This is a genomic window from Pedobacter westerhofensis (assembly GCF_900182595.1).
GTDB classification, from domain to species: domain Bacteria; phylum Bacteroidota; class Bacteroidia; order Sphingobacteriales; family Sphingobacteriaceae; genus Pedobacter; species Pedobacter westerhofensis.
The window spans coordinates 115343-173013 of sequence record NZ_FXTN01000005.1 but is presented as its reverse complement, the minus strand read 5'-3'; the positions used below and the strand labels follow the sequence as shown (position 1 = coordinate 173013).

General features: G+C 42.7%; 51 protein-coding genes and 1 tRNA gene (2 of these 52 running past the window's edge). 31 read left to right on the top strand and 21 right to left on the bottom strand.

Annotated features, from left to right (window positions below; all coding sequences use genetic code 11):
* A protein-coding gene (gene tal / locus FN831_RS11045; protein WP_142528288.1) for a transaldolase crosses the window boundary here: on the bottom strand, window positions 1-140 show its beginning. The gene continues 958 nt to the left of window position 1, outside the view; the window shows 140 of its 1098 coding nt (coding positions 1-140); the start codon lies at window positions 138-140; its stop codon lies off the left edge, out of view.
* A gap of 104 nt (window positions 141-244) precedes the next feature.
* Here tal and mtgA point away from each other — a divergent pair, with 104 nt between their 5' ends.
* Window positions 245-970, top strand: coding sequence for a monofunctional biosynthetic peptidoglycan transglycosylase (gene mtgA, locus FN831_RS11040; protein ID WP_142528287.1), 726 nt, complete (start codon window positions 245-247; stop codon window positions 968-970).
* 17 nt (window positions 971-987) lie between these two features.
* On the opposite strand, the gene FN831_RS11035 is transcribed toward mtgA, so the two are convergent.
* On the bottom strand, window positions 988-1467 hold the full coding sequence (locus tag FN831_RS11035) for an ABC transporter ATPase (RefSeq protein WP_142528286.1): 480 nt from the start codon (window positions 1465-1467) through the stop codon (window positions 988-990).
* A 51-nt stretch (window positions 1468-1518) separates the two neighbouring features.
* Here FN831_RS11035 and FN831_RS11030 point away from each other — a divergent pair, with 51 nt between their 5' ends.
* Window positions 1519-1995: a hypothetical protein gene (locus tag FN831_RS11030; RefSeq protein ID WP_142528285.1), complete on the top strand. Its 477-nt coding sequence runs from the start codon at window positions 1519-1521 to the stop codon at window positions 1993-1995.
* On the opposite strand, the gene FN831_RS11025 is transcribed toward FN831_RS11030, so the two are convergent.
* The 3 genes from FN831_RS11025 to FN831_RS11015 are packed head-to-tail and all read right to left on the bottom strand — an operon-like array spanning window position 1919 to window position 4858.
* On the bottom strand, window positions 1919-2758 hold the full coding sequence (locus FN831_RS11025) for an MBL fold metallo-hydrolase (RefSeq protein WP_142528284.1): 840 nt from the start codon (window positions 2756-2758) through the stop codon (window positions 1919-1921). The genes FN831_RS11030 and FN831_RS11025 overlap by 77 nt on opposite strands.
* Window positions 2748-3548 carry a (Fe-S)-binding protein gene (locus tag FN831_RS11020; RefSeq protein WP_142528283.1) on the bottom strand — a complete coding sequence of 267 codons (801 nt, stop codon included), beginning with the start codon at window positions 3546-3548 and terminating at the stop codon, window positions 2748-2750. Before FN831_RS11020 ends, FN831_RS11025 begins: the two co-directional genes overlap by 11 nt.
* 14 nt (window positions 3549-3562) lie before the next feature.
* Window positions 3563-4858, bottom strand: coding sequence for a 4Fe-4S dicluster domain-containing protein (locus FN831_RS11015; protein WP_142528282.1), 1296 nt, complete (start codon window positions 4856-4858; stop codon window positions 3563-3565).
* A gap of 213 nt (window positions 4859-5071) precedes the next feature.
* Between FN831_RS11015 and FN831_RS11010 the strand changes: the two genes are divergently transcribed.
* Window positions 5072-5144: transfer RNA gene (locus tag FN831_RS11010), tRNA-Phe, on the top strand.
* A 98-nt stretch (window positions 5145-5242) separates the two neighbouring features.
* Here the strand turns inward: FN831_RS11010 and FN831_RS11005 are convergent.
* Entirely contained in the window at window positions 5243-5833 is a 591-nt protein-coding gene (locus FN831_RS11005) for a hypothetical protein (RefSeq protein WP_142528281.1), read from the bottom strand.
* Window positions 5834-6030: 197 nt separating this feature from the next.
* On the opposite strand from FN831_RS11005, the gene FN831_RS11000 reads away from it, so the two are divergent.
* Both FN831_RS11000 and map read left to right on the top strand, forming a co-directional pair.
* A complete protein-coding gene (locus FN831_RS11000; RefSeq protein WP_142528280.1) occupies window positions 6031-7560 on the top strand; it encodes a M28 family metallopeptidase in 1530 nt (509 codons plus the stop codon).
* A 96-nt stretch (window positions 7561-7656) separates the two neighbouring features.
* Entirely contained in the window at window positions 7657-8460 is an 804-nt protein-coding gene (gene map / locus FN831_RS10995; RefSeq protein ID WP_142528279.1) for a type I methionyl aminopeptidase, read from the top strand.
* A 102-nt stretch (window positions 8461-8562) separates the two neighbouring features.
* Here map and FN831_RS10990 read toward each other — a convergent pair whose 3' ends face one another.
* Entirely contained in the window at window positions 8563-9870 is a 1308-nt protein-coding gene (locus tag FN831_RS10990) for an amidohydrolase/deacetylase family metallohydrolase (RefSeq protein ID WP_142528278.1), read from the bottom strand.
* Window positions 9871-10619: 749 nt separating this feature from the next.
* On the opposite strand from FN831_RS10990, the gene FN831_RS10985 reads away from it, so the two are divergent.
* The 3 genes from FN831_RS10985 to FN831_RS10975 all read left to right on the top strand — a co-directional run bounded on the left by FN831_RS10985 (window position 10620) and on the right by FN831_RS10975 (window position 16813).
* Complete coding sequence (locus tag FN831_RS10985; RefSeq protein ID WP_142528277.1) at window positions 10620-13925, top strand: SusC/RagA family TonB-linked outer membrane protein; 3306 nt, start codon at window positions 10620-10622, stop codon at window positions 13923-13925.
* A gap of 18 nt (window positions 13926-13943) precedes the next feature.
* Window positions 13944-15524, top strand: a complete 1581-nt coding sequence (locus FN831_RS10980; RefSeq protein ID WP_142528276.1) for a SusD/RagB family nutrient-binding outer membrane lipoprotein — start codon at window positions 13944-13946, stop codon at window positions 15522-15524.
* Window positions 15525-15598: 74 nt separating this feature from the next.
* The gene (locus FN831_RS10975; protein ID WP_142528275.1) at window positions 15599-16813 is read left to right on the top strand and encodes a PLP-dependent transferase; all 1215 of its coding nucleotides are present in this window, start codon (window positions 15599-15601) and stop codon (window positions 16811-16813) included.
* A 60-nt stretch (window positions 16814-16873) separates the two neighbouring features.
* On the opposite strand, the gene FN831_RS10970 is transcribed toward FN831_RS10975, so the two are convergent.
* Window positions 16874-17368 carry a RidA family protein gene (locus tag FN831_RS10970; RefSeq protein ID WP_142528274.1) on the bottom strand — a complete coding sequence of 165 codons (495 nt, stop codon included), beginning with the start codon at window positions 17366-17368 and terminating at the stop codon, window positions 16874-16876.
* A 136-nt stretch (window positions 17369-17504) separates the two neighbouring features.
* Here FN831_RS10970 and FN831_RS10965 point away from each other — a divergent pair, with 136 nt between their 5' ends.
* Window positions 17505-18596, top strand: a complete 1092-nt coding sequence (locus FN831_RS10965) for a DUF922 domain-containing protein (protein ID WP_142528273.1) — start codon at window positions 17505-17507, stop codon at window positions 18594-18596.
* 45 nt (window positions 18597-18641) lie between these two features.
* Here the strand turns inward: FN831_RS10965 and FN831_RS10960 are convergent, their stop codons facing one another.
* Entirely contained in the window at window positions 18642-19817 is a 1176-nt protein-coding gene (locus FN831_RS10960; RefSeq protein ID WP_142528272.1) for a threonine synthase, read from the bottom strand.
* Between the two features lie 161 nt (window positions 19818-19978).
* On the opposite strand from FN831_RS10960, the gene FN831_RS10955 reads away from it, so the two are divergent.
* The gene (locus FN831_RS10955; RefSeq protein WP_142528271.1) at window positions 19979-20884 is read left to right on the top strand and encodes a LysR substrate-binding domain-containing protein; all 906 of its coding nucleotides are present in this window, start codon (window positions 19979-19981) and stop codon (window positions 20882-20884) included.
* A gap of 8 nt (window positions 20885-20892) precedes the next feature.
* Here the strand turns inward: FN831_RS10955 and FN831_RS10950 are convergent, their stop codons facing one another.
* Window positions 20893-21744 carry a prohibitin family protein gene (locus tag FN831_RS10950; protein ID WP_246101471.1) on the bottom strand — a complete coding sequence of 284 codons (852 nt, stop codon included), beginning with the start codon at window positions 21742-21744 and terminating at the stop codon, window positions 20893-20895.
* A 296-nt stretch (window positions 21745-22040) separates the two neighbouring features.
* Here FN831_RS10950 and FN831_RS10945 point away from each other — a divergent pair, with 296 nt between their 5' ends.
* From FN831_RS10945 to FN831_RS10920, 6 genes are all read left to right on the top strand, one after another.
* Window positions 22041-22817, top strand: coding sequence for a GDSL-type esterase/lipase family protein (locus FN831_RS10945; RefSeq protein WP_142528269.1), 777 nt, complete (start codon window positions 22041-22043; stop codon window positions 22815-22817).
* A 78-nt stretch (window positions 22818-22895) separates the two neighbouring features.
* Entirely contained in the window at window positions 22896-24530 is a 1635-nt protein-coding gene (locus FN831_RS10940; RefSeq protein ID WP_142528268.1) for an alpha-L-fucosidase, read from the top strand.
* A 61-nt stretch (window positions 24531-24591) separates the two neighbouring features.
* On the top strand, window positions 24592-25905 hold the full coding sequence (locus tag FN831_RS10935; RefSeq protein WP_142528267.1) for a gluconate:H+ symporter: 1314 nt from the start codon (window positions 24592-24594) through the stop codon (window positions 25903-25905).
* A 34-nt stretch (window positions 25906-25939) separates the two neighbouring features.
* A complete protein-coding gene (locus tag FN831_RS10930) occupies window positions 25940-26419 on the top strand; it encodes a RidA family protein (protein ID WP_142528266.1) in 480 nt (159 codons plus the stop codon).
* Window positions 26412-27536: a D-TA family PLP-dependent enzyme gene (locus FN831_RS10925; protein ID WP_142528265.1), complete on the top strand. Its 1125-nt coding sequence runs from the start codon at window positions 26412-26414 to the stop codon at window positions 27534-27536. Before FN831_RS10930 ends, FN831_RS10925 begins: the two co-directional genes overlap by 8 nt.
* Before the next feature lie 9 nt (window positions 27537-27545).
* Complete coding sequence (locus FN831_RS10920; RefSeq protein WP_142528264.1) at window positions 27546-28619, top strand: dipeptidase; 1074 nt, start codon at window positions 27546-27548, stop codon at window positions 28617-28619.
* Between the two features lie 24 nt (window positions 28620-28643).
* Here FN831_RS10920 and FN831_RS10915 read toward each other — a convergent pair whose 3' ends face one another.
* Window positions 28644-29765, bottom strand: coding sequence for an acyltransferase family protein (locus FN831_RS10915; RefSeq protein WP_142528263.1), 1122 nt, complete (start codon window positions 29763-29765; stop codon window positions 28644-28646).
* 280 nt (window positions 29766-30045) lie between these two features.
* Here FN831_RS10915 and FN831_RS10910 point away from each other — a divergent pair, with 280 nt between their 5' ends.
* On the top strand, window positions 30046-30798 hold the full coding sequence (locus FN831_RS10910) for a hypothetical protein (protein ID WP_142528262.1): 753 nt from the start codon (window positions 30046-30048) through the stop codon (window positions 30796-30798).
* A 52-nt stretch (window positions 30799-30850) separates the two neighbouring features.
* Window positions 30851-31603 (top strand): hypothetical protein, encoded by a 753-nt coding sequence (locus FN831_RS10905; protein ID WP_142528261.1) that lies wholly within the window; start codon window positions 30851-30853, stop codon window positions 31601-31603.
* Window positions 31604-31612: 9 nt separating this feature from the next.
* Here the strand turns inward: FN831_RS10905 and FN831_RS10900 are convergent, their stop codons facing one another.
* Window positions 31613-31882 (bottom strand): helix-turn-helix domain-containing protein, encoded by a 270-nt coding sequence (locus tag FN831_RS10900; RefSeq protein WP_142528260.1) that lies wholly within the window; start codon window positions 31880-31882, stop codon window positions 31613-31615.
* A 391-nt stretch (window positions 31883-32273) separates the two neighbouring features.
* Between FN831_RS10900 and FN831_RS10895 the strand changes: the two genes are divergently transcribed.
* Complete coding sequence (locus FN831_RS10895) at window positions 32274-33812, top strand: glycosyltransferase family protein (RefSeq protein WP_142528259.1); 1539 nt, start codon at window positions 32274-32276, stop codon at window positions 33810-33812.
* Here the strand turns inward: FN831_RS10895 and FN831_RS10890 are convergent.
* Together FN831_RS10890 and FN831_RS10885 are read right to left on the bottom strand one after the other, a co-directional pair.
* Window positions 33778-34293, bottom strand: coding sequence for a DinB family protein (locus tag FN831_RS10890; protein WP_142528258.1), 516 nt, complete (start codon window positions 34291-34293; stop codon window positions 33778-33780). The two genes, FN831_RS10895 and FN831_RS10890, sit on opposite strands and share 35 nt — an antisense overlap.
* 22 nt (window positions 34294-34315) lie before the next feature.
* The gene (locus FN831_RS10885; RefSeq protein WP_142528257.1) at window positions 34316-34891 is read right to left on the bottom strand and encodes a thymidine kinase; all 576 of its coding nucleotides are present in this window, start codon (window positions 34889-34891) and stop codon (window positions 34316-34318) included.
* A gap of 136 nt (window positions 34892-35027) precedes the next feature.
* Between FN831_RS10885 and FN831_RS10880 the strand changes: the two genes are divergently transcribed.
* On the top strand, window positions 35028-36269 hold the full coding sequence (locus FN831_RS10880) for a hypothetical protein (RefSeq protein ID WP_142528256.1): 1242 nt from the start codon (window positions 35028-35030) through the stop codon (window positions 36267-36269).
* Here the strand turns inward: FN831_RS10880 and rodA are convergent.
* The 7 genes from rodA to purN form a co-directional block, all read right to left on the bottom strand.
* Window positions 36262-37527, bottom strand: a complete 1266-nt coding sequence (gene rodA / locus FN831_RS10875; RefSeq protein ID WP_142528255.1) for a rod shape-determining protein RodA — start codon at window positions 37525-37527, stop codon at window positions 36262-36264. The two genes, FN831_RS10880 and rodA, sit on opposite strands and share 8 nt — an antisense overlap.
* Entirely contained in the window at window positions 37524-39554 is a 2031-nt protein-coding gene (gene mrdA, locus FN831_RS10870) for a penicillin-binding protein 2 (RefSeq protein WP_142528254.1), read from the bottom strand. The genes rodA and mrdA overlap by 4 nt, the downstream gene beginning before the upstream one ends.
* Window positions 39555-40070, bottom strand: coding sequence for a rod shape-determining protein MreD (locus FN831_RS10865; protein ID WP_142528253.1), 516 nt, complete (start codon window positions 40068-40070; stop codon window positions 39555-39557). It abuts the gene before it with no gap.
* Complete coding sequence (gene mreC, locus FN831_RS10860) at window positions 40060-40899, bottom strand: rod shape-determining protein MreC (RefSeq protein ID WP_142528252.1); 840 nt, start codon at window positions 40897-40899, stop codon at window positions 40060-40062. The genes FN831_RS10865 and mreC overlap by 11 nt, the downstream gene beginning before the upstream one ends.
* 157 nt (window positions 40900-41056) lie before the next feature.
* Window positions 41057-42079: a rod shape-determining protein gene (locus tag FN831_RS10855; RefSeq protein ID WP_068403231.1), complete on the bottom strand. Its 1023-nt coding sequence runs from the start codon at window positions 42077-42079 to the stop codon at window positions 41057-41059.
* Between the two features lie 86 nt (window positions 42080-42165).
* Window positions 42166-43692: a bifunctional phosphoribosylaminoimidazolecarboxamide formyltransferase/IMP cyclohydrolase gene (purH, locus tag FN831_RS10850; protein ID WP_142528251.1), complete on the bottom strand. Its 1527-nt coding sequence runs from the start codon at window positions 43690-43692 to the stop codon at window positions 42166-42168.
* Between the two features lie 72 nt (window positions 43693-43764).
* Window positions 43765-44343 (bottom strand): phosphoribosylglycinamide formyltransferase, encoded by a 579-nt coding sequence (purN, locus tag FN831_RS10845; RefSeq protein ID WP_142528250.1) that lies wholly within the window; start codon window positions 44341-44343, stop codon window positions 43765-43767.
* Between the two features lie 568 nt (window positions 44344-44911).
* On the opposite strand from purN, the gene rpsT reads away from it, so the two are divergent.
* From rpsT to FN831_RS10790, 11 genes are all read left to right on the top strand, one after another.
* Complete coding sequence (gene rpsT, locus FN831_RS10840) at window positions 44912-45166, top strand: 30S ribosomal protein S20 (RefSeq protein ID WP_142528249.1); 255 nt, start codon at window positions 44912-44914, stop codon at window positions 45164-45166.
* A 58-nt stretch (window positions 45167-45224) separates the two neighbouring features.
* Window positions 45225-45923 (top strand): RadC family protein, encoded by a 699-nt coding sequence (gene radC / locus FN831_RS10835; protein WP_142528248.1) that lies wholly within the window; start codon window positions 45225-45227, stop codon window positions 45921-45923.
* 84 nt (window positions 45924-46007) lie between these two features.
* Window positions 46008-48407 (top strand): phenylalanine--tRNA ligase subunit beta, encoded by a 2400-nt coding sequence (gene pheT / locus FN831_RS10830; RefSeq protein WP_142528247.1) that lies wholly within the window; start codon window positions 46008-46010, stop codon window positions 48405-48407.
* 52 nt (window positions 48408-48459) lie between these two features.
* Window positions 48460-48750, top strand: a complete 291-nt coding sequence (locus FN831_RS10825) for a hypothetical protein (protein ID WP_090559056.1) — start codon at window positions 48460-48462, stop codon at window positions 48748-48750.
* A 32-nt stretch (window positions 48751-48782) separates the two neighbouring features.
* On the top strand, window positions 48783-49073 hold the full coding sequence (locus tag FN831_RS10820) for a cell division protein ZapA (RefSeq protein WP_041878266.1): 291 nt from the start codon (window positions 48783-48785) through the stop codon (window positions 49071-49073).
* Window positions 49074-49339: 266 nt separating this feature from the next.
* The gene (rny, locus tag FN831_RS10815) at window positions 49340-50902 is read left to right on the top strand and encodes a ribonuclease Y (protein ID WP_185960452.1); all 1563 of its coding nucleotides are present in this window, start codon (window positions 49340-49342) and stop codon (window positions 50900-50902) included.
* Window positions 50903-51035: 133 nt separating this feature from the next.
* Window positions 51036-51560: an Mpo1 family 2-hydroxy fatty acid dioxygenase gene (locus tag FN831_RS10810; RefSeq protein WP_142528246.1), complete on the top strand. Its 525-nt coding sequence runs from the start codon at window positions 51036-51038 to the stop codon at window positions 51558-51560.
* 125 nt (window positions 51561-51685) lie between these two features.
* Window positions 51686-54478, top strand: a complete 2793-nt coding sequence (locus tag FN831_RS10805; RefSeq protein ID WP_142528245.1) for a TonB-dependent receptor — start codon at window positions 51686-51688, stop codon at window positions 54476-54478.
* Between the two features lie 45 nt (window positions 54479-54523).
* Entirely contained in the window at window positions 54524-55981 is a 1458-nt protein-coding gene (locus FN831_RS10800; protein WP_142528244.1) for a hypothetical protein, read from the top strand.
* Window positions 55982-56150: 169 nt separating this feature from the next.
* Window positions 56151-56690: a hypothetical protein gene (locus FN831_RS10795; protein WP_142528243.1), complete on the top strand. Its 540-nt coding sequence runs from the start codon at window positions 56151-56153 to the stop codon at window positions 56688-56690.
* A 252-nt stretch (window positions 56691-56942) separates the two neighbouring features.
* Window positions 56943-57671 carry the start of a TonB-dependent receptor gene (locus FN831_RS10790; protein WP_142528242.1) on the top strand. Its footprint extends 2535 nt past the window's final position, so 729 of the gene's 3264 nt are visible here — the first part of the coding sequence; the start codon lies at window positions 56943-56945; the stop codon falls past the right edge of the window.

Genomic DNA, 57671 nt, shown 5'->3' with positions numbered 1-57671 from the left:
GGATTAGAGGTAAGACCTCTCACGCCATCCTCGTCTATTAGTTGTTTCAGTTTGCCGGATTTGATGATATCACGATCAATAAAGTCGAGCCAGATACTCTGACCAAAATCGTGTATTTTCTTTACTTTATTCGTTTCCATATGAACTCATTTTTATTTGTAACACACGGCCGGCCCGAATGTTTATATTGCTTTAAATATATGCACTGGCATGACAAATGTCCGCTTTTTATTACCTTTGGCCGATGGCAAAAAAGCGTACCGCTAAAAGTAAAACAGGCAAGTTCAATCTGCAGAAACCAAAGTTAATGATAGGAAAAGTACTGCTGTACTTTATCCTGGTGAGCGTCCTCTGGGTGGTAGCCTACAGGTTTGTCAATCCACCCTTTACTTTGTTAATGGTCATTAAGAATATTGAACGTAAATCGGATGGTAAATCCTTTAAAACGGACAAGCAATGGGTGGACCTTAAAGAAATGTCTGATAATATGAAACGGGCAGCTATTGCCGGAGAGGATCAGAAATTTGTACATCACCTGGGTTTTGATATGGCGGGTATCAGAGCTGCCTACAGTGCCAATCAGGCAGATTCAACTAAGATGAAGGGAGGAAGTACAATTTCGCAGCAGACAGCGAAGAATGTTTTTCTGTGGCCCGGCAGATCATGGATCCGCAAAGGGTTTGAGGCCTATTTTACGATCCTGATAGAGATCTTCTGGAGCAAGCAGCGTATTCTTGAAGTATACCTTAACGTGATAGAGATGGGCGATGGGATCTATGGTGCTGAAGCAGCGGCCCAAAACTATTACGGCGTGTCCTGCAGAGACCTTAAGCGTTCACAGGCCGCAATGATCGCCGCCTGTTTCCCTAACCCGATCCGATGGACACCAGCGCATCCAACCAGGTTTATCAGGCGCAGGCATTACCTGATTATGCGGAGTATCCGCAGAATGGGGCCGCTTAAGTTTTAGCCCGCTCAACAGGATGACTATAGCAAATCGGCAAAAACCTTATTATGCCAGCTTTCTCTAAATGGAACTTCCCATTTAGTCTCGAAATCTGCGAGGTTTTGAACCATATTGTTGAAAACTATTGTTTCCGGAGTTACCTTTTTAATGGTGATCAAAGTCTCAAAATCTTCTTTATTTACTACTACAACTTTCTGCCCAACTTTGTAAGCCATATTGAAACGGTTAAACAGGTCGATACCATATTCCTGTTCAAAACCTTTAACGATCCTGACAGAAGCATCAATAGAACAGCCTGTGGCACCTGCAGTAGCCTCATCAACAATAAAGACGATGAAATAATTATACAGGATTTCTGCTTTTGCCTGTAACTGATGGCCATGAGCTTTCCATTGCGAAGTGAAATCATTCAGCTGCTGGCGAATGGCCGTCATCTCGGTTTCGGTGAACTCACGGTCACCCTGATAGATCCATACTTTAGATTGTGGAGAAAAACTCATACTACAAATTTAACATTTTATTTAATTTCATATCCTGAAATACCCTGCCTGATGAAAAAGTTTACATTCTCCTTGAAAATATGCGCAGCCCTGGTGCTGTACTTTGTTTTTCTTTCTTTTTCAACCTCCGGACCTGCCGAAGAAGAAGCTGGCTATATGCAGCAGAAATTAACTGAGCATTATAACGCCGAATCCGGCCCAAAGAATATAAAGAAATATGAACTGCATATCACTGATAAAGGATTTTGCCGGTATAAGCGGTTTTTCAGCAATGGCAAGGTTGAATATTTTTCCTGCAACCTGATGAAGTTCAAAGAGCTGGATTATCTGGGCAACACACATTCCGGTACTTTGTTTTTAAGAACCAAAGGGGACGATGTAATCGTGCAGACCTATAACGACAGCAGGGGAGGAGATATCGACAGCATGTCTACCTTCATTGCGATACCGCTTAAAAACCTTGAAGCTGAAGACTTGATTGACCTGTCTGATAAGTTCCGGCAGATGAGCCTGAAGCTGCACCAATAGTAAATACAGGCGTTTCCATATGCCGGGTAGCCACTACGATCATGGTGCCGTTTGCATGCTGGTTAAAGAGGTGTTCCACCAGTTCGGGATCGTTGTTATCTTTTGACAGATGTGCAAGCAGTAAATGTGTGAGTCTGGAAGGACGGAAATTAGTAAACAACTGCAGTGCCTGAGTATTGCTCAGGTGTCCCTGTCCGCCGCTGATCCGTCTTTTCAGGTAATAAGGATATTTGCCGTTCTGTAAAAGTTCTTCGTCGTAATTGGCTTCCAGGAAGGCGGCATCACATTGCTGGAAATGCAGGCTCAGCTGATCACAAACTACACCAAGATCAGTAAAAACACCAACTTTGATATCACCGCATGAAACCATAAAACTGTGTGGTTCTGCCGCATCGTGCACTTTTGGGAAACACGCCACTTTCAACGAGCCGATCTGAACGGTTTCATGACTTGAAAAGTGACGTACAAGCTCATCCGGCAGATTAAGCCGGCAACTATTTAAAGTGCCGGGCGTAATGTAAACCGGAATGCCAAATTTTTTGGACAGTACTGTTAATCCACGGATATGATCACCATGTTCATGGGAGATAAAAATGGCTTTTACCTTTTTCATTGACAAGCCCAGGCGGAGCATTCTTTTTTCGGTTTCCTTGCATGAAATGCCTGCATCTACCATGATGGCTTCTTTCGAATTTCCAACATAGTAGCAGTTACCGTTACTGCCTGAATTTAAAGAAGTAATATATAAAGGGTTACAATCCATTCGCTCTTGCTGTGATTTCTGCAATATCTAAAACCTGTACGCTGTCATTCTTATCTTTCATCTTCACGCCGTCACTAAGCATGGTCATGCAGAAGGGGCAGCCTGCTGCAATGATATTAGGATTTGTCTCCAGGGCCTCTTCAATTCTTTCAATGTTAATGTCCTTAAAGCCTTTTTCAGGTTCTTTAAACATCTGTGCTCCGCCGGCACCACAGCAAAGGCCGTTAGACTTGCAGCGTTTCATTTCTACAAGTTGTGCATCAAGTACTTCCAAAGCAGCTCTGGGGGCTTCATAAATACCATTACCGCGACCTAAATAGCAAGGGTCATGGTAAGTGATCTTTTTGCCTTTGAAGCTTTCTCCGCCTTCGGCTTTGAGCTTACCTTCATTGATCAGGTCCTGGATCAGCTGAGTGTGGTGGATCACTTCATAGGTGCCGCCCAATCCAGGGTATTCGTTTTTTATCGTGTTAAAGCAATGCGGGCATCCGGTTACGATTTTTTTGATGTTGTAAGCATTGAGCACCTCAATATTGGTCATGGCCTGCATCTGGAACAGAAATTCATTTCCGGCACGTTTTGCAGGATCGCCGGTGCAGCTTTCCTCGGTACCCAGCACTGCATATTTAATTCCTACATGATGCAGGATTTTGCAGATATCGCGCGTTGTTTTTTGTGCACGTTCGTCATAACTACCGGCACAGCCTACCCAGAACAGGATCTCGGGCTCTTCGCCCCTGGCAAGCATTTCTGCCATGGTAGGCACTTCTATATTTAGTTTCTCGCTCATTATGCAGCTCTTAATTAGTTTTCTTTGGCCCAGTTTAACCTGTCAGCCGGAGAGTACTTCCATGGTGCACCATTATTCTCAATATTGCCCAGCATGGTGCTGATGCTTGACGGCGCCTGAGATTCTTCCATTACCGCGTAGCGTCTCAGGTCAGTAATGATGGCCAGCGGATCAATATTGATCGGGCAGGCTTCTACACAGGCATTACAGCTTGTACAAGCCCATAATTCTTCCCGTGTGATATAATCATCAATCAGGGACTTTCCATCTTCAAAAGCAGCGGCTCCCTTATCCAGGGCTTTGCCTACTTCTTCCATCCGGTCACGCGTATCCATCATGATCTTACGCGGTGACAGCAGTTTTCCTGTAATGTTTGCCGGGCATACCGAAGTACAGCGTCCGCACTCGGTACAAGTATAGGCATTCATCAGGTTTACCCATGTCAGGTCATTTACATCTTTTGCGCCAAAACGTCCCGGATCGCCCTCGGGTGGTGTGAATGAAGGATCAAGCATCGCTTTTACTTCATTGGTCACGCTTTGCATGTTGGTAAATTCGCCTTTGGGCTCCAGGTTGGAAAAATAAGTATTCGGAAAGGCGAACAGGATATGGAAATGTTTGGAGTAGGGCAGATAGTTGAGGAAGGCCAGAATTCCGATGATGTGGAACCACCAGCATCCTCTTTCAATTGTGATCAGGCTTGCCTCATTTGCTGGCAGGATGTTTTGCAGCAGATGGCTTACCGGGAATGATCCTGCGCTGATGTAATGGTGCGACCCTAAAGCCTGCAGCCTTGCATCTGCAGCATTCATCAGCAGAAAAGCCGTCATCAGCAGAATTTCTGTGAACAGAATATAGTTTGCATCAGATTTTGGCCATCCTGTAAGCTCGCGGGCCATGAATCTTTTTAATTTTAAAATATTTCTTCTGATCAGGAATATTACGCAGGATACCCATACGCCGAGTGCGAGCAATTCAAATCCTCCGATGAGAAAATTATAGACACTCCCAAGTCCGCCAAAGATGCGGTGTGTCCCAAATATGCCATCGATCATGATCTCAAGCACTTCAATATTGATGATCACAAAGCCCACATAGACCACAAAATGCAGTGCTGCGGGGATGGGGCGGACTACCATTTTCGTTTGCCCGAAAGCAACTTTCATCATGGTTATCAGTCTTTTGCCCGGCTGATCAGAACGGTTCGCAGACCGACCGAGCTTAATATTGCGGATCACTTTTTTCACGTTAAAAGTGAAAAATGCGATTGCCGCTATAGTGAGGGCTATAAATAGAATTTGTGAAATCATTATCTGGATATCTTTTACAGTCACGCTAAGTTAAAATAAATAGCAGAAAGAAATTACTATGCTTGCATAATTGTTGGAAATTTAGAGCAGTTTTAAATAAATAAACAGCCTTTTTAAAAATATTTTAAAAAAAGTTTTGGAATACAAAAAAAGAAACTACATTTGCACTCCCAACCGAGGGGAACATGATCGAAATCATGTTAAATAAAAGATGGTGCGGTAGCTCAGTCGGTAGAGCAAAGGATTGAAAATCCTTGTGTCGCCGGTTCGATCCCGGCCCACACCACTTCTGCAGAAAGCTTCAGAGAAATCTGGAGCTTTTTTGTTTTTAAGGCCCTGACCTGCATCCAGATCAGGGCCTTTAGTTCCATTACCTTTTCTAAGCTACTTTTTAAATTGCTTGTTTATTTTATCGCGGATTTCCTGAACGTCAGCAGTGATCGCAGATTTTACTGCAGGCGCCACTGATTTTTCGGTCATAGCTTCAATGGCTATCGAACCGGCTTCGTTTAAAACGATCAGTTCGAATATCAGATCATCACCAAAGTTCATATTGAACCTCATCTTCTGAACGTCCTTTTCAATAAATTTCAGAAATTCGTAACTGTCGCTTAGGGCGTAAAACTGATCTCTTATTGCATGAAATATCAGTTCTGCCTCTATGCTTAAACCATTGATGATGATATTGGTTCCCAACAGAGCAGCCTTCAGAGCTGCGTTATCTTTTGCTCCCTCATAAATTTTGTACACTTTCTCCAGCAATTCTTCGCTGTAAAGAACTTCCTTTTCGTCCCTTATCAGAAGTGCTGCAGTATTGCCATTGCTTTCCAAGCGTTGTTTAATCACTATTGATGCATTGCCATCAATGATAGCTGCTTCATCAGGTGCTATCTGTTTAACTTTGGAGCCAATGATAGACTTCTGCAGTACGTCTACAATATACTCCAGTACTGCGTATTGTTTAATTTCAGACATTATATTATAATTTTCGTAAAGATACGGGTTCAATATATAGTGACAAATGATTAATGAGATCTATCTCCATACTTCTTAAATAAATTTCAATTGTGTATATTCACAATGCAATAAGGTTTGCATCCTGCGCCAATTGAAATCTGATTTTCGTCTAACCAAAATAGAGAAATTTATTCTGTAACCCTTTTATTATAAGCATGAAACAAAAATTACTATACACACTCCTGCTGGCGGCGGGCACGATCAGTGGCGCATTTGCACAAAATGGATCTGATGCACAAATGCTTGCCCGTATTCGCGAAGAAGGCATGTCGCACTCCAAAGTTATGCAAACCGCTTTCAATCTTACCGATGTATCCGGGCCAAGGCTTGCCAACTCGCCCGGTTTAAAACGCGCGCAGGACTGGGCGGTAAATGCCTTAAAAACCTGGGGCATTGTGAATACCAAACGTGAACCCTGGGGCAAGTTTGGAAAAGGCTGGGAAGTGCAAAAATACTACGCTGCTATTACCGCACCATATTATCATGCAGTTATCGCTATACCAAAAGCCTGGACACCCGGTACCAGCGGCCCGATAAGTGCTGATGTAGTTGTGATTAAAGCAGATTCTGTAGTTGATCTCGCCAGGTACAAAGGCAAATTAAAAGGTAAAATCGTAATGTTGGATACCAAGCCTTTGGAAGAAAGATCATTTAAAGCCGATGCTTCACGCTATACTGATGCCGAGCTGACGGAATTGGCAGCCGCTGCTCCTTCGGCTGGTGGCAGACCAAGAACCGCAGGCAACTTATTAAGCTTTCGTACGGCCTTAAATAAATTTTATACGGAGGAGGGAGTAGGTTTGGTATTGAGCCAAAGCCGCGGCACAGATGGTACCGTATTTACCAGTGGCGGTACGGCATACGCTGATACAGCCAAAACCCCGGCCCCCGAGTTGGAAACCAGCAGTGAAGATTTTCAGCGGATCTTACGTCTTGTTAACGCCGGCGTGCCCGTAAAGATGGAAGCTGACGTAAAAACACAGTTTTTTTCTAACGATCTGCAGGGTTATAATGTGGTTGGAGAACTGGAAGGTTCTGACAGGAAAAATGAGCTGGTGATCATTGGCGGTCACCTTGACTCATGGCATGCAGCTACAGGTGCTACAGACAATGCAGCAGGCAGCGCGGTAATGCTGGAGGCCATGCGGATTTTAAAACGTGTGGGCTTTAAGCCCAGGCGTACCATAAGGGTAGTTTTGTGGAGTTCTGAAGAGCAGGGCCTGCATGGTTCAAGGAATTATGTTTTGAACCACTTCGGTGATCCTAAAACAATGGTACTCAAGCCTGAACAGGCTAAAGTTTCTGCCTACTATAATTTAGATAATGGCGCAGGTAAAATACGCGGAATATATACACAGGGCAATGATGCTATTGGCCCGATATTTAAATCATGGCTGGAGCCTTTTAAGGATCTTGGCGCCGCAACCGTTACGGTAAGGAATACTGGTGGTACAGATCATCTGGCCTTTGATGCAATTGGGATCCCCGGCTTCCAGTTTATCCAGGACGGGCTTGATTATGGCAGCCGTACCCATCATAGTAACCAGGATACCTATGATCGTTTAAATGAAGATGATCTTAAGCAGGCAGCCACTGTGGTTGCTGCCTTTGTTTATTATACTTCACAACGTGACGAAATGATGCCACGAAAAGAATTGCCTAAACCTGCAGCTGTAAAAAATTAAAATAATAGTCTCCTGAAACTCATGTTTTATCATTATGGGACACTCAATTCGAAGCATTACTCTGCAAAATTATTATTTTTGTAAAAAATAATAAACATGGACGTATATAAATCTGATGAGGAAGTTGCGATTCAGCGTGAAAGCTGCCTTCTCGTTAGTGCTACGATTACCGAAGTAGCAAAGATAATGAAGCCTGGTATTACCACGCTTTCACTGGATGAAATGGCAGAAACTTTTATCAGGGATAACGGTGCTACCCCTTCATGCAAAGGATACCATGGTTATCCGTACTCATTGTGTATCTCTGTTAATGAACAGGTGGTTCACGGATTTCCGGGTAAATACATATTAAAAGAAGGTGATGTTGTTTCAATTGATACTGTTGTTTATAAAAATGGCTTTCATGGGGATCATGCCTACACCTTTATAATAGGAGAAACAACTAAAGAAGTTCTGGATCTCGTAAGGATCACCAAAGAATCTCTCTACGTAGGCATTAAACAAGCTGTTACGGGCAACCGTACCGGTGATATCGGACAGGCTATCGAAACTTATACCAATGGGAATCATGGCTATGGAGTAATCCGCGATTTTGTAGGACATGGTGTAGGCCGTGAAATGCATGAAGACCCGCAGATACCAAACTATGGTAAGCAGGGCAAAGGAAAAAAACTGATTGAAAATATGGTGCTGGCTATTGAGCCTATGATTACCATGGGGACCAACAGAATCTATATGCTTGATGACGGATGGACAGTAGTGTCTGCAGATAAATCAACTGCAGTTCATTTTGAACACAATGTGTGTGTTAAAAAAGGAGCGCCCGTCATTCTTTCTGACTTCTCCATCATTGAAGCGGCTGAAAAAGCAAACACTAACCTAAACAGCAGTTATTACTAAAAGACAATAAAAGAAAACTGAATCAGCCAGCTGCATACCATTTGGGTTGCAGCGCTGATTCAGCTCTTATGTGTGGTTAATATATATATAAAGATATCTTCTTTAGTGCTCCTTTAAAGGCTTTTTCCTTGGTGCAGCCGGTAATATGTTAGGAGTAGCGATGGCATTCAGGTTATAAACGATATTACCGTTTCTTATGGTCATCTCTGTCTCCAGTCTGTTCTTGCCTTTGATCTGGCCATCCCTTGCATAAAATCCGAAATTACCTTCACGCAGATTAAATATTGCAATATCGGCGCCTGATCCTACTGAAAGGCTGCCCAGTTCTTCGTGTTTGATTTCTTTTGCAGGATTCCATGTGCTTGCAGCAATCACATCTTTGAAAGGCATACCGATCGCCATAAAAAGCGACATGATATTTGGCATGCTCTTCATTGGGCCGTTCATGCTTCCAGTATGCAGGTCGGTACTGATTGAATTAGGGTAGAAGCCACTTTTTATTGCAGGCGTTCCCTGTGAGAAAAGAAAACTTGCGCCGCCAAAACCAACGTCAAAAATAATTCCTCGTTCACGTGCCTTGAGTACGAAAGGTTTTACTTTATTGGTTTTGATATCAACGATTTGCTCTCTTCCATTCATTTTATCAATACCTACACCATCATCTCCGCCAAAACAGTGGGTATAAATATCACCAGGACGCAGTTTTACACTAAATAAAGAATCCAGCGGCAGGTAAGGGTCGGCACCGCCGAAATCAATCATCACCGGGATGTTTGCCAGTTTTCCGGCTTCAACGGCCCGTTCTGTTGGTTCCCATCTGTGGCCATTGAAATGGGCAAGCTTTATACCTGTAATATTCTCCGGATACTTCCTGGCCATTTCGGCAGTTTTTTCCGCGTTCATTTCATCAATGTTGTTCTCAAAACGACCACCGGCCATACCTTCGCCAACGATATTCAGCTCTGCGAATACCCTGGTCTGTGATCTGTCTATCGTCTGCTTTTTGAATGTCTCAAATGTTTTCCATCCGGATGAACCTGCATCCACAACAGTGGTTACCCCTGCAGGAAATGTAAATCCGTCTGCTGGTAGGGCAAGAGGGCCGTTTCTATAAGTACCTTCAAGGTCTGTGCCCCAGAAAAAGTGTACGTGAATATCAATTAAGCCGGGAGTTACGTACAAACCTTTTGCGTTTACTACCTGGCGGCCTTGTTTGGCATCAATGTTTTTAGATACCAGTACAATTTTGCCCTCATTGACGGCAACATCCATCAATTCATCAATTTTATTTTTTGGGTCAATTACATGACCGCCCTTGATCACAAGACTATAAGTATAGCTGGTTTGTGCCTGGGCAGTACTGGCAAATAACAATGCCAGGGATAGGAATAAGAGTGGGATCTTATGCATAATGTGAGTATTAGGTTTTATAATAGGTATGAAACTAGGAGAAAATATCCAGTTGCACGCATTTATAACAGGAATGATATTAAAGTTTTAATCCGAAAACGTAGACTTCTTAAACCGGTACTCTAAATAGGTGTGTTATTATTATGTGTTTTGTAATATCAGGGCTATTAATATTCAATAATTATGACATTCATTTTTTTTGAATAATAAATTATTGAGTTAATAATAAAACAGGAAGATAATTGGGTATTTTGTGGGTATGAATAATAAATAATTGATTTTTAATATTTATTATTGAAAAAAAGTAATACTTTTATAATATTGGATTGCTTACCCTGAGTAAAACAGCTGATTTTTAGGGTCGGGGTTGAAAATCACAGCTTAGTGTTTAATTTACACTTTGTGTTTTGGAGGATAAAACCTGATTAAATGAAAATTCCTGGAAATTATTGCGCTGGGGGTGTATAAAATGAGCGTATTGTCAGATTTCAACTGAAAAATCTGATAATTAAATGAAAAGCTGCTGTGAAGCGGATAAAAAAATGAAGATTAGCAGGATTTCTGTCCCAAATATACCAGAAATCCAAAGCTTGAATTATCAACTACAACTAAATATAAGAATATGAAAATCAACAGTACCTAAACTTTCGCCCGATCGGAGCATAACATGTGATCTACCCAAGTGAGCATTTATATTTCCGGTTACTAAATTCAAAACTTTATTAAACCACTCACCAAAAATCCGAAGTATGAAAAATTCTTTACATGAAAAATGTAATTATGCCTGCTTGCCCCTACACGAGGGTTTCACTCAAAAGAAGAATAAAACGAATGTTTCTTCATTAAGAGTAATGAAACTTACCGGTATGATGGTTATGGCGGCCGTGCTGCAGGTAGCTGCTGCACCCTCTACCAATCTTTCTTTTGCTAAAGCGAATAAACCGTTTTATAATAATGAAAGTACAATCTCAAATCACCTTTTTGTTCCGCCAATAGTAATTACTGGTAAGGTAACTGATGCAACACGTACAGCTCTTCCTGGTGTGAGTGTAAAGCTTAAGGGCACTAATGTAGGAACAACTACAGATGCAAATGGTAACTTCTCCATCAATGCACCTGATGTTTCTACCCTGGTTTTTTCCTCAATAGGATTTGCAACACAAGAGGTAGATGTAAACAGAAGAACATCTATTAACGTAACAATGGCAGAAGACTCAAAAGGTTTGAGCGAAGTAGTTGTTACTGCCTTTGGTGTGAAGAGGGCAAGAAGAGGCCTGGTTTACTCCAGCTCTGAAGTTGCCGGATCATCATTAACAGAAGCACGTGAAAATAATGTTGCAAGTTCATTAACTGGTAAAATTGCCGGTGTTGACGCGAGTCAGATTGCTTCTGGTCCGGGTGGGTCAAGCCGCGTGGTGATCAGGGGTGCCGGTGCGATCAATCCAAATGCAAACAATCAGCCTTTATATGTTGTAAACGGATTGCCGATCAACTCTGGTAACAGCGGTGCAGGTACAAACACTACTGGTCTGAACGTTGACCGTGGCGATGGTATCTCCTCTATCAACCCAGACGATATCGAAACTATCACCGTACTCAAAAGTGGTGCAGCTGCGGCCCTTTATGGTAGTCAGGCAGCAAATGGTGTAATTTTGATCACTACAAAATCAGGTAAAGCACAACAAGGTGTCGGAATTGAATACAGCTCTAACGTAGTATTTGGTTCTCCTTCGGCTTACCCTAATTTTCAGACAGAATATGGTTCGGGAACAGACGGTGTAAAACCGCTTACCCAGGCCGACGCCTTAAGTACAGGACGTTTGTCTTTCGGTGCTAAAGTAGATGGAACAAACGTAGTACAGTTTGATGGCGTATCACGTCCTTATTCTGCAGTCGGTGTTAAAAATAACATCAACAATTTCTACAATGTAAGCCGCGACTGGACAAATACTATTGCCTTCTCTGGTGGTAGCGAAGCGCTAAATTTCAGGTTATCGTTATCAGATCTGAAATCAAACGCACAAACTCCAAACTCAACTTACGACAGAAAGACTGTGAACTTGAGCACAAGGGCTAATATGGGTAAAAACAACCTGATTAACCTGGAATCTACCATTCAGTACAATCTCGAAGACGCTAAAAACAGACCGGGTGTTGGTTATGCCGAGCGTAACTCAAGCTGGGGAACTTATCTGGCTGGTAGTACTGTTGATGTTAGAAACTTTGCAGGTGCAAACGGTACTGGTACTGATGCCAATGGAAATGAGATTCAATGGAATCCGGTTCCTGCAGCTTCTAACCCTTACTTTGTAGCATACAGCACTGGTAACAGTGACAAAACACAGCGTTTAATCGCCAATGGTAGTGTTCGTATCAATTTATTGGAAAACTTATTTATTAAAGGTACTGTAGCAAGAGACTTTGCTTACACAGACCTGATGGATTATGTTCCAATCGGTACAGCATACACTCCACAAGGTTACCTGAACACAGGTCAGCGCCAGAATGACCGTACCAACTTTAATGCAATGATGAATTACAATACCACATTCCTCAAAGACTTTAAAGTAAATGCAATGGTAGGTGCTAACCGTGAGCGTCTTTCAGACCTTAATACCAACCTGAATGGTGTAAACTTCCTGGTTCCTAACTTTATCCACATTACCAATATCGCTACGCTTAATCCGAGTACAGATCTTGCTCCTTACAGAAACAGAGGTACATCTGGTACCAACTCTTTATTCGGATCAACGGATTTCGATTGGAAAGGTAAAATTTATCTGTCCTTAACAGGAAGGGAAGATAGTTTCTCTACCTTAAGCCGCGACAATAGCTCTATCTTCTACTATTCTGCGGGTGCGAGTGCAATTCTGTCAGACATGGTTAAATTACCTGAAGCAATCAGCTTCTTAAAACTTCGCGCTTCATACGCTAAAGTGGGTAGTAATACAGTAGCTCCCGGACAAATCAACAGGATTTACAGCTTCACTACATCTTTCGCAGGTGTACCGGTACAAAATAATACCAATACCCTGATCGATGCAAATATCAAACCTCTGAGTATCTATACGTCTGAGGGTGGTTTCGAAATTCGTTTCCTTAAAAACCGCTTGAGCTTCGACGCGACTTACTACAACCGTGTTACTAAAGATGATCAGCTGGCACCAACAATTTCACCAACTACAGGTTTCCTTGCAGGATTCACCAACGTAGGTAAAGTAACCAATAAAGGTATCGAGTTAATGTTGAGCGGTACTGTTGTTCAGGCTAAAGATTTCAGCTGGAATATCAGTCTGCCTTTCGCATATAACCAAAGTAAAATCGTAGAACTTGCTCCGGGTTTAACAACTATCGAAGTAGGAACAGGTATCTCCAGCCAGGTTAGGGTAATCAACGCTGTAGGCCTTCCATATGGTACTGTCCGCGGATGGGGATTATTGAAAGATGCCAACGGTAACCAGGTTTATAACAGTGCAAACGGTTATGAAGTTCGCGTAGAAAAAGATCTTGGAGTTGCAAATCCACCATGGACAATGGGTCTTGGTAACGATTTCAAATACAAAAGATTCTCGCTGAACGTATTGTTCGATGCTAAGTTTGGAGCTGTTGCCTATAACAACATGTGGCTTTATGCTTCGAGGTTTGGATTAACCAAAGCAACATTACCAGGCAGGGATGGATTAACAGTTACTGGTGTTGACCAGACAGGTAAGCCATTCACAAAAACTTTTGCTAAGGCCGATGTAGATGGTTATTACAACAATTTAGGTAACACGATCTCTGAGATCTCTACTTTCAGTACTGACTTCGTAAAACTGCGTCAGATCATCTTAAACTACTCTATTCCTAACCTTAAACTAAAGAAAATAGGAATCCAGTCTGCATCAATTGGTATTGTAGGACGTAACCTTGCCATTCTTTACAGGGATAAGAAAACGAAAGAAGCAGGACTTGATCCTGAGATGCAGCAGTCTGTTGGTAATGCCACAGGTACTGCAGGTGCTGGTGAGCCTAGAACACGTACTATTGGTTTAAATCTGAACGTGAAGTTCTAACTATTATATAAATAGCATATGAAAACGAAATTATTAAAAAGCATTTGTGTTTTAGCTGCCGCGGTAATCGTATTGATGCCCTCTTGCAGCAAAGACAAACTGGCCGATTTAAATAAACCGCAGAATGCGGTAGGCTTTATAGTTCCTGAAAATATTTTTACAAACGTAATATTAAATATGCCAAGAAGCAGTTACTCTGTAATGGCAAGCGGTATGCAGTATTACTCTACTTATAAAGAGGTTCCTGCTGTCGGCGATAAATATTACAGCTTTAATGGTGCTACAGTAGATTTTGGTGGTGCAACTACAGGTTTTTACACCAACAACCTAAACCGTCTGTATGTACTGGATCAGGCACTGGCTGCTACCGATGTAAACAAAAAATCGATCGTACGTATCATCAGGGCTTATACTTTTCATCAGCTGACTGATATCGCAGGCGATGTTCCTTACTTCGACGCAATGAAAGGCGAGTCAGGCTTATTAATGCCAGCGTATGATACTCAACAAGCGATTTATCTGGACATGCTGAAAGAATTGAAGGAATCTGCTGAGGCACTAAACCCGGCCAACCCTACTTTTACCACAGGTGATCTATTTTACAAAGGCGATGTAACAAAATGGAAAAAATTTGCTTACACGCTGATGCTGAGACTGGCTATGCGCTTATCTGAAGTTAGTCCTGCTGTGGCACAAACCTGGGTTCAGACTGCTGTTACAGGTGGTGTAATGACTTCTGATGCAGATATCGCGAAGATCTCATATGCAAATACTACAGGTAACGTAAATACAAAAACTCAGGGTCTTCAGAATGGCGATTACGTGAGCCCGGGTGGTGATAACGTAGAGGGCGGTAAATTTGCTGCTACCTTTATAGATAGATTAAAATCGACCAATGATCCGCGTTTAGCTGTTGTATCTGTAGTATGGCAGCCTTCAGGTTCATCATATGTAGCAAACAACACACCTTCAGTTCAAAGAGGTATGGTTAGCGGAAGCTTAAATACCAGACCTGCAGACTTTGATACTTATTCAGAACCTTCTCAGCTCGTATTGAACCTTGCCGCTCCACTGATTATCATGGGCCCTGCTGAAGCTAATCTCTTGTTAGCAGAAGCCGCAGTAAGAGGATGGTATACAGGTGCTACTGCTGCAGCTGCATACAATGCTGGTGTAACTTCAGGAATGACGCAATGGGCTTTATGGCCAACAGTGGGCATCAGCTCCGGAACTATTACCAGCGCTCAGATTTCTGCTTACCTTTTAGCTAACCCGTACGTTGCAACCGCCTCTACAGAAGCGCAGATTGAGCAGATCAATACACAAAAATGGCTGTCTATGTATGGCGATGATTATGAAGTATATGCCAACTGGAGACGTACCGGATATCCAAGACTGAAAAAAGTAAACTATCCTGGTAACGTAACCGGTGGTTTCATGTTCAGACGCTTCGCGATTCCAAATTCAGAAAAACTGGTAAATTCTGCAAATTACCTGGCTGCATTGAGCAGACAAGGATTCACTGAGGATTTCAATGATAACTTACTCACCAAAGTATGGTGGGACAAAAAGGCCGGCTTACCTTTTAACTTTAACTAATTCATAGTTATGAATGGGGACAGGGAGCAATTTCTGTCCCCATTTGTTTTTTATCAAATTTTAAATCTCAACATATGAAACGCAGAGATCTTATTAAATACCTTTCCGTTGCCCCGGTTGTAGGGGCTGTTGGTGCAGGCATTCCTTTTCTGTCAGCAAATGCGGCTGTAACTACCGCTGCTAAGCGCGATCTGATTAAGGAATTAGGATTACGTACATTTATTAATGCTGCCGGTACTTATACTACACATACAGCATCGCTGATGCACCCGGATGTACTGGAAGCAATCAACAGTTCTTCCACACATTTTATGATGATCAATGATATCCAGGATAAAGTGGGCGAGAAAATTGCTGCCATCTGTAAAGCAGAAGCGGCAATGGTGACCTCCGGTTGCTGGTCGGCCCTCGTGCTGGGTACGGCAGGTATCCTGACAGGCACAGACCTGAAAAAGATCGCACAGTTGCCAAACCTGGATGGCTTTGAGAAAACAGAAATGATTGTTCAGAAAGCACATAACGTAGCCTATGTACACGCTCCTACCAATACCGGGATTAAAGTAGTTGAAGTAGAAACTGCCGAAGACCTTGAAAAAGCGATCAGCAGCAAAACAGCAATGATGTGGTTCCTTAACCTGGCCACCAATGATGGTAAAATCAAACATGCAGAGTGGCTGGCTATCGCCAAAAAACATCAGATCCCAACCATGGTTGATATTGCGGCAGACATTCCGCCTGTTGAAAATCTCTGGAAGTTTAATGAAATGGGCTTCGACCTCGTATGTGTATCCGGAGGTAAAGCGATCCGCGGCCCGCAAAGTGCAGGTATTCTGATGGGAAAAGCAGACCTGATCAAGGCTGCACGTTTAAACGCTCCCCCAAATGGTAACAATATTGGCCGCGGTATGAAAGTGAACAAGGAAGAAGTACTGGGAATGTATGCAGCACTGGACCATTATGTGAAACTTGATCACGCCAGAGAGTGGAAAGACTGGGAAAGCCGTGTTGCAGTGATCGAGACAGCCGTGAAGAATGTTGCCGGAGTAACTACTACAGTTACGGTTCCGCCTATTGCCAACCATAACCCTCTGTTAAATATCGCATGGGATACGGCCAAAATAAAGATGAGCAGTGACGATCTTCAGTTAGCATTGCGCAATGGCAATCCTTCCATAGAGATTATGAAGTTTACACCAAACAGTATCAATATTACGGTATTTATGCTTCAGCCCGGTGAAGATAAAATTGTTGCAAAACGCGTTCAGGAGGAACTGAGCAGAGTTAGTTAGACTAATCCATTATAGCAAAAAGAGATGTACAGATATCTGTACATCTCTTTTTGCTTACCGCTAATCCAGCAATCCTTTTTCCCAGTGCCCCAGTTCAAAAAGTGCTTCAATTTCTACAGGAATATTATCTGGCAGAGAGCCGAAACCTACAGCGCTTCTAACACCAATACCATTCTTCGTGCCCCATACTTTCGCAAAAAGCTCACTGCATCCATTGATAATATATGGATGTTTTTCAAACTCTGGTGTACAGTTGACCATGCCCAGTACTTTGATCACGCGCTTTACTTTGTCAAGGCTCCCCAAATGGGTTTTGATCGTAGACAGAATTGTAAGACCCACCTGCTGGGCCGCAAGTTTGCCCTGCTCCATATCAATATCCTTACCAATACGCCCCTTCATTAATTGCTTATCATTTTTTACCGGACCATGGCCGGAGATATATAAATATTTACCGTCAATCAGATAGGGAGTATAAACGCCAATGGGCGTTGGGGCAGGGGGAAGGGTTAAACCAGTTTTTGCAAAATTTTCTTCAGGAGTTGAATTTTCCATTGATCGGGGATTAAGTGTTTTGATTTAAAAATACTAAGTTTTTAGATAAATACAGCTAATCCTGGCTATAAAAGCTTTGGTTTTTTTCCTGATTTTCTGTACTATCACGTATAGAAAAAACGTTGTAGCACTGAATATGCAAAAGATAATATCAAAGCTGAAAGCTGATCGGTTCCTCTGCATTTCCCTCCTGTTACTTTTTCCATTTTTTAAATTATCTGGTCAGATCATTTTACATCATCAGGCGGGTCTGATTAAGCCAAAAGCTTTTTTTATTGCCGGGATTAATGATGAAAGAGCAGACAAAAGTAGGTTAGGGCAATTGCTTGTCAGGGATTTGGAGGGCAGGGCTATGCTCAGGACAACAGATCTTGAGGGTGGTGCCGCTGCTGCGATCGGCGAGTTCATCCGGCATAGCCTGCCGCAGGACCACTCCTTAAAACCGGTTGTGATCGGCATCAAAGAACTGTGCGTACAGGAAAGCCAGCAAACAGGAGGGAACGTGAAGGGAATGATTAAAATAAGGTTATCATTTGGCCTTCAAAAAGATTATGGAACAGAACATCTGGTGGACTACCAGGGCGGACTACAATATACACGCTCTGGTGCGGGTACCGCTGCCATAGAAGAATATCTCCGTGGCATTTTAAAAGGCAGCTTTGACTATCTGGATAAATGGATGAAAGATAATTCCGCAGTAAACCGCAAGCTTGCAGAGACTGTAAAAATCAGTTTTAGGGATTATATGGAAAATCCGGAAGGTGATACCATTTACTATTCTTTCATGAGGCCTTTAAAATGGTCTGATTTTCAGTCGCGTTCACAGCCATCGGGAATTTTTGAAGCACAGGTGATACCTGGTATCGGGTATACACAGCAGGCGCAAGTAGATAAAGGGACGATTGAGGTAGAAATTGTGATGAAAACCTTTTTGCCAAAAAGTGCCTGCAGGGCAAATTATTCCGGAAGGGACGAATATACACTGAACCATGAACAGCGGCATTTTGACATTGCAAAAATCATAGCTGAACAGTTTAAGGATAAAATTAAATCCCGGCAATTAACGCCGGATAACTTTGAGGCCATTATCAACATGCAATATCTGGATTCTTACCGCGACATGGATGCGATGCAAAAAGCGTATGATACTGAAACACGGCATGGGACTGACCGTGCTGCGCAGTCAGCATGGAACAGCAAAATAGACAAGTTTTTATCTGCAATGTAAGTTGCCAGTGCATCTGATACTGGTCACTGATAAGCCTTTTAATATTTAAATATTGATGTTCTCCAGGTATTTATAACCGTTGCCCGTATTCAGCAGGAGCACCCGCTCTCCAGGAGCAATCCAGTTATGATCTTTCAGTGTTTTAAAGGCCTGCCACAGGGCCGCGCCTTCGGGGGCAATCAGCATGCCCTCTTTCCTGGCAATCTCCTTTAAGGCCGTCTCCATGTCCTGATCAGTAATACTTAGTGCTGTACCTGCACTTTCCCTCAATACCTTTAGGATCAGCTTGTCCGCATAAGGTTTTGGTACCCTCAAACCATTAGCGATGGTAAAGCCATGGTCCACAAACTGTGAGCTAAGCTCATGCTGGTGAAAGGCCTGTGTAATGCCATCACAGCTGGCCGACTGAACGGCAACCATCCTCGGCCGCCTGCTGCCTATCCAGCCCATTTTTTCCATTTCATCAAATGCTTTCCAGATGCCAATCAGCCCGGTGCCCCCGCCTGTAGGGTATAAAATCACATCTGGAATATTCCAGTTAAACTGTTCGGCAATCTCATATCCCATTGTCTTTTTGCCCTCCAGGCGATAGGGCTCCTTAAGGGTAGAAACCTGGAACCATCCGTTTTCAATTGCGTCCCTTTCTGCCAGCTTACCGCAGTCAGCTATGTTTCCATCAACCTCTATCAGGTTTGCACCATATAAACGGCATTCATCTTTAAAAACCTTTGGTGTGAGCCGGGGCATATATACATAAGCATTTAAGCTGCCCTGTGCACAATAGGCTGCAAGTGCCCCTCCGGCATTGCCTGCAGTTGGGGTTACGATATCGGTAATGCCCAGCTCTTTAGCTTTGGAAACAGCTGAGCTGATTCCCCGCGCTTTAAAAGAACCTGTAGGATTACCCGATTCGTCTTTCCAGAAAACCTGATTGTCATTATCCTTGTACCTAAGGTTCCTGAGTGGAAGTAAAGGGGTAAAGCCTTCGCCCAGGGTAACGATGTTTTCCGGGTTGTTAACCGGTAGAAATTCGTGATAACGCCACATGCTTGCGGGCCTCCCGGAAAATAGCTTGTCGGGGTCAACAGCCAGTGGCAGTTCATAACTTGCGAAAAGCGAGGATTTACAGGTTTCGTTCAGACATACGGTTTGTACAAGGGCAGACGAATATCTGGTGCCGCAGGCCGGGCAGTGCAGATCTTCGATCAGGGATAGTTTCATGGATTCACAGCGTTTATTCCTGTAAAAGTATCAGCTATTTCAATAACCTAGTTATACATTTTGCTGATATGCCATAACCAGATTATCAAATCTTAAACCAGCAGGGCTTCCCCGGTTATCTTAAAAAAAAGTATTTTTATAGATCAATTAAATCATTGTTTGTGCTATCACTCAGTCATGTTGTATTCCTCGAAGTTGCTGCCAACCTTAGTTTCTCCAAGGCAGCCAAAGTATTGTATATCAGTCAGCCCGCCATCAGCCGGCATATCCATCTGCTCGAAGACCAGTACAATTGTGCCCTGTTTGAACGCAAGGGCAACAGTATACAGCTGACAGTCATTGGCGAAACGGTTTACAAATATGTGCAGGAAGCACGGGCTATACAGCGAAAAATCGAATTTGAAGTGAGCACGCTCATTGAAGAAGCTGATGCTGCCGGCAGTTTAAAGATCGGGGCCAGCACCACGGTATCACTCTATATTATCCCCGGTATCCTCTCAGCGTTTCACAAAACGCTGCCCAAAATCAATATGCAGGTGGTAAACCGCAATACAGAAAATATTATCACCGCCCTTCACAACAAACAGATTGATGTAGGTATAGTAGAGGTAGAAAATAAAATCAACCTCGTCAATTATGATTACTTCACATCAGACCAGGTCATTGCAGTCTGTGCGGCAAAGAGCCCTTTGGCGCAGGCGGGCAAGCTGCCCCTTGACGAACTGTTAAAAACCAGCGTAGCATTGCGCGAAGTGGGTTCGGGTACCCTCTCCGCGCTAAGCCGCGAGTTAAAAAAACATGATATTTCTATCTCGGACCTGCAGGCTAAAGTGCGGCTCGGCGGGACAGAAGCCCTGAAGAACTTTATCCTGGCCGATCTGAGCCTTGGGTTCCTGCCTCAGAAAGCAGTAACCAAAGAATTGCTTAGCGGGGATCTTGTAGAAATACACATCGAAGGCCTGGAGATCAGCCGCGATTTCTTCTTTCTAACCAGGCACGGCGAGAACTTTGACCTGATCAAAAAGTTCATCCGCTTCTCTCAGCAGGTCATTCATCCCGCACAGTAGCCGCTGCACTAATTCCCGTTGATCAGCACCGGCGAACCTTTCCCCATGATGATGATCTTCGTATTCGGTGATAACGCGATATCTTTCTGCGCCTTGATCGTTTCATACTGCAGTTGCTTATCACTCAGCCCGGTCGACAATATCTTCTGATAATCTGCGATACCCTGGGCTTCCACACGTTTCCGCTCTGCTTCCTGTTTCTCCTTCTGCAGTACAAAAATCATTTTCTGTGCTTCCTGCTCTGCATTTATTTTAGACTCTATGGTTTTCTTTACAGACTCCGGCAGGGTGATATTCCGCACCAGCAGTTGCTCCAGGATCAGGCCTCTTTTTGCAAAACTCTGGTTGATCGTGTTAAAGATCTTGTTCTGGAACTCCTCGCGTTTGGTAGAATACAGGGCAACGGCTTCATATGATACCGCATTATCGCGTATAGCTGTCCTGGCCACGGGACGCACAATTTTATCCAGATAATCTGCACCAATCTGCCGCAGGATCTGAGGTGCCCGTGATGGGCTTACCTTAAACAAAACTGACAGGTCGATCGTAACTTCCAGTCCGTCTGCGGATAATACCCGAATGGCGTCATCTCCGGCTTTTGATCCTTCGTCATGCACAGCAGACATTGTGTAGTTCTGGGTTTTGGCATCAAATGAGGTAATGTCTATCAGTGGGTTTACAATATGAAGGCCGCTGTACAATACATCGTCCTCTACCTTTCCGAAAAGCGTTTTTACGCCTACCTCACCGGTTTCGATTTTTTTGAACATAGAAACGAAAGCGCCTATAGCGATCAATATAACACCCGCTACGCGAATAAGGGTAGCAAAACGTGCAGATTGATTGTCTTGTTTTGACAAAATAAAGCCGGCTGATAAGACTATTATGCCGAGTACAATTAAAAACATGATATGTTAAAATTTAGATGTGAAATGATTTATTTTTCCTGAAAATGTTGGCTCAAAGGGAATGCCGGGAAGCGTGCCATCCCAGTGATGTGGTTTTACATTGTTTAAAGGCAATATCTGAGCTAATTTCCTCCCTGAGTGCAGGGCTTACCACGCCAAATTGGAAGGGTATATTTCCATTTTGATAGGGTCTGCCTATCTCAGCTACAGGGTTTAATTCCTACCTTGTATAATCAAATCTCATCAACATGACTTTTTCAAAAATTTCCTTTGGCATTCTTGTACTGCTGCTCCTGCAATTCAGCCCTGCAGGGGCTCAGCAGAATTATAATATCGTATTTATCGGCAACAGCATCACGCACGGTTCCGGACTGCCGGATCCGGATACCCAGGCGCCGCCGGTTATTGCTGCGCAAAAACTCAGGGAATACAAACAGATTGGTACTGTACAATTCAGTAATGTGGGCAAAAGCGGCTCTACAACATTAGACTGGCTGCCGGAAAATAACAAGCTTTTCTTAACCGCTGAAAAGGCCGCAGGCTTGTATGTAAATGATGAAGCTGCAACATTGCTTTTCTCTATAGTTTTGGGTACAAATGACAGCGCCATCAAAGGGCCGCACGGTGCGCCTGTTTCCCCGGAGGATTATCATGGAAATTTAATGAAGATCGCAAATAGATTGTTAGAGGAATATCCAAAATGTAAGATCATCTTTCAATATCCCACCTGGTATAGTGAAAATACTTACAATACTTCCAAATATTTAAAAGAAGGACTTGAAAGATTGCAGTCCTACTTCCCGGAAATTGATGCAGTCGTAAAAAGTTATGAAATTTCACACCCCCACACAGTTTTTTCTGGTAATAAAAAGGTTTTTGCCTTTTTCAAAAAGCATCCGGCCTTATTCCAGAATGAAAAAGGACAGCAGGGGATCTTTAATCTTCATCCCAATCCGGAAGGTGCTGCTGTACTTGGTACTTTTTGGGCAAAAGCGATCTCTAAGGCCATGGATTCTGCAAAATAATTGGTATCATTAAAAAAAATTAATAACCTGCAAAGCTGATCTACTCACCAGAACCGCGCAGACAAACCCAAAAACAAAATGAAAATAGTTTACATTACATTAGCCTTGTGCTTCTTTTACAACTTCTCGTTCTCCCAAAACGATGTTGTAAATGACGACGAGGGAAGCAGTTACAATCTGAACAAACCCGAACGTGAAGAATGGCTTCGCAATACAGGTGCCGGCCTGTTTATTCACTTTAATGTGGATGCACAACTGGGGGTAGTGATCAGTCACTCGCTCGTTGGTGCTTCAAACGATTACGTTGACCGTTATTTCAATGATTTGCCTAAAACCTTTAACCCCTCTAAATTCAATCCCAAAGAAATTGCCGAGCTGGCAAAAATGGCAGGGATGAAATACATCTGTTTCACCACAAAGCACCATGCCGGCTTTTGTTTCTGGGATACGAAAACTACTGATTTCAACATTACCAAAACACCTTATAAAAAGGATATGCTGAAAGAGTTTGTAGATGCTACACGGGAAGCAGGACTGGATGTAGGTTTCTATTTCTCTCCTGAAGATTTTAACTTTCTCCGCAGCCACAACATCCCGATCAGCAGAACGAATGTGAAAATGGATGCGAAAACTACAAAGGAATATAACGATTATAACCGCAAGCAGTGCGAAGAACTGATGACCAACTATGGCAAGATCGACGTGTTCTTTATTGACGGCGAGCCTAAAGAAGTCGTAAAGGAAACCTGCTGGAGAATACAGCCAAACCTGCTGATCACCCGTGGTGCAATCAAAACTCCTGAACAGGCACTGCCGGGTGCTAAAATTACCCAGCCCTGGTTATCTCCGATCACAATGGGCACTGCATGGCAGTACCAGCCTACCAATGACAGGTATAAAACCGGTACACAGCTGATCAATTTGCTGATCGAGGCAAGGGCTAAAGGTGGCTCTCTTCTGCTTAATGTTGGCCCCAAACCAAATGGCGAAATGGCCATCCAGCAGGAAGACCGCCTCCGTGAAATGGCACTGTGGAATTTTATCAACCACGAGAGTATGGACAGCGTCCGCAGCTGGGTGGTTGCCAAAGAAGATGATATCTGGTTTACCAAAAAAGGAAAAAATACCGTTTATGCTTTTGTAACAGATGTGGCCGACTGGAAAGAGGGCGCCCGCAAGAACTTCCTGCTGCGTTCTGTAAAAAGTACGGCAAATACAAAAATTAGCGTACTGGGACAAAACAGTCAGATCATAGAATATAAGGCCAACCTGGATGTGAGCTGCAAGTACACGCAAACCGCCGATGGTTTGGAAGTATCTGTTGTGAAAGCACAAAGGATTTATGATGATCACCGCTGGCCAAATCCTGTAGTGATTAAACTGGAAAATATAGAACCGGTTTTTGCAGAAGCTGTATTCGTGAAAACGATGGGCTCAACGGTCAATGCTACCGGCGCTGTGCTGAAAGGACAGGTGGTAGATTACAAACCCTCACTGTCAAAAAGGGCAAGGTTCTATTACCGTCCGTATGCAGGTCAGGTAGAAACATTATACGCATCACCATGGGAAAAAACCGTTTGGGTAAATATCAATGCCGACGGAACATTCTCTGTACCTTTCAAAGGCAAGAAAGGATCACGTGTTGAATATAAAGCTGTTGCAGAACAACAGAAAGTAGCTGTTGAAGGCGAAACAAGCGTTGTAAGCCTGTAATCATACAAGCAGGCTTGTTCATTCAGAAGAAGCCTGCTCTTCACATTTAAAGAAATTACAGATGACACTTATCCTCGTTCTGTTGTGCATCCTGCTGCTGATCATCATGGTATCAGTACTGCGGATCAATGCTTTTCTGGCTTTCCTCGCCGTTTCTATACTTGCCGGGATTGTACTGGGCATCCCTTTAACAAAAATCGCGGGTTCGGTAGAAAAGGGTATAGGCGATGTGCTGGGTTCCCTGGCAATCATCATCACAATCGGCGCCATGCTGGGCAAGCTGGTTGCCGAAAGCGGGGCTGCCCAGAAAATTGCCTCGGTCATCATGAACATCTGTGGTGAAAAATATATCCAGTGGGGGGTGGTCGCTACAGGTTTCCTGATCGGCATACCGCTGTTTTATGGAATCGGTTTTGTATTGATGATCCCGCTGATCTTTTCCGTAGTATATAAATATAAGCTGCCACCGCTCTATATCGGATTGCCAATGCTGGCCGCTTTGTCGGTAACACATGGTTTTCTGCCGCCGCATCCCTCACCTTCTGCACTGGTCATCCAGTTCAATGCAAATATGGGCTTAACCCTGATGTACGGACTGCTGATTGCTGTTCCGGCTATTGTAATCGGCGGACCTCTTTTTTCGAGAACGCTGAAAAATATACCCTCAACTCCACTGCAGTCTTTCATACCTGTGGAGTTGCCTGAAGATGAATTGCCCGGTACTTTCAACAGCTTTTTTACGGCATTGCTGCCGGTACTGCTGCTGATCCTGGCAACGGTGTTTTCATTTTATGCCGCCAGTTACCCGCAGCTGAAAGATGTGGTTGCACTGGCCGGTCATGCCGATGTGGTTATGATTATTTCTCTTTTTACAGCCACCCTTACGCTTGGTATTTTCCAGGGAAAGAAGATCTCCCGCATCATGAATATCTATGCAGAATCAATTAAGGATGTTGCCCTGATCCTGCTGATCATCGGCGGCTCGGGCGCGCTCAAACAGGTGCTGGTAGATAGTGGTGTGAGTGGGCAGATCGCAGAATTACTTAAGAATCTGCACATGCAGCCGCTGTTCCTGGGCTGGCTGATCACTGCGGTGATCAGGTTTGCGGTAGGCTCTGCTACAGTAGCCGGGCTAACCACTGCCGGAATTATACTGCCTTTAATGATCGCTACTCACACCAATCCCAACCTGATGGTGCTGGCTGTAGGTGCCGGGAGTTTAATGTTCTCTCACGTCAACGATGCAGGCTTCTGGATGTTTAAGGAATATTTTACCCTTACGCTTAAAGATACTTTTAAGTCATGGGCACTCATGGAATCAATCGTTGGTATCATTGGCCTGATTGGTGTACTTTTATTAAACCAAATCGTTTAAAAATATATTAAATCATATCACAAAAAAATACAATATGGAAACTTATAATGCAGATGAGCAATTTGAAAAATTAGGATTAAGCCTTCCGCCGGCACCTTCACCGCTGGGAGTTTATAAGCCTTATCTGGTTGACGGAAAATACCTTTACCTTTCAGGACATGGCCCTGTGCAGGATGATAAAAGCCTGGTCATTGGCCGTATCGGAACGGATATGGACAAAGAAGCAGGTAAACTGGCCGCAAGACAGGTGGGCTTAACCATGTTGTCTACAATCAAAACAAACTTTGGAACATTAAACCGTATCAAAAGGGTGATTAAGGTTTTGGGTATGGTAAACTGCTCGCCGGATTTTGAAAAACATCCTTTTATCATTAACGGATGCAGTGAGCTTTTTGCCGAAATCTGGGGCGAAGAGAATGGAATAGGTACCCGCAGTGCGGTAGGTTTCGGATCATTGCCGGATAATATTCCTGTGGAGATCGAAGCGCTGTTCGAACTCAACGACAATGACTAGCCCCGGCAAGGACAACTGGTATCTGATTAATAATGCTGATCAGCTGGATTCGCCTGCACTGGTATTTTATCCCGAAAGGATTGCCGAAAATATTGTAAGGCTTAAAAACAGCATTAATGATATCAGCAGATTAAGGCCGCATGTAAAGACGCATAAGAACGCTGAGATCACGCGTATGATGATCGAAGCCGGGATCAGCAAGTTCAAGTGTGCTACGATTGCGGAGGCAGAAATGCTGGGGATGTGTAAAGCTCCTGATGTTCTGCTGGCGTATCAACCGGTAGGACCTAAGATCAGCCGTTTTATCGGTCTGATCAAAAGCTATCCTGATACACATTTCTCCTGTTTGTGCGATAATGCTGTATCATTAGAGGCAATTGCTGCGGCTGCGGTTACAGCCGGGCTGCAGCTGGATCTTTTCCTGGACCTGAATGTGGGAATGAACCGCACTGGTATCGTCCCGGATGATCAGGCCGTATTGTTGTATCAGCAGATTGATGCGGAGCCGGGCGTATATGCACGTGGTTTACATGCCTATGATGGCCATATCCATGATGATTCACTGGAGCTTAGAAAAGAAAAATGGCAGGAGGCCCTTAATGGGATCCTTTACGTGAACCAGGAGATCATTGCCGCCGGTTTAGCAAAACCGGTAATTGTTGCAGGAGGTACGCCCACGTATCCCCTATATGCGTCCTTTGATGATGTAGAATGCAGCCCGGGAACTTTTATCCTTTGGGACAAGGGTTATCAGGATGCTTTTGAAGAACAGGAATACCTTACTGCAGCACTGGTGGTGACCAGGGTAATTTCGCTTAACGGCCCTGCTTCACTGACGGTAGATTTGGGGCATAAGTCGGTCGCTGCAGAAAATGAACTGCAGCGGAGGGTTTATTTTTTAAATGCCCCGAAGGCAAAAATGATCGGACAGAGCGAAGAACATCTGGTACTGGATGCCGGTGCAGGACATGGCTTTCAGATCGGCGATGTTTTATACGGACTGCCCATACATATCTGTCCTACAGTTGCACTTTACGGAACGGCGGCACTGGTATCAAACCATCAGGTTAAGGGAGAATGGAAGATCATTTCCCGCGACAGAAAAATTAACATTTAGAAAAAGAACATGTTTACAATAGATGCACACCTCGATTTAAGTATGAACGCGCTGGAATGGAACCGCGACCTGCGGCTGCCGGTTTCTGCCATCAATCAAAGAGAGACAGGATTAACTGATAAACCAGACAGGGCGAAAGCCGTAGTGTCATTGCCTGAGCTGCGTAAAGGACAGGTAGGACTGGTGGTGGCCACTCAGATTGCAAGGTATGTAGCACCGGGCAATAACTTGCCGGGATGGCATTCACCAGAGCAGGCATGGGCACAAACCCAGGGACAGGTGGCCTGGTACAAAGCCATGGAAGAAGCAGGCGAGATGGTACAGATCCATGATCTGGAAAGCCTGAACAGCCACATCCTTTTATGGGAAAGCCATATACCTGATGAAGTAAAGCCGGTAGGGTATATCCTGAGCCTTGAAGGCGCAGATTCAATAGTTACAGTGGAACATCTGGAACGGGCCCATGCCTACGGACTGCGTGCAGTGGGGCCGGCACATTACGGCCCGGGACGTTATGCCCAGGGAACAGACGCCACCGGCTTAATGGGACCAAAAGGCCACGCCCTGCTCAAAGAGATGGAGCGTTTGAATATCATTCTGGATGCTACTCACTTATGTGATGACAGTTTCTGGGAGGCGCTTGATCATTTTAACGGGCATATCTGGGCTTCGCACAACAACTGCAGGGCATTAGTAAACCACAACCGTCAGTACAGTGATGCGCAGATTAAGGAACTTGTAAACAGGGGCGCTGTGATAGGCCTTGCACTGGATGCCTGGATGATGGTGCCAAACTGGGTCCGCGGAACCTCTACGCCCCGGGGAATGCACTGTAATCTTGAAGTAATGGTTGACCATCTTGACCACATTTGCCAGATCGCCGGAAATACGCTGCATATTGGCGTAGGCTCAGACCTTGATGGTGCTTTCGGAAAGGAGCAATGCCCGTATGATATCGAAACTATTGCCGACCTGCAAAAGATCCCTGCGCTTTTAGAAAAACGCGGATATCAGAAACAGGATATACAAAATATGATGCATGGCAACTGGATGAGGTTTCTCAGGAATGCCTGGGGCGGTTAGTGAGCTAACCACCCCGCTCCGGCATTATACCCTGATGTAGATTTTACGTTTGTCCAGTACATACCCTACCAGCCAGCATACGAGCATAAAACTAAGTGCAAACAGCAGAGAGCCTACCGGCCCGGGAGCAATCACCTGGTAAAAATTGTCATTGATCCATTTATGGAAATGCACCCGGAAAATCAGATCGATAATCTCCAGCAACATGCCCGCAACGATATAAATGAACAGTGGATTTTTTCCGAATACTACGAAAAACCCTGTCCACCTGATATATTGTTTTACTTCAATGAGGTACAGCAGCGCAGCAATGATCAGCATGTCAATTCCGCAGGTGATCAGCACAAACGAGCTGCTCCAGATCTTCTTGTTGATGGGGAATACCAGGTCCCATGCCAGAGAGATCAATATGAGGAGTCCGCCGGTAAGCATCAGCTTAGCAATGCTCTCATATCCTTTGCCCTTTTCCTGGATGAACCTGCCGGCAAAATAGCCGGTAATCACATTCACGATAGAAGGAATAGTACTTAAAATTCCTTCAGGATCAAATGGAATACCTTCGCCATGGTAGAGATGCGAATCCCCGAGCATGTACCTGTCCAGCAGGGTGCCTGCATTTCCGGTAATCGTAAGTTCTGCTCCCGGCACACCAAAGACCAGCAGGATGACCCAGTATCCCAGCAGGAAAATTATGCTGGTCCAGATTACCGTTTTTGAAGACAGGTAGTGTACCATTAATGAAGCAATCCCAAAACAAAGCGCTATTCTTTGCAGCACACCAAAAATACGGGTGTGCGAAACCGGTGCAGCAACGATGTGGCCCTGGGCATCAAACCTGAAGAAAGGGAACCAGTACATCAGGTAACCGATGATAAAAATCAGGAAAGTACGTTTGAATATTTTTAGTAAGACATGTGAATTTTCCATTTCATTAAGTTTCTTCATAGAGAAGCTCATTGCATTGCCAACAGCAAACAGAAAAGAGGGAAAAACGAGATCTGTTGGCGTAAATCCGTGCCAGGGTGCATGTTCCAGCATGTCAAATGGTATTGCTCCGCTTCCGGGCGTATTTACAATAATCATAAAGCAGAGCGCCATGCCGCGGAATACGTCCAGAGACAGGAAGCGTTCGGTTATTGGTTTCATCTTGGTGAGTTTAGGTCTTTTGTAGCCCAAAATAAAAAAGAAAGCTGATATTAATTGTCAATTCCTGAATAAAGATGGCTTTTAATTCCTTTACGTATGGATACCACTGCAGGGAGACATTCGGGCTCATTTAGATTTAATTTATTTGATGATAACGAAAATTTAGCTTAATCGGTGATAAAATTATTCGATTATATTACATGAGATAAAAATATTAACTATATTTTTGGAGTGTTATACAAAAGGATTATTTTTCGCATTGTTTGATATTTACAGGCAAATGAACACTAAAGGACAAATTAGACTTAACTACCCTGAAGAATTTAGGATTGCCTGTAAGATTAACAATCTGAGGCATGATGAGTTAATTCAATACTTTATTGATCATGTTTCATTTTATGCTTTTATAGGGGGCAATATGGAACCGCCATTCCTCTGGGCTACTGCTGTAAGTATAGAATGTAAGGCGGTTTTAAATCAGCCTGTTGAAACCATTACTGATGCCCGGATCCAGGAGATCTCTCTCAGGTATATCAAACAACTGACTTCACTACATCTGGAAACAGATTTTTCCCGGGACAAAGAAACGCGCACAAGTGTTTCATTAATGAAAGAATGGTCGCAGGAAATGCTTCCCCTTACCGATTATAAAATGGACCTTTACACTGAGGACAACCATTTATTTAACTTAAGCTTTGATTTCAATTTGGTCTGCAGATTGAACGGAATCGATGCCGAACGGCTGTTGCAATATTTTATGGACAGTATTTCCTTAGCCAGGGAAAGAGCTGTCAACGTAATTGAAGAAATCAGGATCACTCCGGGAGTTGCGGTCCTGCTTATTCTGGTAGGAGACCATGAGGAAGTAAAAAACAGGGTTCTTCCGCAACAGGAAATCTACAAAAAGTTTGGTCTTCAGTTACTTAAACTAGATAAAAAACAGAAGATGGAATCTAATCTTGAAAACAGGATGATGGCTTACAGTGCTTTTTACAGGGAATGGTATAATGCACTTAATCAAAATATAAATTAACCGTTTCATTCCATTGTTAGATTGTGATGCTATAAGTAATTAAACTAACACTATGGACGCTAAAGGACAATTCGGACTTTCGTATACAGAAGATTTTAACGTAGCATGTGCCATCAGCTATCTGAAACAGGAAGATGTACTGCGGTATTTCATCAACAGAGTTTCCTTTTATGCTTTCAACGGCGGGGAAATGGAAGCTGTGGCCCTTTCGTCAACACATATTATTTTAGACTGCAGAGAATTTGCGCAGGCTGGTGTAACACCGGTTAGTGACAGGAAGGTGCGGCTGATTTCTATTAAATACATCAGTTTGCTGAGTGATCTTGCCGCAAATACCCATCTTTCTACGGTAGATAAGATGAAGGAAAGTTTTTATATCATGCAGGAATGGGAGACAGAAATGATGCCTCTTGTAGACTTCCCTAAAACATTTTATCTGGATGAGGATCAGTTTCTGGTGCTGACATTCGATTTTAACCTGGTGTGCAGGATGAATGGCTTAAATCCCCAGCAGGTACTGCAATATTTTATTGACCGGATATCCCTGGCCAGGGAGAGGGCTTTGAAAATTATCGGCTTTGCACACAGCGATGCCTGCATGTCGCTTTTTGGAATGATGAAATTAAGCCGTTCAATGAAGCAGTATAAGTTACCTGTACAACTGGAAATACAGCAATGGTATCATGAGAAGCTGCTGATACTGGACGGAAAATTAAAGAATGAACCGGATCTGGATAAGAGGACGACAGGCTATCAGGCTTTTTATGCAGAATGGTACCATACGTTACAGCGGAATCTGAATTAATTGCCTCAGTTATTTATCTTCCTCCTTTTTCTTATTCACCAGCGCCACCGGGGGAAGAAAATCTTTTGGAGACAATCCAAAGTGATCAGCAAAAACATTTATATGTTTCAGATTATACTTTGCAGGATTGCTCAGGTTCTCTACGTTGCCTATAAATGACGCTTTAACACCAATTATATAGGCAATATCTTCCTGCCGCAATTTCTTATCAGCTCTTAATTTTCTGACAAAATCTATCACGTGCTGCTCAATAAGATCTAGTTTTACCTTTCCTTCCATTGTGGGAACTAAGTAATTTATATTCCTGATTATAATTTACAGTCATAGATGTAAATAAGTTTTTTGCCTGGTTTTTAGTTAACTTATTAAAAAATGACAATAAAGATATTATAGACAGGAGTCGAGTTTAAACATATAATTTACCGAAAATCAGTAAATGATAGTATAACTTATTTTATTGAAGTAATTATGGAGATTTTTTGTTTAATCTTTTCTTCAAAAAGATAAATTTAGCAAAAAATATTGGAATAGATCCTTAAAATATGGATTAATATCCTCATTTATCAATAGTTAACTATCTGATTATCCGCAACCGGCTCGCCTTTCTAAATACGATTTATAATGATTGTCATTAAGTATATTTGTACCTGATTATTATATATTCATTACTATGAACAGAGCAAGATTGGGTTTGCCGGTGCTGAAAAATCTGGATTGCCTGCTCATCTCCATGATTGGTATGGCAATAATCCTCCTGTATACCAGGCATGGAGGCATTGGTATATCGCCTGATTCCATTGCCTACCTTAGCGTGGCAAGAAATGTGATTGCCCACGGAGCCGCCGTTGATTATATGCTCAGGCCACTGGTAGATTTTCCTGTATGCTATCCCTTTTTTCTTTCTGTAGCAGGAATGATCAGCCGGGCAGATCCTTTGGTAGCAGCTCCCTGGATCAATGGCCTGCTGATGGCCTGTATCATTTTCATGATGGGATACCTGATTGACTCCTTTTCGGAAGCAACGAGACTGTACAGATGTATTGTATTGCTCTGTATTGCCCTCAGTCCTTCTTTGCTGGAAGTATATTCTATGCTCTGGTCAGAAACAGTATTCATCCTACTGAACATCTTATTTATCGCTGCTTTTTACCATTATCTGCAAAAGCGTACGATATCTTCCCTGCTGATCTGCGGGCTGCTGGCCTCCGTTGCCTGTATTACCCGCTATGCCGGCGTGACACTGATAGGGACAGGATTAATGTTGCTGGTATTCGACAATTCGCTGGAATGGCAGAGAAAGCTGAAACATTGTTTCTTTTTTGGGTTTTCTGCCGTGTCCCTGTTGGTAGTTAACCTTTTACGAAATGCCTCGATTACAGGTTCCCTGACAGGCCCAAGGGTGCGCGGGATTCTGAGTCTTGGAGATAACATCATCTATACTGGAAGGGTGATTTGTGACTGGCTGCCTGTTCCCGGCCGGCAGCCGCAGCTGGTTTCCGGCATAATGATATTTATCTTTTTACTGATCTGTATCCTTTTCCTGCTGCGCAATAGGTTTGGTAAAGCGCAAGTAAGCTCAGAAAATTGTTTTGCAGCTTTATTTATTGTTTATACAGTATTTATTATCGGCATTTCTACGGTTTCACACTTTGAACAGCTCAATAACAGATTATTGTCGCCCTTATATATCCCGATGCTTGTCAGCCTTACCTCATGGCTGCCCGGATCGCTCAGGAAATTGCGGCCTGTGTACTTTAAACCAGCTGCGGGAATGTTACTGTTACTGGCGTTCTTTTTTTTACGGTATCAATGCCAGCAGGTGGCCAGGATGTATAATGATGTTAAAGATTCAGGAATACCGGGCTATACGGAGGACTCCTGGAAAGCTTCTGAAACTGCGCGGTTTTTGCGCGTACACAGGAACTATTTTAGTGCAGATTATGATATTTATTCCAATGCACATGAGGCGGCATATTTTAACGGGGGCATAAGGGCAGAGTCATTGCCGCACAGAAGAGATCAGAACGATATCCGGGATTTTTTTAGTGAGGATGGTTTCTACCTGATCTGGTTTGATAACTTTTCGGACAACGAACTGGTCAAATTTAAAACAATCCGGCAAAATGCCATTGTAGAAAAAAAATATGATTTCAAGGATGGAGATATCTTTTTTATCAGGCCCCGCCATTCTTCAGCACTGCGGCAGTAACCATCAGCTGGCCGATGTGGCGCATGGTATGTTCGGCGCCATGTACAAGCAGGCCTACTACTGTTGACGGAAGCCCTGCGCGCCCGATACCACGATAATCTGTCAGTATGGCCGGATCGGTTTCCTTAATTTGTTTCAGCGCAAGATCTACCTGCCGGCCGAAACGCTCCACCAGTTCTTGCGTTGTATATCCGTGTGCTGCATCTTTGCCCTCTTCCTCCAGTTGAGCAAACTGAAAGGGGCTCAGTCCTTCGCCCCTGGCATAAGTAAATACCCTGTCGAGCACCCCGCTCAGATGCTGTAAATGAAAGCCCGGCGAGGCCATTCCAGCTACACGCTGCCAAAGCAGGGCTGATGGAAATTCATCCATATATTCATTTACTTCTTCGCGTGCCTGCAACAGGGCATGTGCTACAGATTGTAACAGGGGCATAATATCAGGCAGCGGGCCTCTTTGCCATACTTCTTTTTTCTGTGCCATATGTTAATTTTTTTTGGATATCTTAATCTTTAGCGTGAAAACAAATCCTGCACCTGGGCTCATAGCTCTCTTTCTCGCCGAGCAGGATTTTCGCCTCACTGGCTACCCTGCGGAAAGAGTACATTGCAGGATTGCCGCATCGTACACAAACTGCATTCACCTTTGTAACCAATTCTGCAATAGCCATCAGCGCGGGAACAGGGCCAAAAGGTTTACCTGCAAAGTCCATATCCAGTCCTGCCACAATCACCCGCAGGCCTTTGTTGGCAAGTATATTGCAAACTTCAGGCAAGCCGTCATCAAAAAATTGCGCTTCATCAATACCTACAACCTGTGTATCTGCCCTCAGCAGCAGGATCTCGGCAGAGTGGTCAACAGGTGTAGCAGCGATACTATTATAGTTGTGCGATACAACAGCGGTTTCGTCATACCTGATATCAGTGGTAGGTTTAAAAATCTCAACCTTGAGTTTAGCAATCTCTGCACGCTTTAATCTCCTGATCAGTTCTTCGGTTTTGCCGGAGAACATGGAGCCGCAGATGACCTCAATGCTGCCGCCAAACTCTCCTTTGCTATAATTTTGTTCGCTAAATAACATGCTTTTTGCTGAGGGTATCTAAACCTGCGAATATCGCGATTCCGGCTTAATATTTAAGGTTTTTATTCGGCCTAAATTTATAGTACTTTTGAGTGTATTTATCAACATAAAACACCAATTTTCGCGTTATACCACTATGATGAACCAGGAGGACATATTTAAAAAAATAGGACAGATACTCAATGAGTTGAATGAGCAGTATCAATACTTAGCTCAAAATCCTGAAGAGCTGAATGAATTGGAGCTCGAACTCTTTTTGGCAAACTCCAGTTTTTTAACTGATCATGTCCAGATCGTTAGAAAGCTAAATAGCAAATCCATTCAGAAAGCGCTCCCAGAACACGCACTCCCTGAGCATGAGATGATTGAGCAGCAGCCGGTTATCCCGGTTAAAATTGTGGATGAACACAACAGCAGTGCAAATCTTGCAGAAACTCATTCTTTGATACATGGGATTGAAGAAGATATATTTAAAATTGATAAAGAACCCTCCACCTTTGAATTTATCCTGAATGACAAACCTTCAAGTGACAAGTTCGAGTTTGAGGAGAAATCCATAGATGAGATTTTTGACCGGCCGCTGAGTAAAGAAGAAGCGCAGATTATAGCGCAAAAACAGAAACTGAGAGAACTGGACAGCCTGGAAAGCGAACTGCCGGAAGAAGATGAGATCGGGCCTGAGCCCTTTCTGGTATCTGAGCCATTAGAAGCAGAAGAAGAGTCTGATGTGACTGGCCCTGATGAAGATGAATTTGTTGAGAATGAGCCTGCTGAGGCTGAAGATATAGCTGCAGAAAATGCCGAAGAAGATATTGTGGGAGAAACCAATTTTGAACAGCATATCATTGAAGAAGATATAAAAGAGGAAAATGCTGAGCCGTTTAAAGAACCGGAACTGGTAGAAACACCAGACGTTTCAAAGCAGGAGCCGAATGAAGGAACTGAACCAGTAGCAGAAACTAAACCCTATACAGAACCTATACAACAAAGTGAATTGTTCAGTCCTGTAAGCAAGGTTGAAGAAACGCCTGTGTCAGATGTACCTGATGAACAACCTAAAGCCAAGCCTACGCTGAATGACATCCTTTCTGGCAATAACGCTGCAAAAAACTTTAATACCGGTGCGGGCAGAATACCGGTTACTGACCTGAAACAGGCGATCAGTTTAAATGATAAGATGAGGTATATCAAAGATCTCTTTAACGGTTACAACCTCGCTTATGCTGAGGCAATCGATCTGCTCAACAAGATGCCCGATTTTAAAACGGCTGATGCCTTTCTGCAAAATAACTATGCTGTAAAAAACAACTGGGCCTCCAGACAAGATACCGCAGATCAGTTTTATGAATTACTGAATCAACGGTTTCCGGCTAAATAAAGCCCATTCTGTTTGAATCGAGTTTGAGGAAAATAAACAGCAGCACGGTAAAGCTCCATAATGAGGATCCGCCATAACTGATAAAGGGGAGCGGAATTCCGATCACGGGAATAATGCCGATGGTCATTCCTATATTGATAAATACGTGGAAAAAGATGATGCTGGCCACGCAATACCCGTATACCCTGGAGAATGTTGAACGTTGCCTTTCGGCGAGATTGATTACCCTCAGCAGCAGGAAAATATATAGGCCGATAACTACACTGCAACCCACAAAGCCCCATTCCTCACCAATGGTAGAGAAGATAAAGTCCGTACTTTGTTCGGGTACATAACCATATTTTGTTTGTGTACCTTCCAAAAAGCCCCTGCCGGTGATCTGCCCTGAGCCAATTGCAATTTTGGACTGTATGACATTATATCCGGCGCCCTTGGGATCTGTTTTTAATCCCAGCATAATCTCTATACGTGTCCGCTGATGCGGTTCAAGAACTTTTTCGTAAGCCAGTTTCACAAAAAACAGGTAAGCAACTGCAACAATGGTTGCGATGATCATGGAAAACATCATCTTCTGTTTTCGTTTGTTCTGCCAGGCAAAAAATACGCCCACCAGCACAATGATCGGAATGAGGATTGAAATCGGAACAAGAAAATCGGCAATAAACAATACGATCATTCCCAGGAAAATCAGCAGGAAATATCCTGACAGCCCTTCTCTGTACAGCGGAAACATAAAGGCCAGGAATACAAGTGCCGAACCTGTATCGGGCTGAAGCATAATGAGCAGTAATGGAAAACAGATGATCAGTCCGGCAAAGAAAATAGATTTAATATCCCTGAACTTGGGATTAAAATTCCCTACATAACGCGCTACTAGCAGGGCCGTCCCAAATTTAGCGAGCTCTGAAGGCTGGAGCCTGAAGCTTCCCAAAGGGATCCAAGCCTGGTTTCCTGCTACTTTTCGTCCAACAACAAGCACAGCCATCAGCAGCAGCATAGTTATCCCGTACACGATGGGGGAGAACACACTAAAGAATTTTGCATCCAGCAGTAAAATGGAAAAGCCAAGCACCAGTGCGGTCAAAATAAAGATCAGCTGCTTGCCGTAGTTACTGCCAAAATTAAACAGCGTGGAAGTATCGGGGTTGTAGATTGAAGCATAAATATTTACAAAACCAATGGTACATAGGGCCACATAGATTAAAATGGTAATCCAGTCTACATTAAAGAAGAAACGGCCGCCCTGTTGTGTACTCATCTCGTAATTTGTAATTTTTTGTTTTCTGTGGTCTTTTTAACTGGTATTTCAGGCTTCGCCGGTGTTGCTCCTGGCCGGGGCACTATAGGTAAATTTTTTGTGTCAGCGGCTCCTGGTGTTGACGGTGTTCCGGATGCGGCTGTTCCCGGCGCCGCAGTTTTACCGGTAGTATCTTTTAATAAAAACGGAATTTTTGGTTTAGGTACTTCGGGAAGTACCACCTGGTTTTTCATCCATTCTGCACGATCCACCCGGTTGCCCGAAAGCTTGCCTTTCAAATAGGTTTCTGTGATATAACTGGCAATTGGGGCCGCATACGCACTACCATAGCCGGCATTTTCAACAATCACTGCTATGGCTATTTTCGGATTGTCACGGGGGGCAAAACCAATAAAAACAGAGTGGTTTTTTCCATGCGGGTTCTGAACGGTACCCGTTTTTCCGCACATAATGATATCGGGCAGGGCCGAATCCCTTGCTGTACCATAAGGTGCATTTACCGCATCCTGCATGCCATCAATCACAGGTTCAAAATGGGCCACATCAATATCCACCGAATTTCTAACCAGGTATTCTTTTTTTACTTCCTTTTTTTCGCCGATGGCTTTGATCAGGTGAGGCTTGATGTAGTATCCCCTGTTGGCAATTACGGCCATAATATTTGCCATTTGGAGCGGGGTTGCACTCATCTCGCCCTGACCGATAGCCAGCGAGATGGTAGTAGTGTAGCCCCAGTATTTGCCAAATCTTTTTGTATATTCTTCTGAAGTGAAAAGTCTTCCAGGACGTTCAAAAGGCATGTCCAGATCAAGTTTGGAACCAATGCCAAATTTTCTCACCTTGGCCTGCCAGTCGTCATATGCCGCAATCTTGCTCTTGTACTTGCTTTGCGTCATCAGCTTCTGGTAAACATAGCAGGCATAGGTATTGCAGGACCGTGCGAGCCCTCGTCTCAGGGAAATGTTGCCGTCTACGTGTTCGCATCTCACCAGGTGATTTCCCGCCCAGTAACCGCCGGGGCAGTTAAATGTGGTATTGGGATCAATTACCCCTTCCTGTAGTGCAATCAGGTCGTCAAGTGGTTTAAATGATGAACCCGGTGAATAATATCCGGATAATGGCCTTACCGTAAAAGGACGGTTAGGGGAACCGAAAATCTCCATATAATTATTCCCCTGCTGCCTTCCAACCATGAGGTTAGGATCATATGTAGGGCTGCTCACAAATGCCAGTACTTCGCCCGTGCTGGGCTCGATAGCAACAATGCTCCCAACCTTATTGTGCAGCAGCTGTTCGCCCAGTTTCTGCAGCCTGATATCCAGTGAAGAAACCAATGTTTCGCCGGAAGTGGCCAATGTATCAAACTTACCATTAAGGTAACTTCCCTGCGGCACATTCCGGGCATTATATATCGTGTTTTCTACACCCCGTTCTCCCTGCAGCACATCATTATACTGACGTTCTACACCCGCTTTACCAATATAATCGCCAGGGCGGAAATATCCGTTACTTTTTTCAATGTCTTTCTCAGAAACTTCTTTTACATAACCAAAGAACTGGCCTGCTACACTATCAGGGTAATGCCTTACGGTACGGTTTTGTGTTTCAAATCCCACAAAACGGGAGAGCCTTTCCTGCAAAGCGGCATAAGTTTGTACGGAAAGTTGTTTTTCAAAAACAGAGCGCTGGTATCTCGACTGGTTTCTGGCTTTGTTAAAGCGCTTATGAAAACCTTTCATGTCGATGCCGATGATTTTGCAGAGTGCTGCGGTATCAAAAGGCTTCACCAGGTTGGGCGTTACCATCAGGTCGTACACAGGTTCGTTCTGTACCAGTACCTTATTATTCCTGTCGAGGATAATACCACGTGCCGGAAAAGTGTATTTCTTGCGCAGGACATTGCTGTTTGCAGAAAGAAAATAGCGGTCGCTGGCTACCTGTATATAAAATAACTGCCCTAAAAGAATCAGCGCAACTACGATAAACAAGCCTTGTATGATGTATTTTCTATTGAAAAGATTATCCATTTATCGCATTTTTCTATTGTAGAAGATAAATTCTATCAATATAACAGTGAATAAAGTAAAGATACCGCTAAACAGGCATCTTAACAAAGTATACGAGAGTTCTGTTAATTTAAAAGCTTCTAATAGGAAAAGCACCAGATGGTGCGAGAATGTACATAGCAGTGCATACAGGGAGAACCACTTAAAGCCCATGTTGCCCAGAGAAGGCTCCGGTTCATCAAAGTTATCGCGGCTGACTGTAACAGAGATAAACAAGATCCTTACAAACGCCAGTGTTACGCAGGCGGCAGTGTGTACGCCAAGTGTGTCGTAAAAAGCGTCAAGCGTTAATCCTGTGCCAAAAGCTATCAGGTACAGCAACAGGTTTGGGGTTCCAAACGGAAGCAGCAGTAAAAAGAGGATATAGGTAAAGGGAGTAGCCAGGTCATAAAAACTCAGGTTCCTGAGCAACAGGACCTGTATGGAAAGAAGGATAAACCACCTTATGATATTGATTACTATAATTCTACTGTTCATTCGGCAATTTTAATTCTAAAGCTTTCTGTTCCTGCGCCAATTTATCCTTAATTACATACACATACTGTAAAGTACTAAAATCGTTAAAAAGCCTGATCTCGATGGTAAGGAAGTTATCACCGGTAGATATCCCCTTATTACTGATCAGTCCAACGGGAATACCGGGAGGGAATGAACCAAATCCGGAGGTAATCACGGTATCCCTCAATTTCACCTGGATATGATTGGCCACGTCTTTGATAAAAGCTTTCCGTACATCTGAATTGCGGTCGCCCCACACCAGTGAACCAATTGCGTTTGTAGACTTTAGGCTTACACTGATCTTGGCGTCTTTATTCAATAGGGATTCTATCGTAGCCAGGTGATCTGAAACATCCCGGATGATACCCACCACTCCTTTTCCCGCGGATATGACGGGCATGCCGCTTTCAATCCCGTCCAGTGTGCCTTTGTTAATTGTGATGATATTGTTCCGTAATGTGACAGAGTTTTTAATTACCCTGGCGGCAAGATAGGTATACTGCACATGGTTCACCGTATCCTTCACTACAACATTTTTAGCGCTGTCAATACCTTTAAGTGCTAAGAGTTCAGTGTTCAGCTTTGCGTTTTCGAAAGCAAGGCTGTCGTTCACCTCTCCCAGGTTCATGTACCGTTTGAAAACGTTTAACCTGATATACGCCTGACCGACAATTTGATTGGTAGAATTTAAAGTGACGCTCCGCTGATAGGCATTGTTCTTTACAGTGAGCACAACACCAATGGTGAAAAAAATGACGAACAGAAAAAATGCGTTGTATCTGTTTATGAAAATCCAAAGGTTACGCATAGTTCATCATTCTGTATAGGAATATCACCATCAATCATAAATATTTTAAAGCTAAAGATAAAAATACAAAGCTTTTATTAAAATACTTTTATGAAAAATGTGAGTGCAGCTTTCAGACCGCACCCACATTATTATTTTTTTGTTCTGTTGTTTAAGCCTATTGCATCAAAAACTTGTAGCTTCCAATGTTCTTGAGGGCGATACCAGTACCGCGAACAACAGCACGTAGCGGATCTTCGGCCACATGCACAGGAAGTTTTGTTTTTGCAGCCACACGTTTATCCAGCCCGCGCAGCAATGCGCCACCTCCGGTAAGATAGATACCTGTCTGGTAAATATCAGCAGAAAGTTCTGGTGGGGTAATCTCCAAAGCTTTCAGGATTGCTTCCTCAATTTTGGAGATCGATTTATCTAAACAGTGTGCAATTTCAGTATATGAAACCGTGATTTGTTTTGGTACGCCAGTCATGAGGTCTCTTCCCTGTACAGCAAAATCTGCCGGCGGATCTGACAATTCAGGAAGGGCGGCGCCCACTTCAATCTTGATTTTTTCTGCAGTACGGTCGCCAATCATGATGTTATGCTGACGGCGGATATAATTTACAATATCTGAATCAAAGTTATCTCCGGCAACACGGATAGACTGATCGCATACAATACCAGAAAGCGCAATTACAGCGATTTCAGTTGTTCCGCCGCCGATATCGATAATCATGTTACCCATAGGTTCTTCCACATCGATACCGATACCTACTGCCGCAGCCATAGGTTCGTGGATCAGGTAAACCTCTTTGGCGCCGGCAATTTCTGCCGAATCCCTTACTGCACGTTTTTCAACCTCAGTTATACCTGAAGGAATACAGATAACCATTCTCAGGGAAGGGAACATCCATCCTTTTCCGCCGTTGAGCATGCGTATCATACCTTTAATCATCGCTTCAGCAGCATTAAAATCTGCAATAACACCGTCTTTAAGAGGTCTTACCGTACGGATATTATCGTGCGTTTTACCCTCCATTTGCATAGCCTGACGGCCTATTGCTATAATTTTATTTGTTTGTCTGTCAAAAGCAACGATTGAAGGTTCATCAACAACCACTTTATCATTATGTATAATCAGGGTGTTGGCGGTGCCTAAATCTATGGCAACCTCTTGTGTGAACCAGTTAAATAAACCCATTTATAGGTGATAAGTTATGTTATAAAAATTCTATATACTATTAGAATGTAAAACTACATCTTTTTATTGTATTCCGCTTTAAAAAATTAGTGCTTAAAATGTCTGATTCCAGTGGTCACCATAGCGATGTTTTTTTCGTTTGCCATGTCGATAGAATCAGTGTCTTTTATTGACCCTCCAGGTTGAAGAACCGCTGTTACACCAGCTTCAGCAGCGATTTCCACACAGTCAGGGAAAGGGAAGAAAGCGTCTGATGCCATTACTGAACCTACCAGGTCAAAATTAAAAGCAGCAGCTTTCACAATTGCCTGTTTCAATGCGTCAACTCTCGACGTCTGTCCGACACCGCTTGCCAGCAGGGTATTATCTTTCACAAATACGATAGTATTTGATTTTGTATGCTTAACGATTTTATTTGCAAAGAACAGGTCATTTAACTCATCCGCTGTAGGGGTTTTCTCCGTAACAGCAGTCATTTGATCCGGGCCTTCGATGATCAGGTCTTTATCCTGCTCAATCACACCGTTCAATAATGTCTTGAATTGTTTCTTGCTCAGCTCAACATCATTGCGCTGAAGGATCACTCTGTTTTTCTTTGCCTTGAACAGCTCAACCGCTTCCGGCTGATAAGAAGGTGCAATCAGGACTTCGAAAAATAATTTGTTGATTTCTGTAGCTGTTGCCAGGTCAATCTCGCGGTTAGCGATCAGTACACCGCCAAAGGCAGAAACCGGGTCGCATGCCAGTGCATCGTCCCATGCCTGAGCGATGGTAGCTCTTGAAGCCACGCCGCATGCGTTGGTATGTTTCAGGATCGCGAAGGTAGGCTCCTGGAATTCATCAATAAGGCTTACTGCTGCATCTACGTCTACCAGGTTATTATAAGAAAGCTCTTTCCCGTTCAGCTTGGTGAACATCTCATCAAGGTTACCGTAGAATACGCCCTGCTGATGCGGGTTTTCGCCATAACGCAATGTTTTAGCGGTGTTCAGGCTCTGTTTAAATACAGTAAGCGGCTCTTCAGTGTTAAAATAGTTGAAGATCGCAGTATCGTAATGTGAAGACGTATGGAATGCTTTTTTTGCGTAGGCCTTACGCTGGGCAATAGTAGTTTCTCCGTTCTGGTCTTCCAGCTGCTGCTGCAGGGTAGAGTAGTCATCTTTTGATGCCAGGATCACTACATCATTAAAGTTTTTGGCTGCTGCCCTGATCAGGGAGATACCGCCGATATCAATTTTTTCAATGATTTCCTCTTCAGTGCCACCGGCTTTCAGTGTTTCTTCAAAAGGATAAAGATCAACGATCACGAGGTCAATCTCAGGAATTTCATATTCTGCAATCTGAGCTTTGTCTTCATTCAGGTTCCTGCGGTTTAAGATACCACCGAAAACTTTCGGATGCAAAGTTTTAACCCTGCCGCCTAAAATCGAAGGATAACCAGTAAGGTCTTCAACAGCTGTAACAGGCAAATTCAAATCTTTAATGAACTGTTCTGTACCGCCTGTAGAGAACAATTGAACACCCTGCTGCGAAAGCAGGCGTACAAGTGGCTCCAGACCGTCTTTGTAATATACTGAGATTAAAGCGTTTTTGATCTTTATTTGTTGACTCATTGGGTGTAATTTTTGAGCCGCAAAATTATAAATTTTAAGCGATAAAATTCAGTAATCGATCTATAAAAAATCTTATTTCTGTATCTTTTTCAGGATAGTTTCCACAACACGCGGATAGTGCTGGTGTTCAAGTTGTTGCCCTTTAAACTTTATCATTTCCAGATTATCGCCTTTATCTATCCGGTATTTTGCCTGGTGTATAATCTGGCCTTCATCGTATTTTTCATCTACATAATGAATCGTGATGCCGCCTTCTGTTTCTCCTGCTGCAAGTACGGCTTTATGCACATAGTCGCCATACATTCCCTTGCCGCCAAACTTTGGCAGGAGGGCAGGATGGATGTTGATGATGCGTCCGGGATATTCTGCGATCAGGTTTTTAGGGATCAGCCACAGGAAGCCTGCAAGTACGATCAGGTCGATGTCAAGGTTCTTAAGCAGCTCTACAATCTGATCACTTTCATAAAACTCTTTTCTGTCGAAGATATGTGAGGGTATCTCAAAGTTGTCTGCACGCTGTAGTACATATGCTTCCGGGTTATTGGTCAATACGAGAGCAATTTCTACTTCCGGACTGTGTTTAAACAGTTCCATGATTTTCTGGGCATTGGAACCCGAACCTGAGGCAAATATGGCGATACGCTTTTTCATGTGGTGTCTGTGTTTTCAATTGCATTCAAGCTGGCTTGGCCGGGTATGATGAATGATGCTGTCAAAAATAGCATTTTAGGCATTTAATGAAAGGTTTAAATGATAATATGTCTTATTGATTATGTAATGGTAAGTATTAACATCTATTTGGATTTATGTGAATACATCTTAAAAGAGACCTGAATAAGCAGTAAACGTGTACTATTTTCGGTTTTGCAAGGTCCTTGGTAGCGGATTGCTAGGCCTACTGGAGCATGTAAAGGCCTATAAGACCCCTACCAACCCCCTATCAACCACCTGGCAAAAACCTGTTCTACCTGCCTTTAATCTTTGTCTTGGCTTGTTTCTGACACAGCCAGACACAAGCCGCTTACATCATGAATACCATACTAATCTAAACTGGTGTAAATCAATAATTAAGAATATTTAAATTATTTGTGATATCGTTTTGCATTTTAAAAACATAAGTTCTATATTTGCAGTCCGAAAAAAAGAGAATGATAAGGTAAAAGGAGATTCGGAAAATCACCAAAACCTTAAATTATATAAAATATTATTATACTAAAAAATGGCAAATCATAAATCATCTTTAAAAAGAATAAGAGCAAACGCTACTAAACGTTTACGTAACAGGTACCAAGCAAAAACAACGCGTACTTTTATTAAAAGATTACGTGCTTCTGTAGATAAAACATCAGGTCAGGAGTTATTGCCTAAAGTAATTTCTATGCTGGACCGTTTAGCTAAGAAAAACGTTATTCACAAAAACAAAGCTGCCAACAATAAATCAAAGTTGACTAAATTTGTTAACAACCTAAAATAGTAGTAAGTTTACAATACTGAGAACGGGATAGCCAATGGCTTATCCCGTTTTTTTGTTTATGGTAAAACTTAAACAAAAACGTAGAATCACAGGTTTTGCGGTAGATGACCAGCCCAGGGAAAAACTGATCCGGGAAGGTCGCAGGTCGCTCTCTGATGCTGAACTCATCGCAATACTCATAGGCTCCGGCACCGCCGGCGTCTCTGTTGTTAAACTAAGCCAAAGCATTCTTGGTCAATATGACCATAGTTTATCTGAACTGGGCAGGGCATCACTGGATGAACTCAAAAACTTTCACGGTATTGGAGATGCAAAAGCGGTGACCATTATAGCGGCTCTTGAAATCGGCCGCAGGCGAAAAGAAGAGCCCGATCAAAAGAAACCAGTGATCACCTGCGCCAGGGATGCATTTGAAATGATGCATCCTGCACTGGCAGATCTCAATCACGAAGAGTTCTGGATCATGATGCTCAATTCTGCAAATGGAGTAATCGGCAAGGCAATGATCAGTAAGGGCGGTCGTGCCGGAACTATTGCCGATCCTAAAATCATCTTCAAGACAGCTCTGGAACGAAATGCAGCCTATCTTATACTTTTTCATAACCACCCATCGGGTAACCTGAAGGCCAGCGATGAAGATATCAGGATTACCAAAAAATTAGTTGAAGCGGGCAAGACCATGGATCTGTTTGTACTTGATCATCTGATTGTAGCGGGCGGCTCTTATCTTAGTTTAGCAGATGAGGGAATGATCTGAGCGTAAATATGTGTCGATTATAGGTGAATTCATATTGCGCAAGGCATTATTTTATATCTTTGCGTTTTAGATCGAGATTAGAACATGAAGATATCATATAACTGGCTTAAACAATTCATACAAACAGACCTTTTACCACAGGAACTTTCACTGATACTGACCAATATTGGTCTTGAAGTTGAGAGCCTCGAAAAAGTACAGCCTATTGTGGGCGGTCTCGAAGGATTGGTAATTGGCCATGTGCTTACCTGTGTGCAGCATCCCAATGCTGACAGGTTAAGGGTGACTACGGTAAATGTTGGTACTGCAGAGCCGATCCAGGTGGTTTGTGGAGCGCCCAATGTTGCAGAGGGGCAGAAAGTAGTGGTTGCTACCGTGGGTACAACCGTATATCCTAATGAAGGGGAGCCTTTTCAGATCAATAAATCCAAAATCAGGGGCGAAGTTTCTGAGGGGATGATCTGTGCGGAAGATGAAATTGGTTTAGGCGGTTCTCATGCGGGGATCATGGTGCTTGATGCAGATGCTGTACCTGGTACGCCTGCCAAAGAATACTTCAAAATGGAAGATGATTATCTTTTTGAGATCGGCTTAACCCCTAACAGGGCTGATGCAGCGTCGCATCTTGGTGTGGCAAGGGATCTCGCGGCTTATCTCAGGATTGAGCTGACGATGCCTGATATTTCATCTTTCAAAGTACATGATGAAAGTTTAACCGTTGCGGTGGATGTTCAGGATACTGATGCATGCCCGCGTTACAGCAGTGTTTCTATCAGCGGAGTGACTGTTAAAACATCGCCTGATTGGTTGCAGGATAAATTAAAGGTGATTGGCATCCGCCCGATCAATAACATCGTGGATATTACTAATTATGTGCTGCACGACCTTGGTCAGCCATTGCATGCTTTTGATGCTGATGAGATTGCCGGTAAGCAGATCATTGTAAAGAAAGTTGCAGACCAGACGGAGTTTGTCACGCTTGACGGTACAACGCGTAAATTATCGGCCGACGATTTGATGATCTGTGATGCAGAGAAACCGGTTACTATTGCCGGTGTTTATGGTGGTAAAAATTCAGGAGTAACTGAAAAAACTACAAATATATTTTTAGAAAGCGCCTATTTCAATGCAGTCTCGGTACGTAAAACCGCAAAGCGCCTGACCTTAAAAACGGATGCATCTTTCCGTTATGAGAGAGGAACAGATCCTGAGATGACGGTGACTGCATTAAAACGTGCTGCCCTGCTGATCCAGGAGCTTGCAGGCGGCGAGGTTACTTCTGCCGTTGGCGATATCTATCCTCAGCCGGTTGCGCCTTTTGATGTAGAGGTGAGTTATGCAAATATTACCGGGCTCATTGGTGCAGCTATTCCTGATCAGGAAATTAAAGATATCATTACATCTTTAGGAATAACTGTTGCCGCCGAAACGCAGGACGGGTTGTCACTAAAAGTTCCAAGTTTTAAAGTTGATGTTACCCGCGAGTGCGATATCACGGAAGAGGTATTGCGTATTTACGGATACAATAATATTGAAATCCCAACTAAAGTGAATGCGTCCTTGTCATTTACTACGAAACCTGATAAGGAACAAACACAGCATGTAATTGCTGATATGCTGACAGCGAATGGGTATTTAGAGATCATGTGCAACTCACTGACTAAAGAGGCCTATTCTAAAAAACCTGAAGAAGCTGTTAAGCTATTGAATGCCTTAAGTATAGATTTGAACGTGATGCGCCAGAGCCTGCTGATGCCTGCAATGGAAAGCGTTGCTTACAATCAGAACAGGAAAAATACTGACGTTAAATTTTACGAGTTTGGTAAAACATACCACCTGATCAATGAAAAGTATGTTGAGCGGCCAAGGCTGCTGATCCTGCTTTCCGGTGCTATTGCGTCTGAATCATGGAGCCAGAAACAAAGTCCGGTAACATTCTATCAGATCAAGGCTGCCGTTGATGCTGTATTGGGCCGACTGGCAATTACGAATTACCAGACAGAAGAACTGAGCGACGAAAATTTTGCCTACGGACTTAAATATTTCAGAGGTCCGCAGCCTATAGTAAGTTTTGGTGCGGCAACTGCGGCAGACAGGAAACTGGCCGATGTGGATAAGGATGTTTTCTATGCGGATTTCGACTGGGCACTGATCCTGGATATCGTGAGAAAAAATAAGGTGATCAACAAAGAAATCTCTAAATATCCTGCGGTAAGGCGCGACCTTTCCATGCTGGTAGATACGGATGTAACTTTCGATGCGTTGAAATCCATTGCCTACAAAACGGAGAAAAAATTATTAAAAGATGTGCAGGTGTTTGATGTGTACGTAGGGGATAAGCTGCCCGAAAATAAAAAGTCGTACGCTTTGAATTTTACACTTCAGGACGATCAGCAAACCTTGACCGATAAGCAAATTGATGCCGTTATGCAAAAGATTATAGCTAACTTAGCGCAAACAGCGAAAGCAGAGATCAGAAAGTAATTTTATTTGTTACTTTTAGAAAAATTATACAGATTCAATCAATTTTATTAAGATGTCTTCGGTTGCGGAACAATTAAATTCAGTATTACATAAAACGGCCCGGTTAATTGAGCTGTGTAATGCTTTACAGGAAGAAAACGAATTGTTAAAGCAGGAAAATGCATCAGTGAAACTGGCTCTAAATGCTTCAAAAGCAAAGAATTCTGATCTTGATGAGAAGATGAGGGTGCTTAAACTGGCTAAGAGTATTGAAGGGACAAGCGAGAAGACACTTGATATAAAGCAAAAAATTAACGATTTTGTGCGTGAAATCGATAAATGTGTAGTGTTACTGAAAAAATAAGGAATACACCGATTTTGAAACAAAGCTAAGAAATGGGAGAAATCTCGATTAAAATAACTATTTCTGACCGTATCTACCCCTTAAAGGTGAATATGGAAGAGGAAGAAATTGTAAGGCGGGCAGCCAAAATTATCAATGAACGTATAAAGGACTATCAGGAAAATTATGCAGTCAGAGATAAACAGGATTTGCTATCTATGGCAGTGTTGCATTATGCGACCGCCGTATTAAGGGTAGAAAATAAAGTGCAGGACCAGGATACTGCAGTAGCTGAAAAAGTTGAGGAATTAGACAGTTTACTGAACGACTTCTTTACTAAATAGGCCCATTCTGTTGTTTCAATAGCGTAGGAATTTAACCGTTGTTAAGTTTTTAGTTTCATTGTTTAGGTGATTCTTGAATACATGTATTATATTGTGGCTTTTTATGCTGCGATTTGAATTTTACAAGTATTCAGAGCAATATGCAGGAACTAAAATTTTAACAGCGGTTTTTTTGTTGTTGAACAAATGATACTAAATGATGCAGCTTGCATGAGCATCTTAATTGATACTATGCTCATTCGGGTTTTTTATATATATAAATTAAAATGGAAATAATAGCAATAATTGGATATGTCTTAACCAGCTTAGTCGTTGGTATATTGGTAGGCAGATATCTGTTGCGCAACCTGCTCAAACAGCAGGAGATCGCAGCACAGAGTAAGGTGAAGAAAATATTAAAAGAAGCAGAGAGCCATGCTGAGATCTTAAAAAAAGACAGGTTATTAGAAGCTAAAGAAAAGTTCCTTCAGTTGAAAACTGAACATGAGCAGGAAGTAAATGCTAAAAATAATCAGGTAAATCAGCGTGAGAATGCAATTAAGCAAAAAGAGCAGTCGGTAAACCAGCGTCTGGAGAACATGAACCGTAAGGAACAGGAACTGGATAACCACAAGAAAAATCTGGAGAAACAGACTGATATCGCTGTCAAAAAACAGGAAGAAGTGGAAGTGCTGAAAAACCAGCATGTGAAACAACTGGAAACTATTGCAGGATTAAGTGCTGAGGAAGCAAAAAATCAACTGGTAGAAAACATGAAACAGGAAGCAAGGACACAGGCAATGATCCAGGTGAAGGATATTGTTGATGAGGCCAGGCTTACTGCTACCAAAGAAGCAAAAAAGGTTGTTATTCAAACCATACAGCGTACAGCTGTAGAGGCAGCAATAGAAAATACGGTTTCAATCTTTCATATCGAAAGTGATGAGATCAAAGGCCGCGTAATTGGTCGCGAGGGTAGGAATATCCGTGCACTGGAAGCAGCAACCGGAATTGAGATTATCGTAGATGATACGCCTGAGGCCATAATACTTTCGGGTTTTGACCCGGTAAGAAGGGAGATCGCACGTTTAGCACTGCACCGTCTGGTTACTGACGGACGTATTCACCCTGCACGTATCGAAGAAGTTGTTGCCAAAACAAAGAAACAGATTGAGGATGAGATCGTAGAAATCGGTGAACGTACTGTGATCGACCTTGGTATCCACGGACTGCACCCTGAATTGATCAGGATGGTTGGACGTATGCGTTACCGTTCTTCATACGGACAAAACTTACTGCATCACTCACGTGAGGTAGCTAATTTCTGTGCAACGATGGCAGCCGAGCTTGGCCTGAATGCTAAAATGGCTAAACGTGCCGGATTACTGCATGATATAGGTAAAGTGCCTGATGACAACCCTGAATTGCCACACGCAATTTTAGGTATGCAGCTGGCAGAAAAATATAAAGAGCACCCTGAGATCTGTAATGCGATCGGTGCCCACCATGATGAAATCGAAATGACCTCGATGATCTCTCCTATCATCCAGGCTTGTGATGCGATCTCTGGTGCACGTCCGGGAGCAAGACGCGAGGTGGTAGAAAGTTATATCAAACGATTGAAGGAACTGGAAGAACTGGCACTTTCTTATCCTGGGGTAGAAAAAACATTTGCCATACAGGCAGGTAGAGAGTTAAGGGTTGTGGTAGAAAGTGAAAGGGTAACCGATCAGCAGGCAGAACTGCTTGCGGCGGATATCTCTAACCGTATCCAGACAGAAATGACTTATCCCGGCCAGATTAAAGTTACTGTGATCAGGGAAACCAGATCTGTAGCTTTCGCTAAATAGGGTAAACTAATTTTATTGACAAAGCGGCCGGGTAACCTGCCGCTTTTTTTTGTGCTTAATTTTTAATACGAACTATCTTACCGGTATTTATCTTTTTTGATGAATGTATGCCTTTGATAGTTATTTTTGCACGATGAAGAAGGAACGTAAAATTGTGACAAAGGTACCCCAGAGAGAAATTGATATTCTTTTTGCTGAATACGCAGCAACAAAACAGCATCCTTCAAATCGTCTGATCCACTGGGTATGTCTTCCGCTGATGATTTTCAGTATCCTTGGCCTGGCCTGGTCAATTCCTTTCCCTCATCTTGGTTTTTTAGGCAGATACAATGGTTTTTTAAACTGGGCTTCTTTTTTAATTGCTTTTTCTGGCTACTACTATTACAGGCTTTCTCCCGTATTGTCTTACATGATGCTGCTGCTGGTTTTTGCTTTGTCACTGGTGGTGGTGCAGTTTGAGAAGTGGGCATTGGCTGGTGGGCCTGCACTTTGGCTTGTGTGTGTGGTTGTGCTCCTGATTGCTGTTGCAGGGCTGTTTATCGGTCAAAAGATTGAAGGAAAAAGAACAGCATTTTTGAACAGTGTTAAATTCGTGTTAATTGGGCCGATTTGGCTACTGGAAATTTTTTCCATTAAAATTGGATTAAAACGGCATTAAAACGAGTTTAAACGCGGATTAAAATGAAATTAAAGCGGAATTAAAATCGGATTAAAATGTAACCTCACTCTAACTTATACTTAACACTGTGGTAATAGATTTGCCTGAACAATAATCGAAGGCAATTGAAACTACAACTACAACTTAAAGAAGCTATAATCACGCTACTGTTGCTCGTATTCATGAGCGCAGCCAGTTTTGCACAAAGTACAGGAAAGATTTCCGGTACTATCAGTGATAAAAAATCAGGAGAGACACTTATAGGGGTTACTGTTAAGCTAAAAGGTTCTACCAAGGGCATGGCCACAGATGTTGACGGTAAATATTCAATTACAGGTTTAGCCAACGGAAAATATACTGTGGTTTACCAGTATATTGGTTATATAGGAAAAGAGATCAGTGAAGTAGAGGTTAATGCCGGCAAAAACACTATCCTGAATGTAATCCTCGAAGAGTCTAATTCCCAGAACCTGAACGAGGTGGTAATCAAAGGTTCCTTTAAAAAAGAAACCATCAATGCCTTATATGCACAGCAGAAAAACAACGCTGCAATTTCTGATGGTATCTCTTCAGAACTGATCAAACGTTCACCAGATAAAAACACTTCAGACGTATTGAAGAGGGTGAGCGGAACAACTATCCAGGACAACAAATTTGTGGTTATACGTGGATTGAGCGACAGGTACAACGCTGCAATGCTTGATGGATCTACTTTGCCAAGCACTGAGCCAAACAGAAAAGCTTTCTCATTTGATATCGTTCCTTCTAATCTTGTAGATAACCTGATCATCAGCAAAACCGCTACCCCGGATCTACCTGGTGATTTTGCAGGTGGTGCAATTCAGATTACCACTAAGGATATACCAGAGCAAAACTTTATTTCATTTGGAGTAGGTGCAGGTTATAATACGGCATCAACCTTTAAAGACTTTAAAAGTGGCACAAGAAATATTACTGATTACCTTGGTTTTGATAACGGAGATAAAAAACTGGGTTCTAATTTCCCGAGTACCAACAGGATCAATAACGGATTAACTGCTGCACAAAATGTCTCGGCTTTAAAAGCCTTACCACGAAGCTGGAGAGTTGATAACTTTACAGCATTACCTACGCAGAATTACCAGTTCACTATCGGAAGAGTGAAAGACCTGAAGAATAACAGGAAATTTGGTGCATTGGTGTCATTGACTTATCGTAATGCACAAACTATCAACAATGATGTAAAACGTCAGTATTATGATTTTGATTATAATGATGATGTTTATAAATTCTCTACCAACATTGGAGCATTGGCAAACTTTGCTTATACCTTTGGAAAGAACAAAATCACGTTCAAAAATATTTACAACAGGATTTATGAAGATCAGTTCCTGTACAGAACAGGTTTAAACCGTGCGATCAGCAGTGATATTCAGTTCTATGCATTTGACCTGATGCAAAAGTCATTATTAAAATCTACAGTTGAAGGTGACCACCAGTTGGGCGAGCGTAATGCAAAATTAAACTGGTCGCTAAGTTTCAGTAATGTATTAAATGATCAGCCGGATCAGAAAAAACTGAACTATGCCAGGTTGACATCTGCTGACCCAAGTACGCCGTTCTCTGCTAATATCACCACATTGGGAAGAGAAAACGCCAGACTATTCTCAAGGATGAATGAAAACTCTTATACGGGTGCTGTGAATTATTCATTGCCATTAACCATGTTCAATTCAAAGGCAACGTTTAAAACAGGTTTAAGTGCATTATATCGTGACCGTACATTTGATGTACGTTTTCTTGGTGCCACTGTTAATTCATCAGATATCAGTGAGCAAATCAGACAATTGCCAATTGATAAGCTTTATTCAACCAGTTTGATTAACGGCGGGAATTTCAGGATCGCTGAACTTTATAACAGACTGGACCAATATGTTGCTAACTCATTAACCAATGCAGGATATGCGATGTTGGATAACAAACTTGGTGAAAAAGCAAGGTTAGTTTGGGGAGTACGTGTTGAGCAGTTCAATGTAAAACTTACACCGGAAGATGCTGCAGCTGAAAAAGTAAAACAGAACTATGCCGACGTTTTACCTTCAGCGAACTTTACCTATAACCTTACAGACAAAATTAATTTAAGGGCCTCTTATTACCGTACAATTGCACGTCCTGAGTTCAGGGAGTTATCTGTGTCTACCTATTATGATTATGAGACCTTATCAAATTTACAAGGTAACCCTAATTTAAAACGTTCAAATATTGATAACGCGGATGTCCGTTTTGAATTATATCCGCAGGCTGGGCAGATTATCTCGGTATCTGGATTCTATAAAAAGTTCAAAAACGCAATCGAGACTTTCAATAACGATGCAACTTCTACGAGAACTGTTACTTACTTCAACTCAGATAAAGCAACTGTATACGGTGCTGAATTTGAAATCCGCAAGAGCCTTGAATTTATCAAAGAAAATGATTTACTGAAAAATACCACCGCTTATGCCAACGTATCTGTTATCAAATCTAAAGTTACGAATGATGCGAATACAGGTTTGAATAATGTTGAAGGTACACGTGTAATGGTTGGGCAGGCTCCATATGTCATCAACGCAGGTCTACTGCACAGTTTCTTGGATAACAAATTCACATTCAATGCACTGTATAATAAGGTAGGACGCAGGTTAGCCGTTGCCGCAGGATCGCTCTACCCCTCAATCTGGGAAGCTCCAAGAGATGTGATTGATTTACAGTTGGGAATGAAATTGCTGAAAAATAAAGGCGAGCTGAAATTTAACGCAGGAGATATTCTAAACCAGAAAGCTACTTTTTATTATGATATGAATACCAATAAAAAATACGATGGTGCTCCTGACGACTACACAGTAAGCAGCTTCAAAGCCGGAAGTAATTTCTCAGTGGCATTCTCTTATACTTTTTAATAAACCAAATTTTAAATAACTATTACACTAATAAAAAACGAAAAAATGAAAAAACAATTATTAGCAACTGCCTTGAGTCTACTTGTGTTTTTCGCAAGTTGTTCGAAAAGTGATAACGGGGATGACGACGGTGAGATTGTTAACCCTGTAACTGGTGTCGTGGAAGTAACCGGCGATATTACTACTGCTACCAACTGGACTGCAGACAAAATTTACCTGTTAAAAGGAAATGTGTTCGTAACTAACAATGTTACCCTGACTATTGCTCCGGGAACAATCATTAAAGGTGACAGGGGTACTAAAGGTACTTTGATCATCACAAGAGGTGCTAAAATCAATGCAACCGGTACCGCTGAGAAACCAATTGTGTTTACATCAAATATCGTTGCCGGCGGACGTGCTCCTGGTGACTGGGGTGGTTTGATCCTTTTAGGTAAAGGTATAAACAACCTTGGTACTTCAGTAGCTATTGAAGGTATCTCTGACGCAACTGATAAAGCTAAGCATGGTGGTACTGATAACGCTGATAATTCAGGTGTTTTAAAGTATGTACGTGTTGAATATGCTGGTGTGGCTTTAGGCCCAGATAATGAAATCAACGGTGTAACCTTTGGTAGTGTTGGTTCTGGTACTACTGTTGAATATGTAGAAGTATTCCGTTCAGGTGATGATGCTTTCGAATGGTTTGGTGGTGCAGTAAATGCAAAACACTTACTTGCTGTTTCTACATGGGATGATGACTTTGATACTGATAACGGTTTCTCTGGTAAAATCCAGTTTGGTATTGCTCAGCGTTTAGCTGGTGTTGCTGACGTTTCCGGTTCAAATGGTTTTGAATCAGACAACATCTCTACCGGTGTTGCAACAGCCCCACTTACTTCAGCTGTATTCTCTAACATGACTATCTTAGGTCCGGTAGCTCCACTACCTACACCTGTTCCTACTGTTAACGCAAGTTATCAGCATGCTGCGCAGATCCGTCGTAATTCACAGATCAGCATTGCTAACTCTGTTATTGCAGGTTATACTGAAGGTGTTTTCTATGATGATGCATTGCCAGCTAGTGGTGCGAATTCTTCAAGTTATTTGGTGAGCGGTGCTTCCTTATTCCTAAATAACCTTGTTGCAGGATCTAATGGGAAAAGTAATCAAATCAAAGCTTCTAATGCTACTGCCTTAGCTGCGATTACTCCAATCTTGACTTCAGCTGCCTCAGCTAATGTATTTACTCCTGACCTTTACGCTATCGGTATCTATACTGATCCATTGAAATATTCTGCAGATCAGGTTGCTGCTGCAAGAGTTGGTGTACCTAATTTCACTTTGATCACAGGTTCTCCTGCTGCTACTGGTGCGTCGTTTACAAATGCAAAATTAGCAGATGCTTTCTTTGAGAAAGTTGCTTACAAAGGTGCATTCGGTACTACTGACTGGACTGCTGGTTGGGCTAGTTACGATCCGCAAACTTTACCTTACACTACTCCAGGTGCTGTAACAAAATAATTAACGATCCAATCGTTGAATTGATAACTTATAAATGCCCTGCAGAATCCTGCAGGGCATTTTGTATTTAAACGTGCAATATTTCAGCCAATGATGTAATGTTAATATTTTTAGCTGTAGCGTATAACTGTCTCATGTCGTTTTAGTTATGAAACCAAATGGTAGCCTCATGATCAAACAAACAACTTTATTACTCTGCTTACTGCTCCTAACCCTTGTTAACTTTTCGTGTTCAAAAAAACGCGGACTTGAACCGGCTATCGTGATTGATGAGAAGAATCTCACTGCATGTCCGGCAGGAGCCAACTGCCAGTATCTTTTTACTGAACATGCAGACATTAATCCCGGCCCGGGAACTTTTGTGACGGGAAACTACAGGATTTTCTGGAGCAGTGCGCTCAATCAAGGCGTAAGTTATACAATGTACATCAAAGCGCCAATGATGGGTACTTCCTTCAATCTTAAACGTGCTGATATTATTAATGGGAAGATTGAGGTTAGCCGTTCCTGTCCAGCGTGCTTATTTGCTGCATCCAAACTGGTGGATGGGTACGTGAAAGGGATTAACTTGTTACCCGGCAAACCAGCTGATCAGACAAAATGGATTCTGGAAGCCCAGATTATTTCTGAATCAGTTTATGGATCTCCGGCGGTCAGAGATACCGTCTTCTTGAAGCAATATTTCTACCCCAATTTTGTTTACAACTAAGACTAATTTGTTCATTTTGGTGACTCTTAACATAAAATTAATATTGCGGAAACATTATTTTAAGTCTCTTATAATTGAATGTTAACACATCTGTTTCAAACAAACATTGTTTAGCCGGCTGTAAAGTCTATTTTTAATCTCTTTTTAATCCCATTTTAATTTAATATTAATTCGGTAGCGTATTAATGTGAACTTAATATTAAGGTTATGTTGCAACTCTAATTTTACAAAAAAAATAATTAGAGGCAACTCATGAAACGAATTCTATCCAACTTCTATTGCGTTATCCTAACAGCTCTCTTGTTTGTAGGGCTAGGTGCAAACGCGCAGGTAACAACTTCCAGCGTTAGCGGAAAAGTAAAAGATGCAAAAGGAATGACTGTTCCCGGAGCAAGCGTACTGGTGGTACATTTACCAACCGGTACTAAATATGGTGCGGTAACCGGAACTGATGGTTACTTCCGTTTAAATAACTTAAATCCTGGTGGCCCTTACAGAATAACGGTTACTTATATCGGTTACAATAAGCAGGAAAAAGAGGTGGGCAACCTTGGTTTGGGTGTCGATCAGCGTGTAGATTTTACGCTCCTGGATGAAGGCCAGCAATTAACCGAAGTTACTGTAAAAGGTAAAAGAGGCGCATTGAAAACTGGTGCAGGTACACAAATCGGCGAAGAGCAGATTAAAAATATGCCTTCTACCAGCCGTAGTTTAACTGATATTACCCGCGTGACTCCACAGGTAAGTAAAGACAACTCATTTATGGGTACCAACTTTAGATACAATAACGTAACTATTGATGGTGCGATTAACAATGATGCTATTGGTTTCAGTCCTTCGTTAGGGGGACAGAGCGGAAGCTCTGGTATGCCGGGCAGCAGCACAAGAACTAACCCTGTTTCTATTGATGCGATCCAGGATGTACAGGTATTGCTTGCACCTTATGATGTGAAGATCGGTAACTTTACCGGTGGTAGCGTT

Bases quoted from the DNA above. Each gene is read 5' to 3' on its own strand.
- mtgA (WP_142528287.1), top strand. From the start codon at position 245: ATGGCAAAAAAGCGTACCGCTAAAAGTAAAACAGGCAAGTTCAATCTG.
- FN831_RS11035 (WP_142528286.1), bottom strand. From the start codon at position 1,467: ATGAGTTTTTCTCCACAATCTAAAGTATGGATCTATCAGGGTGACCGT.
- FN831_RS11030 (WP_142528285.1), top strand. From the start codon at position 1,519: ATGAAAAAGTTTACATTCTCCTTGAAAATATGCGCAGCCCTGGTGCTG.
- FN831_RS11025 (WP_142528284.1), bottom strand. From the start codon at position 2,758: ATGGATTGTAACCCTTTATATATTACTTCTTTAAATTCAGGCAGTAAC.
- FN831_RS11020 (WP_142528283.1), bottom strand. From the start codon at position 3,548: ATGAGCGAGAAACTAAATATAGAAGTGCCTACCATGGCAGAAATGCTT.
- FN831_RS11015 (WP_142528282.1), bottom strand. From the start codon at position 4,858: ATGATTTCACAAATTCTATTTATAGCCCTCACTATAGCGGCAATCGCA.
- FN831_RS11005 (WP_142528281.1), bottom strand. From the start codon at position 5,833: ATGTCTGAAATTAAACAATACGCAGTACTGGAGTATATTGTAGACGTA.
- FN831_RS11000 (WP_142528280.1), top strand. From the start codon at position 6,031: ATGAAACAAAAATTACTATACACACTCCTGCTGGCGGCGGGCACGATC.
- map (WP_142528279.1), top strand. From the start codon at position 7,657: ATGGACGTATATAAATCTGATGAGGAAGTTGCGATTCAGCGTGAAAGC.
- FN831_RS10990 (WP_142528278.1), bottom strand. From the start codon at position 9,870: ATGCATAAGATCCCACTCTTATTCCTATCCCTGGCATTGTTATTTGCC.
- FN831_RS10985 (WP_142528277.1), top strand. From the start codon at position 10,620: ATGAAAAATTCTTTACATGAAAAATGTAATTATGCCTGCTTGCCCCTA.
- FN831_RS10980 (WP_142528276.1), top strand. From the start codon at position 13,944: ATGAAAACGAAATTATTAAAAAGCATTTGTGTTTTAGCTGCCGCGGTA.
- FN831_RS10975 (WP_142528275.1), top strand. From the start codon at position 15,599: ATGAAACGCAGAGATCTTATTAAATACCTTTCCGTTGCCCCGGTTGTA.
- FN831_RS10970 (WP_142528274.1), bottom strand. From the start codon at position 17,368: ATGGAAAATTCAACTCCTGAAGAAAATTTTGCAAAAACTGGTTTAACC.
- FN831_RS10965 (WP_142528273.1), top strand. From the start codon at position 17,505: ATGCAAAAGATAATATCAAAGCTGAAAGCTGATCGGTTCCTCTGCATT.
- FN831_RS10960 (WP_142528272.1), bottom strand. From the start codon at position 19,817: ATGAAACTATCCCTGATCGAAGATCTGCACTGCCCGGCCTGCGGCACC.
- FN831_RS10945 (WP_142528269.1), top strand. From the start codon at position 22,041: ATGACTTTTTCAAAAATTTCCTTTGGCATTCTTGTACTGCTGCTCCTG.
- FN831_RS10940 (WP_142528268.1), top strand. From the start codon at position 22,896: ATGAAAATAGTTTACATTACATTAGCCTTGTGCTTCTTTTACAACTTC.
- FN831_RS10935 (WP_142528267.1), top strand. From the start codon at position 24,592: ATGACACTTATCCTCGTTCTGTTGTGCATCCTGCTGCTGATCATCATG.
- FN831_RS10930 (WP_142528266.1), top strand. From the start codon at position 25,940: ATGGAAACTTATAATGCAGATGAGCAATTTGAAAAATTAGGATTAAGC.
- FN831_RS10925 (WP_142528265.1), top strand. From the start codon at position 26,412: ATGACTAGCCCCGGCAAGGACAACTGGTATCTGATTAATAATGCTGAT.
- FN831_RS10920 (WP_142528264.1), top strand. From the start codon at position 27,546: ATGTTTACAATAGATGCACACCTCGATTTAAGTATGAACGCGCTGGAA.
- FN831_RS10915 (WP_142528263.1), bottom strand. From the start codon at position 29,765: ATGAAACCAATAACCGAACGCTTCCTGTCTCTGGACGTATTCCGCGGC.
- FN831_RS10910 (WP_142528262.1), top strand. From the start codon at position 30,046: ATGAACACTAAAGGACAAATTAGACTTAACTACCCTGAAGAATTTAGG.
- FN831_RS10905 (WP_142528261.1), top strand. From the start codon at position 30,851: ATGGACGCTAAAGGACAATTCGGACTTTCGTATACAGAAGATTTTAAC.
- FN831_RS10900 (WP_142528260.1), bottom strand. From the start codon at position 31,882: ATGGAAGGAAAGGTAAAACTAGATCTTATTGAGCAGCACGTGATAGAT.
- FN831_RS10895 (WP_142528259.1), top strand. From the start codon at position 32,274: ATGAACAGAGCAAGATTGGGTTTGCCGGTGCTGAAAAATCTGGATTGC.
- FN831_RS10890 (WP_142528258.1), bottom strand. From the start codon at position 34,293: ATGGCACAGAAAAAAGAAGTATGGCAAAGAGGCCCGCTGCCTGATATT.
- FN831_RS10885 (WP_142528257.1), bottom strand. From the start codon at position 34,891: ATGTTATTTAGCGAACAAAATTATAGCAAAGGAGAGTTTGGCGGCAGC.
- FN831_RS10880 (WP_142528256.1), top strand. From the start codon at position 35,028: ATGATGAACCAGGAGGACATATTTAAAAAAATAGGACAGATACTCAAT.
- rodA (WP_142528255.1), bottom strand. From the start codon at position 37,527: ATGAGTACACAACAGGGCGGCCGTTTCTTCTTTAATGTAGACTGGATT.
- mrdA (WP_142528254.1), bottom strand. From the start codon at position 39,554: ATGGATAATCTTTTCAATAGAAAATACATCATACAAGGCTTGTTTATC.
- FN831_RS10865 (WP_142528253.1), bottom strand. From the start codon at position 40,070: ATGAACAGTAGAATTATAGTAATCAATATCATAAGGTGGTTTATCCTT.
- mreC (WP_142528252.1), bottom strand. From the start codon at position 40,899: ATGCGTAACCTTTGGATTTTCATAAACAGATACAACGCATTTTTTCTG.
- FN831_RS10855 (WP_068403231.1), bottom strand. From the start codon at position 42,079: ATGGGTTTATTTAACTGGTTCACACAAGAGGTTGCCATAGATTTAGGC.
- purH (WP_142528251.1), bottom strand. From the start codon at position 43,692: ATGAGTCAACAAATAAAGATCAAAAACGCTTTAATCTCAGTATATTAC.
- purN (WP_142528250.1), bottom strand. From the start codon at position 44,343: ATGAAAAAGCGTATCGCCATATTTGCCTCAGGTTCGGGTTCCAATGCC.
- rpsT (WP_142528249.1), top strand. From the start codon at position 44,912: ATGGCAAATCATAAATCATCTTTAAAAAGAATAAGAGCAAACGCTACT.
- radC (WP_142528248.1), top strand. From the start codon at position 45,225: ATGGTAAAACTTAAACAAAAACGTAGAATCACAGGTTTTGCGGTAGAT.
- pheT (WP_142528247.1), top strand. From the start codon at position 46,008: ATGAAGATATCATATAACTGGCTTAAACAATTCATACAAACAGACCTT.
- FN831_RS10825 (WP_090559056.1), top strand. From the start codon at position 48,460: ATGTCTTCGGTTGCGGAACAATTAAATTCAGTATTACATAAAACGGCC.
- FN831_RS10820 (WP_041878266.1), top strand. From the start codon at position 48,783: ATGGGAGAAATCTCGATTAAAATAACTATTTCTGACCGTATCTACCCC.
- rny (WP_185960452.1), top strand. From the start codon at position 49,340: ATGGAAATAATAGCAATAATTGGATATGTCTTAACCAGCTTAGTCGTT.
- FN831_RS10810 (WP_142528246.1), top strand. From the start codon at position 51,036: ATGAAGAAGGAACGTAAAATTGTGACAAAGGTACCCCAGAGAGAAATT.
- FN831_RS10800 (WP_142528244.1), top strand. From the start codon at position 54,524: ATGAAAAAACAATTATTAGCAACTGCCTTGAGTCTACTTGTGTTTTTC.
- FN831_RS10795 (WP_142528243.1), top strand. From the start codon at position 56,151: ATGATCAAACAAACAACTTTATTACTCTGCTTACTGCTCCTAACCCTT.